At 73.0% G+C, this 56,279-nt stretch carries 50 protein-coding genes and 2 pseudogenes (1 of these 52 running past the window's edge); 31 read left to right on the top strand and 21 right to left on the bottom strand.

All coding sequences use genetic code 11. The features are described 5' to 3' along the window. The 4 genes from gcvPB to BG452_RS12040 all read left to right on the top strand — a co-directional run. Positions 1 to 545: the end of an aminomethyl-transferring glycine dehydrogenase subunit GcvPB gene (gene gcvPB, locus BG452_RS12055; protein ID WP_188304246.1), read on the top strand. Its footprint begins 1,048 nt before the window's first position; the window shows 545 of its 1,593 coding nt (coding positions 1,049–1,593); its start codon lies beyond the left edge, outside the window; it ends in the stop codon at positions 543 to 545. Continuing rightward, complete coding sequence (locus BG452_RS47010) at positions 542 to 1,678, top strand: ATP-NAD kinase family protein (RefSeq protein ID WP_317621005.1); 1,137 nt, start codon at positions 542 to 544, stop codon at positions 1,676 to 1,678. Before gcvPB ends, BG452_RS47010 begins: the two co-directional genes overlap by 4 nt. 56 nt (positions 1,679 to 1,734) lie before the next feature. Continuing rightward, a complete protein-coding gene (locus BG452_RS12045; protein WP_188304245.1) occupies positions 1,735 to 2,481 on the top strand; it encodes an SDR family NAD(P)-dependent oxidoreductase in 747 nt (248 codons plus the stop codon). Positions 2,482 to 2,582: 101 nt separating this feature from the next. Then, positions 2,583 to 3,236 carry a GntR family transcriptional regulator gene (locus BG452_RS12040; protein ID WP_188304244.1) on the top strand — a complete coding sequence of 218 codons (654 nt, stop codon included), beginning with the start codon at positions 2,583 to 2,585 and terminating at the stop codon, positions 3,234 to 3,236. Positions 3,237 to 3,327: 91 nt separating this feature from the next. Here the strand turns inward: BG452_RS12040 and BG452_RS47635 are convergent, their stop codons facing one another. Next, positions 3,328 to 4,674, bottom strand: coding sequence for a DUF418 domain-containing protein (locus BG452_RS47635; protein WP_188304243.1), 1,347 nt, complete (start codon positions 4,672 to 4,674; stop codon positions 3,328 to 3,330). Positions 4,675 to 5,037: 363 nt separating this feature from the next. Between BG452_RS47635 and BG452_RS12030 the strand changes: the two genes are divergently transcribed. Next, the gene (locus BG452_RS12030) at positions 5,038 to 5,898 is read left to right on the top strand and encodes an ABC transporter ATP-binding protein (RefSeq protein WP_188304242.1); all 861 of its coding nucleotides are present in this window, start codon (positions 5,038 to 5,040) and stop codon (positions 5,896 to 5,898) included. Between the two features lie 197 nt (positions 5,899 to 6,095). Here the strand turns inward: BG452_RS12030 and BG452_RS12025 are convergent, their stop codons facing one another. Next, positions 6,096 to 6,668 (bottom strand): RICIN domain-containing protein, encoded by a 573-nt coding sequence (locus BG452_RS12025; protein ID WP_188304241.1) that lies wholly within the window; start codon positions 6,666 to 6,668, stop codon positions 6,096 to 6,098. 206 nt (positions 6,669 to 6,874) lie between these two features. Between BG452_RS12025 and BG452_RS12020 the strand changes: the two genes are divergently transcribed. Together BG452_RS12020 and BG452_RS12015 are read left to right on the top strand one after the other, a co-directional pair. Continuing rightward, complete coding sequence (locus tag BG452_RS12020; protein WP_188304240.1) at positions 6,875 to 7,294, top strand: hypothetical protein; 420 nt, start codon at positions 6,875 to 6,877, stop codon at positions 7,292 to 7,294. Between the two features lie 286 nt (positions 7,295 to 7,580). Continuing rightward, entirely contained in the window at positions 7,581 to 8,750 is a 1,170-nt protein-coding gene (locus BG452_RS12015; RefSeq protein WP_188304239.1) for a macrolide family glycosyltransferase, read from the top strand. Between the two features lie 108 nt (positions 8,751 to 8,858). Here the strand turns inward: BG452_RS12015 and BG452_RS12010 are convergent, their stop codons facing one another. Beyond that, positions 8,859 to 9,578, bottom strand: coding sequence for a dienelactone hydrolase family protein (locus BG452_RS12010; protein ID WP_188304238.1), 720 nt, complete (start codon positions 9,576 to 9,578; stop codon positions 8,859 to 8,861). Positions 9,579 to 9,849: 271 nt separating this feature from the next. After that, positions 9,850 to 10,527, bottom strand: coding sequence for a TetR-like C-terminal domain-containing protein (locus tag BG452_RS12005; protein ID WP_188304237.1), 678 nt, complete (start codon positions 10,525 to 10,527; stop codon positions 9,850 to 9,852). A gap of 112 nt (positions 10,528 to 10,639) precedes the next feature. On the opposite strand from BG452_RS12005, the gene BG452_RS12000 reads away from it, so the two are divergent. From BG452_RS12000 to BG452_RS11985, 4 genes are all read left to right on the top strand, one after another. Then, entirely contained in the window at positions 10,640 to 11,857 is a 1,218-nt protein-coding gene (locus BG452_RS12000) for an alpha/beta fold hydrolase (RefSeq protein WP_188304236.1), read from the top strand. A gap of 253 nt (positions 11,858 to 12,110) precedes the next feature. Beyond that, a complete protein-coding gene (locus tag BG452_RS11995) occupies positions 12,111 to 12,830 on the top strand; it encodes a hypothetical protein (protein WP_188304235.1) in 720 nt (239 codons plus the stop codon). 16 nt (positions 12,831 to 12,846) lie between these two features. Further along, entirely contained in the window at positions 12,847 to 13,419 is a 573-nt protein-coding gene (locus BG452_RS11990) for a GNAT family N-acetyltransferase (RefSeq protein ID WP_223242095.1), read from the top strand. 355 nt (positions 13,420 to 13,774) lie between these two features. Further along, a complete protein-coding gene (locus BG452_RS11985; RefSeq protein ID WP_188304234.1) occupies positions 13,775 to 14,941 on the top strand; it encodes a damage-control phosphatase ARMT1 family protein in 1,167 nt (388 codons plus the stop codon). A gap of 172 nt (positions 14,942 to 15,113) precedes the next feature. Here BG452_RS11985 and BG452_RS11980 read toward each other — a convergent pair whose 3' ends face one another. Then, complete coding sequence (locus BG452_RS11980; RefSeq protein WP_188304233.1) at positions 15,114 to 15,293, bottom strand: hypothetical protein; 180 nt, start codon at positions 15,291 to 15,293, stop codon at positions 15,114 to 15,116. Positions 15,294 to 15,361: 68 nt separating this feature from the next. Here BG452_RS11980 and BG452_RS11975 point away from each other — a divergent pair, with 68 nt between their 5' ends. After that, complete coding sequence (locus BG452_RS11975) at positions 15,362 to 16,705, top strand: amidase family protein (RefSeq protein ID WP_188304232.1); 1,344 nt, start codon at positions 15,362 to 15,364, stop codon at positions 16,703 to 16,705. A gap of 72 nt (positions 16,706 to 16,777) precedes the next feature. Here BG452_RS11975 and BG452_RS11970 read toward each other — a convergent pair whose 3' ends face one another. After that, positions 16,778 to 20,056, bottom strand: coding sequence for a cytochrome P450 (locus BG452_RS11970; protein ID WP_188304231.1), 3,279 nt, complete (start codon positions 20,054 to 20,056; stop codon positions 16,778 to 16,780). A gap of 170 nt (positions 20,057 to 20,226) precedes the next feature. Between BG452_RS11970 and BG452_RS11965 the strand changes: the two genes are divergently transcribed. The 3 genes from BG452_RS11965 to BG452_RS11955 all read left to right on the top strand — a co-directional run bounded on the left by BG452_RS11965 (position 20,227) and on the right by BG452_RS11955 (position 21,909). Continuing rightward, positions 20,227 to 20,907, top strand: a complete 681-nt coding sequence (locus BG452_RS11965; protein ID WP_188304230.1) for a LuxR C-terminal-related transcriptional regulator — start codon at positions 20,227 to 20,229, stop codon at positions 20,905 to 20,907. A 68-nt stretch (positions 20,908 to 20,975) separates the two neighbouring features. Continuing rightward, positions 20,976 to 21,200, top strand: a complete 225-nt coding sequence (locus BG452_RS11960; RefSeq protein WP_188304229.1) for a hypothetical protein — start codon at positions 20,976 to 20,978, stop codon at positions 21,198 to 21,200. 205 nt (positions 21,201 to 21,405) lie between these two features. Further along, positions 21,406 to 21,909, top strand: coding sequence for an LURP-one-related/scramblase family protein (locus BG452_RS11955; protein WP_188304228.1), 504 nt, complete (start codon positions 21,406 to 21,408; stop codon positions 21,907 to 21,909). Positions 21,910 to 21,915: 6 nt separating this feature from the next. Here BG452_RS11955 and BG452_RS11950 read toward each other — a convergent pair whose 3' ends face one another. After that, on the bottom strand, positions 21,916 to 23,568 hold the full coding sequence (locus BG452_RS11950; RefSeq protein ID WP_188304227.1) for a histidine decarboxylase: 1,653 nt from the start codon (positions 23,566 to 23,568) through the stop codon (positions 21,916 to 21,918). A 178-nt stretch (positions 23,569 to 23,746) separates the two neighbouring features. Here BG452_RS11950 and BG452_RS11945 point away from each other — a divergent pair, with 178 nt between their 5' ends. Then, positions 23,747 to 24,244 carry an Lrp/AsnC family transcriptional regulator gene (locus tag BG452_RS11945; protein ID WP_188304226.1) on the top strand — a complete coding sequence of 166 codons (498 nt, stop codon included), beginning with the start codon at positions 23,747 to 23,749 and terminating at the stop codon, positions 24,242 to 24,244. A 94-nt stretch (positions 24,245 to 24,338) separates the two neighbouring features. Here BG452_RS11945 and BG452_RS11940 read toward each other — a convergent pair. The 8 genes and pseudogenes from BG452_RS11940 to BG452_RS11905 form a co-directional block, all read right to left on the bottom strand. Further along, a pseudogene (locus BG452_RS11940) lies at positions 24,339 to 25,278 on the bottom strand (MerR family transcriptional regulator). 204 nt (positions 25,279 to 25,482) lie between these two features. Beyond that, positions 25,483 to 25,923, bottom strand: coding sequence for a hypothetical protein (locus tag BG452_RS11935; protein ID WP_188304225.1), 441 nt, complete (start codon positions 25,921 to 25,923; stop codon positions 25,483 to 25,485). A gap of 513 nt (positions 25,924 to 26,436) precedes the next feature. Continuing rightward, positions 26,437 to 28,962, bottom strand: coding sequence for a glycosyl hydrolase family 95 catalytic domain-containing protein (locus tag BG452_RS11930; RefSeq protein WP_188304224.1), 2,526 nt, complete (start codon positions 28,960 to 28,962; stop codon positions 26,437 to 26,439). Between the two features lie 238 nt (positions 28,963 to 29,200). After that, entirely contained in the window at positions 29,201 to 29,932 is a 732-nt protein-coding gene (locus BG452_RS11925; protein WP_188304223.1) for a FadR/GntR family transcriptional regulator, read from the bottom strand. A 462-nt stretch (positions 29,933 to 30,394) separates the two neighbouring features. Further along, positions 30,395 to 30,871 (bottom strand): hypothetical protein, encoded by a 477-nt coding sequence (locus tag BG452_RS11920; protein WP_188304222.1) that lies wholly within the window; start codon positions 30,869 to 30,871, stop codon positions 30,395 to 30,397. Between the two features lie 124 nt (positions 30,872 to 30,995). Further along, positions 30,996 to 32,993, bottom strand: a complete 1,998-nt coding sequence (locus BG452_RS11915) for a fructose-specific PTS transporter subunit EIIC (RefSeq protein ID WP_188304221.1) — start codon at positions 32,991 to 32,993, stop codon at positions 30,996 to 30,998. Positions 32,994 to 33,100: 107 nt separating this feature from the next. After that, complete coding sequence (pfkB, locus tag BG452_RS11910) at positions 33,101 to 34,060, bottom strand: 1-phosphofructokinase (protein WP_188304220.1); 960 nt, start codon at positions 34,058 to 34,060, stop codon at positions 33,101 to 33,103. Continuing rightward, complete coding sequence (locus tag BG452_RS11905; RefSeq protein ID WP_188304219.1) at positions 34,057 to 34,818, bottom strand: DeoR/GlpR family DNA-binding transcription regulator; 762 nt, start codon at positions 34,816 to 34,818, stop codon at positions 34,057 to 34,059. The genes pfkB and BG452_RS11905 overlap by 4 nt, the downstream gene beginning before the upstream one ends. Before the next feature lie 336 nt (positions 34,819 to 35,154). Between BG452_RS11905 and BG452_RS11900 the strand changes: the two genes are divergently transcribed. The 4 genes and pseudogenes from BG452_RS11900 to BG452_RS11885 all read left to right on the top strand — a co-directional run bounded on the left by BG452_RS11900 (position 35,155) and on the right by BG452_RS11885 (position 38,737). Next, positions 35,155 to 35,427, top strand: coding sequence for an HPr family phosphocarrier protein (locus BG452_RS11900; RefSeq protein ID WP_188304218.1), 273 nt, complete (start codon positions 35,155 to 35,157; stop codon positions 35,425 to 35,427). A gap of 8 nt (positions 35,428 to 35,435) precedes the next feature. After that, on the top strand, positions 35,436 to 37,082 hold the full coding sequence (ptsP, locus tag BG452_RS11895) for a phosphoenolpyruvate--protein phosphotransferase (protein ID WP_223242094.1): 1,647 nt from the start codon (positions 35,436 to 35,438) through the stop codon (positions 37,080 to 37,082). A 373-nt stretch (positions 37,083 to 37,455) separates the two neighbouring features. Beyond that, a pseudogene (locus BG452_RS11890) lies at positions 37,456 to 38,265 on the top strand (IS5 family transposase). Positions 38,266 to 38,347: 82 nt separating this feature from the next. Next, a complete protein-coding gene (locus BG452_RS11885; protein WP_188304216.1) occupies positions 38,348 to 38,737 on the top strand; it encodes a hypothetical protein in 390 nt (129 codons plus the stop codon). Positions 38,738 to 38,846: 109 nt separating this feature from the next. Here the strand turns inward: BG452_RS11885 and BG452_RS11880 are convergent, their stop codons facing one another. Genes BG452_RS11880 through BG452_RS11870 form a run of 3 tightly spaced genes read right to left on the bottom strand, consistent with a single transcriptional unit; the run spans position 38,847 to position 41,581 of the window. After that, the gene (locus BG452_RS11880) at positions 38,847 to 40,157 is read right to left on the bottom strand and encodes a multidrug effflux MFS transporter (RefSeq protein WP_188304215.1); all 1,311 of its coding nucleotides are present in this window, start codon (positions 40,155 to 40,157) and stop codon (positions 38,847 to 38,849) included. Positions 40,158 to 40,160: 3 nt separating this feature from the next. Next, positions 40,161 to 40,805 carry an NAD(P)-dependent oxidoreductase gene (locus BG452_RS11875; protein ID WP_188304214.1) on the bottom strand — a complete coding sequence of 215 codons (645 nt, stop codon included), beginning with the start codon at positions 40,803 to 40,805 and terminating at the stop codon, positions 40,161 to 40,163. Between the two features lie 23 nt (positions 40,806 to 40,828). After that, entirely contained in the window at positions 40,829 to 41,581 is a 753-nt protein-coding gene (locus BG452_RS11870; protein WP_188304213.1) for an MBL fold metallo-hydrolase, read from the bottom strand. 81 nt (positions 41,582 to 41,662) lie between these two features. Between BG452_RS11870 and BG452_RS11865 the strand changes: the two genes are divergently transcribed. Then, positions 41,663 to 42,292, top strand: a complete 630-nt coding sequence (locus BG452_RS11865; protein ID WP_188304212.1) for a winged helix-turn-helix transcriptional regulator — start codon at positions 41,663 to 41,665, stop codon at positions 42,290 to 42,292. Positions 42,293 to 42,431: 139 nt separating this feature from the next. Here BG452_RS11865 and BG452_RS11860 read toward each other — a convergent pair whose 3' ends face one another. Together BG452_RS11860 and BG452_RS11855 are read right to left on the bottom strand one after the other, a co-directional pair. After that, positions 42,432 to 43,715, bottom strand: a complete 1,284-nt coding sequence (locus BG452_RS11860) for a CehA/McbA family metallohydrolase (RefSeq protein ID WP_223242098.1) — start codon at positions 43,713 to 43,715, stop codon at positions 42,432 to 42,434. Positions 43,716 to 43,977: 262 nt separating this feature from the next. Next, positions 43,978 to 44,397 (bottom strand): ribonuclease domain-containing protein, encoded by a 420-nt coding sequence (locus BG452_RS11855; RefSeq protein WP_317621004.1) that lies wholly within the window; start codon positions 44,395 to 44,397, stop codon positions 43,978 to 43,980. Between the two features lie 234 nt (positions 44,398 to 44,631). Here BG452_RS11855 and BG452_RS11850 point away from each other — a divergent pair, with 234 nt between their 5' ends. The 10 genes from BG452_RS11850 to BG452_RS11805 all read left to right on the top strand — a co-directional run bounded on the left by BG452_RS11850 (position 44,632) and on the right by BG452_RS11805 (position 55,981). After that, positions 44,632 to 45,045 carry an AbfB domain-containing protein gene (locus tag BG452_RS11850; RefSeq protein WP_188304254.1) on the top strand — a complete coding sequence of 138 codons (414 nt, stop codon included), beginning with the start codon at positions 44,632 to 44,634 and terminating at the stop codon, positions 45,043 to 45,045. Positions 45,046 to 45,175: 130 nt separating this feature from the next. Beyond that, positions 45,176 to 48,028: a glycoside hydrolase family 2 TIM barrel-domain containing protein gene (locus tag BG452_RS11845; RefSeq protein ID WP_188304211.1), complete on the top strand. Its 2,853-nt coding sequence runs from the start codon at positions 45,176 to 45,178 to the stop codon at positions 48,026 to 48,028. Between the two features lie 240 nt (positions 48,029 to 48,268). Continuing rightward, positions 48,269 to 48,883, top strand: a complete 615-nt coding sequence (locus BG452_RS11840; RefSeq protein WP_188304210.1) for an enolase C-terminal domain-like protein — start codon at positions 48,269 to 48,271, stop codon at positions 48,881 to 48,883. Then, on the top strand, positions 48,880 to 49,644 hold the full coding sequence (locus BG452_RS11835) for an SDR family NAD(P)-dependent oxidoreductase (RefSeq protein WP_188304209.1): 765 nt from the start codon (positions 48,880 to 48,882) through the stop codon (positions 49,642 to 49,644). Before BG452_RS11840 ends, BG452_RS11835 begins: the two co-directional genes overlap by 4 nt. Further along, the gene (locus BG452_RS11830; RefSeq protein ID WP_188304208.1) at positions 49,641 to 50,639 is read left to right on the top strand and encodes an aldo/keto reductase; all 999 of its coding nucleotides are present in this window, start codon (positions 49,641 to 49,643) and stop codon (positions 50,637 to 50,639) included. Before BG452_RS11835 ends, BG452_RS11830 begins: the two co-directional genes overlap by 4 nt. Beyond that, on the top strand, positions 50,639 to 51,379 hold the full coding sequence (locus BG452_RS11825; RefSeq protein ID WP_188304207.1) for a (Fe-S)-binding protein: 741 nt from the start codon (positions 50,639 to 50,641) through the stop codon (positions 51,377 to 51,379). Before BG452_RS11830 ends, BG452_RS11825 begins: the two co-directional genes overlap by 1 nt. Beyond that, the gene (locus BG452_RS11820) at positions 51,376 to 52,863 is read left to right on the top strand and encodes a LutB/LldF family L-lactate oxidation iron-sulfur protein (protein ID WP_188304206.1); all 1,488 of its coding nucleotides are present in this window, start codon (positions 51,376 to 51,378) and stop codon (positions 52,861 to 52,863) included. The genes BG452_RS11825 and BG452_RS11820 overlap by 4 nt, the downstream gene beginning before the upstream one ends. Continuing rightward, a complete protein-coding gene (locus BG452_RS11815; RefSeq protein ID WP_188304205.1) occupies positions 52,860 to 53,555 on the top strand; it encodes a lactate utilization protein C in 696 nt (231 codons plus the stop codon). The genes BG452_RS11820 and BG452_RS11815 overlap by 4 nt, the downstream gene beginning before the upstream one ends. After that, entirely contained in the window at positions 53,552 to 53,908 is a 357-nt protein-coding gene (locus BG452_RS11810) for an L-rhamnose mutarotase (RefSeq protein WP_188304204.1), read from the top strand. Before BG452_RS11815 ends, BG452_RS11810 begins: the two co-directional genes overlap by 4 nt. 69 nt (positions 53,909 to 53,977) lie before the next feature. Next, positions 53,978 to 55,981, top strand: a complete 2,004-nt coding sequence (locus BG452_RS11805; protein WP_188304203.1) for an alpha-amylase family protein — start codon at positions 53,978 to 53,980, stop codon at positions 55,979 to 55,981. A 21-nt stretch (positions 55,982 to 56,002) separates the two neighbouring features. On the opposite strand, the gene BG452_RS11800 is transcribed toward BG452_RS11805, so the two are convergent. Further along, positions 56,003 to 56,279, bottom strand: a 277-nt coding sequence (locus BG452_RS11800) for an ROK family protein (RefSeq protein WP_188304202.1), incomplete at its 5' end; no start/stop codon positions are given.

Genomic DNA, 56,279 nt, shown 5'->3' with positions numbered 1-56,279 from the left:
GCAAGATCCGCCCCTACCTCGGTGTCGTCCCCAACCTGGTGCGCGCCTACGCCTGGATCATGTCGCTCGGCGCCGAGGGCCTGCGCACCGCGGCCGAGACCGCCGTGCTCAACAACAACTACCTGATGCACCAGGTGCGGAAGATCCGCGGCGTCTCCGTCCCGTACGCCGAGGGGCGGCCGCGGGTCGAGCAGGTCCGCTACAGCTGGCAGCGGCTCAACGAGGACACCGGCCTGCACAGCGAGGACCTCGGCTACCGCGCCGCCGACTTCGGCACCCACTACTGGACCAGCCACCACCCGTACATCGTCCCCGAGCCGATGACCCTGGAGCCCACCGAGTCCTACTCCCGCGCCGACCTCGACGAGTACGCGGCGATCCTCGCCGAGGTCGCCCGCGAGGCGTACGAGGACCCGGAGACCGTCCGCACCGCGCCGCACAACTCCACCGTGCACCGGATCCGGCACGAGCCGCTGGACGACCCGGAGGTCTGGGCCGTCACCTGGCGTGCCTACCGCCGCAAGGTCCTCGGCGAGCAGCCGTGACCGGACCGCTGGTCGGGCTGGTGGTCAACCCGGTCGCCGGACTCGGCGGCCGGGTCGGCCTCAAGGGCAGCGACGGCGCCGACGTCCAGCGCCGGGCCCTCGCACTCGGGGCCCGCCCCGAGGCCCCGCACCGGGCCGAACTGACGCTGCGTCAACTCCGGGGCGTCGAACTGCTCACCGCCGCGGGCCCGATGGGCGCGGAGGCAGCCGCCGCGGCCGGCCGCTCCGCGCGGGTGGTGCACCGGCCCGCCACCGCTGTCACCACCGCTGTCACCACCGCGGCCGACACCCGGGCCGCGGTGTGCGCCCTGGTCGCGGCCGGCGCCGAACTGCTGCTGTTCTGCGGCGGCGACGGCACCGCCCGGGACGTCCTGGACGCCCTCGGCCCGGACCCCGGGGTGCCCGTGCTCGGCATCCCGGCCGGCGTCAAGATGCACTCCGCCGTCTTCGCCGTCCACCCCCGCGCCGCCGCCGAGGTGGCCACCGCCTGGGCGCGCGGCAGCGCTCGCCTGGAGACCGCCGAGGTGGTGGACCGGGACGAGGCGGCGCTACGGGCGGGCCTGGTCCACACCCGCCTGTACGGCCGGCTGACCGTCCCGGTGCTGCCCACCCGCGTCCAGCAGCGCAAGACCGGCAGCTCCGGTGCCGATCCGTCGGACGTGGGCGGGATCGCCGCCGAGGTCGCCGACCGGGTCGGGCCCGACGGGCTGCTGCTGCTCGGCCCCGGCAGCACCACCCACGCCGTCGCCACCGCACTCGGCGCCCCCGAGGTCAGCCTCACCGGCGTCGACCTGCTGCGGCTGCGGCCCGACGGACCACCCCTGGTCCTGCTCCGGGACGCCCGCGCCGACCAGCTGCGCGACCTGCCCGCCACCCCCTGGACAGCCCTCTCCCCCATCGGCGGCCAGGGCTTCCTGCTCGGACGCGGCAACCAGCAGCTCACCCCCGAACTGCTGCGCGCCACCGGCCGGGAGCGCCTGCTGGTCCTCGCCACCGAGGCCAAACTCGCCGCCCTCGCGGGCCGCCCGCTGCTGCTGGACACCGGCGACCCACACCTGGACGATGCCTTCTCCGGGCACGTCCGGGTGATCACCGGCCGGCACTCCAGCGCCGTCTACCGCCTCTCCGCCTGACCCCGGACCGCCTGACCACCTGCCCCCGGACCGCCTCACATTCTCAGGGAGCCCCCATGATCGACCTCCACGGCAAGCGCGCCCTCGTCACCGGCGCCGCCTCCGGCATCGGCCGGGCCACCGCCGCCCTGCTCGCCGAACTCGGCGCGGCCGTCGTCCTCGCCGACCTGGACGCCGAGCGCGGCGAGCAGGCGGCCAAGGAGACCGGCGGCACCTTCGTCCGCTGCGACGTCTCCCGACGCGCCGACTGCGAACAGGCCGTGCGCACCGCCGTCGCCCACCACGGCGGCGTGGACGTGCTGTTCAACAACGCGGGCATCATCCGCCGCTCCACCGTCACCGAGATCAGCGACGAGGACTGGGACGTGGTGATGGCCGTCAACGTCCGCTCGATCATGCTGCTCAGCCGCCTGGTCGTCCCGCTGATGGCCGCGAACGGCGGCGGCAGCATCATCAACACCGGCTCCGGCTGGGGCATCAAGGGCGGCGGCCGGGCGATCTCCTACTGCGCCTCCAAGGGCGCCGTGGTCAACATGACCCGGGCGATGGCCATCGACCACGGCCCGGACAACATCCGGGTCAACTGCGTCTGCCCCGGCGACACCGACACCGGCATGCTCGCCGAGGAGGCCCGTCAACTCGGTGAGAGCGCCGACGCGTTCTACGCCGACGCCGCCGACCGCCCACTCGGCCGGATCGGCCAGCCCGGGGACATCGCCCGCACCGTCGCCTTCCTGGCCAGCGACGCCGCCGCCTTCGTCAGCGGCGCCGTCATCCCCGTGGACGGCGCCGGAACCGCCTGACCGGCCGCACCGTCCAGCCCGACGAGAGGCCTGACAGAAGGCCTGACGAGGGGTCGGACGGCGGCCGGTACTCTACGGGACGAACGAGGAAGGGAAGCCCGATGGCGATCGAGCGGCGTCCGCTGCGCGAGCAGGTGAAGGACGAACTGCTGGAGCAGCTCGGCCGCGGCCGGTTCACCCCCGGCGAGTCCATCAACGAGGTCCAGCTCGCCGAGGAACTGGGCGTCAGCCGAACCCCCCTGCGTGAGGCCCTGATCAGCCTGGAACGCGAGGGCATCATCACCAGCGAGCGCGGCAAGGGCTTCCGCTTCGCCCCCACCGGCAAACAGGAGTTCCTCGACCTCACGGCCATCGTGATCGCCCTGGAGTCGCTCGCCCTGCGCACCTGCGACCCCGCCCAGCTGTCCGCGATCGCCCCCCGGCTGCTCGCCGAGGCCCGCGCCTTCTCCGCCCCGCAGGCCCCGCACGGCACCATCGAGCGCTACGACGACGCCTGGCACGCCCTGCTGCTCTCCGGCTGCACCAACACCCGGCTGCGCGAGATGATCGACTCGCTGAAACTCACCCTGCACCGCTACGAGCGGGTGGTGGTCGGCGACCACGAGATCCTGGAACGCGCCGCCGAGGAGCACGAACGCATCGCCCAGTGCCTGCTGGACGGCGACATCGACCAGGCCGTCATCGCCCTGGAGGCCAACTGGACCAGCGGGATGGAACGCATCCTGGAACGCCTGCCCCCGGTCGGCACGCGCTAGTACGGCTACGGTGGGCGGTGTCCGCTCGGACACCGCCCACCGTAGCGGTTCAGCCGTCGCGGTTCAGCCGTCGCGGTTCAGCCGCAGCGGTTCAGCCGTCGCGGCGAGGCACCACCGCGGTAGTCACCCGGTGGACCAGGGCCTCCAGCGGGCCGCGGCGGAAGAAACGCCGCCACAGCACCGAGCCGGCCAGTGCCGCCACCGCGAACAGCAGGTACGGGACCAGCGATTGCGGTGCGTGGCCGAAGCCGCCGGGGCCCGTACCGAGGAAGCGGCTGGTGATCACGTCCTGGACGAAGTACCAGGTCATCGCCATCGAGCCCATCGCGGCCAGTGGCCACAGCACCCGCTGCCAGACCCGCCGGTCCGTCAGCAGGAGCAGTCCGCCCAGCAACGCGAGGGACACCCCGATCATCCAGACGATCTGCAGCGCGCTGTACTCGGCGATGCCCGGGCCCGGCTTGGACATCGCCCACAGCTCCGCCCAGGGCACCTTCGGCATCGGCGGCGGCTCGGGCAGCGCCGGCGGCACGTCCGGGAGCGCACCGTCGGCGCCCACCGGGACGGGCGGCATCGGCGGGGGCGCCATCAGCTCGCCCTGGAACCGGTCGATCGCCGCACCCAGCCCCAGCGGACCGAGCGTCAGCCAGGAGGCCAGCCAGCCGCCGACGGCGATCCCGGCGCCGGTGACCGCCATGCGCACTCGCACCGCGCGCTCGCCCAGGTCCAGCCGGCCGATCGCCAGGCCCGCCAGCAGCAGGGGCAGCGCGTAGAACGTGTCCACGTTGAACAGGTACGACTGGAACACCGCCGGCCACTCGCCGGGGTGCACGAGCACCGCCAGGCCCTGCGGCAGCTCCGGCGCGCCGGGCCCGACCGGCGGCAGGAAGCCCCAGTCCCGGCCCTGGTTCGCCCGCAGGATCTGGAACACCGGCGCGGCCACCGCGCACACCCCCGCCGCGGCGAACAGCAGGCGCGCCCGCACGCGCGTCCACGGCAGCAGGAAGAGCAGCCACCCGGTGTAGGCGGTGATGATGTTGCCCTTCCCCGACACCTGCTCAAGTGCCAGGCCCAGCAGCAACAGCACCCCGGCCCGCACGGCGATCCGCCCCCGCGCCCGCCGCATCGCCGCCCCGGCGAACGACCGGGCACCGCCGGTCATCAGCGCGACCGACACACCCGCCAGCAGGAAGAACACGCTGCGGGCGCGGGTGTCCAGGAATCCGTTCAGCCACTCCAGCACCCCGGGCCAGGCCTGCCCGGGCGGTGTCGGCTCCAGCCAGCCGGTCGGCACGAAGTGCATCCACACCATCCCGAACACCGCCAGGGCCCGCAGCACGTCGACCGCCACCAGGCGACCACGCGAGGCCCGCTTCCCCTCCACAGCACGACGCCGGACGGCCCTCGTGGTCCGTTCCGCCAACGGCTCGGTGATCACGGCAACTCCTTCGAACGACATCAAGGCGTCGCCACGCTAGGAAGCCGGTATCAGCGCGCTTCCACCGCAACATGACCGTTTCGTCACAGGCCCACCAAGCGGCCCCTCCGGGCCCACGCGGCCGACGTCGAGACGCTGGTCGGACACGTCCTGCCGTTGGAGCCCACCTGGCGGGTGCTGCCCTGAAGTCGGCCGGACGGCCCCGAACGAGGGGACGACAATGCCGTACGTAGGTACACGTCGAAGTTTCATGACGGAATCCGGACGGGAGAGAGAACTACACTCCCCGGTAAAGCAGATGAGAATCCATTTCGAGGCTGCGAACGGCTTCCCCGGCCCCCGTTCACCTTTCCCATCGCCTCGGTGAACCGGGCCAAGGGCTCCGCCGAACGCATCCGGGAGGTCCACGCGCTGCCCGTCGAGGACAGCGCCCCCGCCGCGATCCGACGTGCCGCCCCGTCGCCGAGGCCGACCACGGCCCCCGCACCCGCACCCGCACCCGCACCCGCACTGGAGATCCGCGACCTCCGGTTCGGCTACCGCCCCGACGCACCCGTCCTCCAGGGGCTCTCCCTCACCGTGCCCCCGCACGCCCTCGTGGCGCTGGTCGGCCCGTCCGGGGCCGGCAAGTCGACCACCTTCGCCCTGATCAACCGGTTCTACGAGCCCTGGAGCGGCACCCTCCGGATCGACGGACGGCCCGCCGCCGACCTCGGCCTCGCCGAATGGCGCTCCCACATCGCCTGGGTCGAACAGCACTGCCCCCTCCTGCACGGCACCCTGCGGGACAACCTCTGCTACGCCGCCCCGGAGGCCACCGACGAACGGCTCTGGCAGGTCCTCGACCTCGTCAACCTCACCCGGAAGGTGGACCGCCTGCCGGAGGGCCTCGACACCGAGGTCGGCGAACGCGGCGTCCGGCTCTCCAGCGGCGAACGGCAGCGGATCGCCATCGCCCGCGCCGTCCTCGCCCGCCCCCGACTGCTGCTGCTGGACGAACCCACCGCCCACCTGGACCCGGCCAACGAGGCCGCCCTGACCGTCACCATGCACAGCCTCCGCAAGGAGTGCGCCCTCCTCGTCATCGCCCACCGGATGTCCACCATCGAGGCCGCCGACAGTGTCGTCATGCTCGCCGACGGCACCACCTCCGCCGCCGGCACCTACCCCGAACTCCTGCGCACCCACCCGGACTTCCGTCGGCTCTCCGGGCAGCGTCAGTAGGCCCACGGAGGGCGTGCCGAGGGGCTGTCCGGCCCCGGGTCGGTCGACCCCTCGGTCCCGCGACGGCCCGGGCGGGGTGTCAGGTGCTCCTCTTGACGGTGCCGCAGCAGCGGGTCGGCTGTTGCCTCGGTGGACGAACCTGGGTGCCGGCCCCACCACTCACGTCGGGGCCGGCACCCAGGATCCTCATGAGCCGGCTAGATCTTGGGGTTGATCGGGCGGTCGCTGTCGGAGTGGTGCCAGTCGAACTCCTGGGTCGCCCCCGCCCCGGCGTTGCGCCCCAGCGTCCAGAGCGCGTAGGAGGACCTCGGGCCCTGGTTACCGACGTAGGTCAGGCAGGCGCCGACGGCGTTGCACACGCTGCGGTCGGTGTTGAACGTCCACCGCTGGTTGGGGTCACCCGCGTTGCACCCCACAGCCTTGGCCCCCGGGCTGTCGGACGGGCCGCTCGGAACGTGGCCCCACAGACACCGGCCGTCGTTGGTGCTGTGGATGAGGCCGTCCTCCGCGACGAACCAGAACTGGTTCCAGGCGCCGTCGCACGGGCGGAGCACGACCGGCCGGCCGTCGCCGTTGGTCTGCCGGTACTCGTCCATGCAGTAGTAGGTGCCGTTGGGGCCGCCGCCGGCCGGGCGGGCGAGCGCCGCGAGGTAGCCGTAGGCGTAGGGCTGCGGGTTCGCCGGGTCCGCCTGGGCGGCGGCGGCCGGCAACGAGACGCTCAGGCCGATCGCGAGTGCCAGGGCCGAGATGATCTTTCGGGCGGACTTCATGAGGTCCGACACCTCCCTCTCTGACGTCAGTCACATCTGCTGGGAGCCGCCATCCTGGCAATACGGGTGCGAACTTGGGCAGCATTCCGAACGATCCCGAACAAGCGAGGGTGTATGGATCCCGCCAGATGATTCACATCAGTTGACATCAACCCCCCGGCACACAGAGGCTGTTCACGCAGGCCCGGCGTAGGGAGGACGGAGTTTTGACCAGGTCACCCATGCGCACGGCGGCGATCCCGTGCACCTGCCGGGCAGCCGAAGCCGGCCCCTCGACGGCACCGACCCGTTCACACTCCCTGGACGAACTGGCCGAGTTCCTCACCCTGCTCCGGGAGGAGGCCGGCAGTCCGTCCTTCTCGACCATCGTCCGACGGATCAGCTCCGCCCGGGCGGCTCGCGGCGTCCCGGCGGAGGAGCGCACACCAGGACGGATCACGGTGTACGACTGCTTCCGCAGCGGACGCCGACGCCTGGACGTCGAACTGCTCGCGGACATCGTCCAGGCCCTCGGCGCGGACCCCGGCCCCTGGCGCGACGCCTACCGCACCGCGGCCGGCTCGCCCCCCTTCCGTCCGGCCTTCCGGCAGCCGGACCCGACCCCCGGGCCCCACCCGGCCGGCTGAGCGGCAACTGCCCGCGGTGGCGAGAGGATTCACCCCCGGCTCAGGGCGGAAGCGGAGTTCCACGGTGCCGCGGACGACGATCAGGTGGCCGTCCGGCCCGTCCCAGCGGCCGCGGGGCGCGAAGCCGAGGCGGCCGTAGAACTCCTGCGTCTCATCCAGGTCCCGGCTCGGGAGGCACCGCGGACTCGTCCATTCCGCCACCCTACCCGTCACCCGGCAGACGACTTGACGTAACGTCAGAACCCGGCGCGCAGGATTCTGACGACGTACGAGAAGAGGATGCGACATGCCCCGCCCAGCACACATCGCCATGGTGAACATCCCGGCACACGGCCACGTCAATCCCAGCCTGGACCTGATCCGGGAGCTGGTCACCCGTGGCCACCGGGTCAGCTATGTCAACGACCCGTCGTTCGCCGAGCAGATCGAGGCCACCGGAGCCCGGTTCGTACCCCATGACACGGGCCTGACGGTCCTCCAGGGAGCGGTCGCCCCCGGGACCAATGTGCACGGCATGATCTTCGGGGAGGCGCAGGCGATGCTGCCCCGTCTCCGGGAGGCGTTCCAGGACGACCGGCCCGACCTCGTCCTGTACGACTTCATGGCGTACGCGGGGCGGGTCCTGGCCGATGGCTGGGGCGTGCCGTCCCTGCTGATCTCGCCGTCCAGGGTCGCCCCGCCGAACCCCGACGCGGAGCCGTACCGGACGGTCATGAAGACCCTGGAGGCGGAGGGCGTTCCGGAGCGCTTCGCGCAGTGGCTGGCCGACAACGGGGTACCGCCCCGCGACATCTTCACGTACATGCTGAAGCCGGACCGCGGGATCTCGCTGATCCCGCGGGCGCTCCAGTCCCGGATCGACCAGGTCGACCCGGAGGTCTTCTCCTTCGCCGGGCCCTGCCTCGACAACCGGGAGCACCAGGGGAGTTGGACCCGGCCGCAGGACGCGGGGAAGGTGCTGCTGGTCTCCCTCGGCTCCGCCTTCACCCACCAGCCCGCCTTCTACCGCGCGTGCCTGGAGGCCTTCGGCGATCTGCCCGGCTGGCACGTCGTGCTCCAGGTCGGCAGTGCGACCGACCAGGCCGAGCTGGGCCCGATCCCGGCCAACGTCGAAGTGCACGCGTGGGTGCCCCAGTTCGCGGTGCTCCAGCAGGCCGACGCGTTCATCACCCACGCCGGGATGGGCGGGTGCAGCGAGGGCCTGTACTGCGGGCTGCCCATGGTCGCGGTGCCGCAGGCCGCCGACCAGTTCGAGAACGCCGACCGGCTGGTCGAACTCGGCGTCGCACGCCGGCTGGACACCGCCCTCGCCACCCCCGCCGCTCTTCGCTCCGCCGTGCTGGAGCTGACCACCGACCCGGCGGTGGCGGCCCGGCTGGCCGAGCTGAGCGCGGAGGTCCGCGCGGGCGCCGGCGCGCCCAGGGCCGCCGACCTGGTCGAGGCCGCGCTGGTCTGACCAGGCTCACGGTCCGAGCAGGCGTCCGCCACCGCCCGTGCTTCCGGGCGGTGGCGGACGTCATCACGTACGCGCTCTACGATCCGGCGTCGGCCTGACGACCCGGCCTCACCTCAGATGCCGGTCGTAGAACCGGCCCCCGTCCTCCTGCTCGAACCACGGAGTGCCGACGTGCCCGCCCATGTTGGCGTGCATCGTCTTCTCCGTGCTGCCGAAGGCGTCGAAGAGGTCCAGGGCCCGCTGCCGGGGGTTCCCCTCGTCGTCCCACTGCAGCAGGAACAGCAGCGGAACGGTGACCTGCCGGGCCTCCTCGCGCAGGGCGCGGGGCACGTAGCCCCCGGCGAAGAGGCCGGCGGCCGCGATGCGCGGTTCGGTCGCCGCCAGCCGGATGCCGAGGGCGGTCCACCCCGAGTACCCGACCGGACCGCCGATCCCGGGCAGTTCGAGGACGGCGTCCAGGGTGCTGAGCCACTCCGGGGCGGCGTTGTCGACCAGCGGGCCGACGAGGGACTCGAAGATCTCGTCGACCGGTTCGCCGGCCTGCATCGCCCGGCGCAGCTCGGCGCGGGTCTGGTCGGTGGCGGCGGACCGGGGGCGTTCGCCGCAGTCGGGGGCGTCGATGGTCACCAGCGCGTAGCCCTGCGCCGCGGTGTACCGGGCCCGGGCGACCAGCCGGGGCTCGTGCCGGGGCAGGCCGTTGTTGTGGGCCATCAGGATCAGCGGAGCGGGGGCAGCCTCGGGCGTCCAGAGGGTGCCGGGGATCTCGCCGAGGGTGAAGTCGCGTTCGAGGACGCCGTTGCCGTGGCGCAGCTCGGAAGTGAAGTGCATGGTCGTGCCTTTCGGGAGTGCTCGTGAAGGCGCTCCCGGACGACCTATCGCCCGACCGTGACCCCGGAGGGAAGCACCCATGTCGATATCGCGTTCACGGGTACCACCTCCTTGTTCTCTCGCACGGCCTCCGGAAAGGTAGCACCGGCCGCCGGGGTCCGCCAAACGGTTTTTCGCGGCGCCCGGAGCCGGGCGTCGGGCCCTGGACGAGGTGCCAGGCCCTGGACAAGACGCCAGGCCCTGGACGAGACGTCAGGCTCTGGACCAGGCGTCAGGCGCTGAAGGCGGCGAGCAGCTTGTCGGTGAGGCGGTCGAGGTAGTCGGGGGCGGTCGGGGTGTGGGTGACCGCGAGCCGCCAGTAGAGCGGGCCGGCCAGGAGGTCGAGCGCGAGCTCCCGATCCACCTCGGCGGGGAGTTCACCGCGGCCGACCGCCCGCTCCAGCAGCTCGGCGGCCTTGCCGCGCCGGGTGTCGCGGACGGTGCTGAACAGCGCCTCGGCGAGTTCGGGGTTGCGGCCGCCCTCGGCGATCAGGTCGGGGATGATCCTGGCGGGGAGCCGCTGGTTCAGCGCGTCGGCGACCTCCGTGAGGAAGGCGAGGACGTCGCCGCGCAGGGTTCCGGTGTCGGCGTTCCCGGAGGCGTCGACGGCGACGGCGGAGACCAGGTCGACGGTCATCTCCAGCTTGGAGGTCCAGCGGCGGTAGATGGCCGCCTTGCCCGCGCCGGCCCGCTTGGCGACCGCCTCCAGGGACAGCCGGGCGTAGCCGGCCGCCGCGAGTTCCTCGAAGAACGCGGCGGCGATCGCCTCGGTCACCGAGTCCTGGAGGACCGGCCCGCCGGGCAGCCTGCGCCCGGCGGTACGGCCGCGGGCGGGGGCGTGGGCGGGGGCCGGGGCGGAGGCAGAGCCGGGGGCGGGAACCGGGGGCTGGGGCGTGGAGGAGCTGGGCATGCCCCGAACCTACACGAGGCGGAACGGTTGCGTCTCGTCTAGCAGAGGTCTATCGTCGACATCGAAGGCGAGACGGAACCGTTCCGTCTCGACTAGAGATCCGGGGTGCACCATGCGATTCCTGTACGAGGACGAGTCGTTCTCCTTCGAGGCGCTGCGCGCGGCCGGCTTCGCCAACGACGGCGGCGCCGACCTGGGCGAGGTCCTGACCACCCTCCGCACGGTCGGCGAGGGCGACGAGGAGGCCTGGCTTCGCGAGTGGAAGAACACCGCGCAGCGCGTCCACGCCATCGGCACCCGCGCCCTCACGGCCGGCCACCGGGTCAGCGCCCGCGAAGCCCTGCTGCGCGCGTCGAACTACTACCGCACCGCCGAGTTCTACCGCCGCGACGACCCCGCCCACGACCCCGAGGTCAAGACCCTCTCCGCGCTCTCCCGCGAGACCTTCGCGACCGCCGCGACACTGATGGACACCCCCGTCGAGGCCGTCCGCATCCCCTACCAGGACACCAGCCTGCCCGGCTACCTCTTCCTCGTCGACGACTCCGGCCGCCCCCGTCCGACCGTCGTCTTCACCAGCGGCTTCGACTCCACCCTGGAGGAGGCCTACTTCGTCATCGGCGCGGCCGCACTGCGCCGCGGCTACAACGTGCTGGCCTACGACGGCCCCGGCCAGGGCGCCGTCCTCCGCGAGCAGGGCCTGGCCTTCCGCCCGGACTGGGAGGCCGTGGTCACCCCGGTGATCGACTACGCGCTCACCCGCCCCGAGATCGCCCCCGACCGGCTCGCGCTGCTGGGCTACAGCCTCGGCGGCTACCTCACCGCCCGCGCCGCCGCCCACGAACACCGGCTGGCCGCCCTGATCCTGGACGACGGCCTGTACGACTACCACGACGCCCACACCCGGCTCATGCCGCCGTTCCTGCGGGAGTGGGTCGAGACCGGGCGCGACGACCTCGCCGAACCCGTCCTGGACCTGCTCATGCAGGCCAGCACCCAGCTCCGCTGGGCCCTGCGCAACGGCGTGTGGGCGTTCGGCGCCGACTCCGTCGCGGACTACCTCCGCCGCACCGTCGACTACACCCTCGACGGCGTCGCCCACCTCATCGACTGCCCCACCCTCGTCCTGGACGCCGAGGACGACCAGTTCTTCCGCGGCCAGCCCCAGCGCGTCCGGGCCGCACTGACCTGCCCCCACACCCTGATCACCCTCTCCGAGGCCGAGGGCGCGGGCGAGCACTGCCACATGGGTGCCATGGCACGGTTCCAGCAGGTCACCTTCGACTGGCTCGACACCACCCTCGACCCGGCATCCGCGCCCACCGTCTGACCCGGCGGAACCCTCCCCCACCGCCACCCCCGGTCAGCCGCCCTCGATCAACCGGCCTCGTCCTGGGCTCGCCCCCGGTCATGCCCGGTCCCTCGGACAGGCCGTCGCTCAGGGCCCTGCGTGCTGGTCCCGGTCCGCGCCGTGTGACCGGCTTCCACCGGTCCCCCCGGGGACCTCCACAAGCCGGCCGCTCCGGCAAAGGAATCTCCCCGGCTCCGCCCGCCCCCGGGCTGACCTGGCAGGATCTCCCGCCATGACGCACTACGGGACGCCCGGGCAGCAGACTCCCGGGCAGCCGCACCGCCGAAACGGCCGGGCCGGCCGGGCCGGCGATCGGCAGGGGAAGAACGACGCGCCGTGGCCGCGGCGGCCGCTGTTGACGGCGCTGTGGATCCCGGCGGCGGCCGTGCTGCTGCCGCTCGGCGGGGCGCTCGGTGCGTTCGGGGCGTGGTTCCTCCTCCCGTCGCTGGGGCTGGTCCTCGCCGGGGCGATCGGTCTGATCTACACCCTGGTGTGCCTCTGCCAGTCCGGGGTGCTGCGGGTTCTGGCGCTGGCGCTGCTGGTGGCTCCGCTGGTCGCGGTGCCGCTGCTGAGCATGAACACCACCCAGTCCACCGTGCTGTCGATGCGCGGCACGACCCACCCGGGCACCGTCGTCGCCGTCCGGGTGATCCACGGCAAGACCACCAGCTACTCGTGCGCCGTGCGCTACGACGGTGCCCCGGAACGCACGGAGTCCGTCAGCTGCGGCTCCGCCGACACGGCGGGCGAGCGGGTCAGCGTCACCGAGGACCCGGACGGTCTGGTGGACCCGGAGTTCACCGAGTCCGCCGAGAACCCCCGCTTCGACCTCGCCATGGTGGGCACCGCCGACGTCTCGCTGATCGTCATCTCCGCGGTCGCGGCCGGCGTCGGCGCCCTGCTGTACCAGCTGCGCGAGCGCCGTAATCGTGTTGCACGGGCATCGGCGTAGCGGACATCCTCCGTGGATGGAGCACAAGGTGGAGCTGATGGAGCCGATGGAGCGAGCAGAGCCGGAAATCGTCCTGGGCGAGGTGACGCTGCGCCGTTTCCGCGGCGAGGCGGACCTCCCCGAGTTCTTCCGGGTCATCGAGGAGTCGCTGGAGCACCTGCGGCCCTGGATGCCGTGGGTCGCCGAGCACAGTCTGGCGAAGACCACCGAGTTCCTGGCCAAGCGGCAGACGCTGTGGGAGAGCGGCAGGGACTTCACCTACGCGATCCTGCTGGACGGGGCGATCGTCGGCGCCTGCGGACTGTTCCGGCGCGAGGACACCCCCGAGGGCGGCCGGGAGATCGGCTACTGGCTGCACCCCGGCGCCACCGGCCGCGGCATCGCCACCCGCACCGCCCGGGCGCTCACCGAGCAGGCCTTCCGGCTCCCGGGTGTGGCCTTCGTCGAGATCATCCACGACCCGGCCAACCACGCCAGCCGCGCCATCCCGGTCCGGCTCGGCTTCACCGAGCACCTGCGCCGCCCGGCCGAGGCGATCGCCCCGGCGGAGACCGGCGAGGAGCAGGTATGGCGGCTCCAGCGCGCCTGACGAGCCCCGAGGGCCCGGCGGTCCGCTGCCGTGGGGGAACGCCTGCGGACCGCCGGGCGGCGTCGGACGGACGGGACGATCCGACCGGGCGCCGTGGGAACGAACGCGGGCCCGGAGACTCCCGTTCTCCGAGCGGAGCGCCCCATCTCGAACCCCGCGTGCCGGCCGCATACCCTCTGCCGCGGCCTTGCGCGTTCGTTCCCACGCCCAGGAGAGCGCCCGACGAGCAGCCGGATAACACTTTTCTCGCCCGACGTTCCCCCGCCCGCCCTCGGCTCGTGATCGTCTACGCTCGGCTGCAGCCGGCCACCACCACGGCCCCGCCCCAGCCCCGTACGACCAGGAAGACGAGCCCGTGTCGCACGCCCCCGTGATCCGCAGTGACGTCCCCGGGTCCTTCGCCCGGGGCGTCTTCCACGAGCGCCACCCCCGGCTCGTCCGAGAGGTCCTCGACGCCCTGCCGTACGGCCCGGCCGAGCGGGCGGCGGTCGAGCGGCTGCTGACGGAGAGCACCACCGGTGTCCTGGAGCCGCTGGGCGAGGACGCTCCGGACGCCGCCCGGTGGCGGCGGTGGGGCGAGGGCCTGTGGGGCAGGCCGTGGGGCGAGGCGCCGTTCCTGTGGGCGGAGAGCTACTTCTACCGGCGGCTGCTCGACGCCACCGGGTACTTCCGGCCCGGCGCCTGGCAGGGCGTCGACCCGTTCGCACCGTTCAAGGACGCCGAGCTGGCCGGGGCTGCCGTGGACGGCGAACTGGCCGCGCTGAGCGAACTCGACGACCTCCCGGCGGCCCGGCGGGCGGACGCGCTGCTGACCTCCGCACTGTGGGGCAACCGCGCCGACCTCAGCTTCCAGCTCACGGCGCAGCCCGGCGGCCCGGCCGCCTCCGAACTGCTCACCGACGACAGCGCACGGCTCTGGGCCGAGCTGCGACGGGCCGGGGGCGGGCGGGTCTGCGTCATCGCGGACAACGCCGGCCGGGAGCTGCTGCCGGACCTCGTGCTGATCGACCACCTCCTGACCAGCGGCCTGGCCGCCGAGGTGGCCCTCTACGTGAAGCCGCAGCCGTACTTCGTGTCGGACGCGACCACGGCCGACGTCCTCGCCTCGCTCACCCGCCTGCGCACCGCCCCCTCGCCGGTGGCAGCGGCCGTCGGCGACCGGCTCTGGCGGGCGATGGGCGGCGGCACCCTCGCCGTCCGCACCCATCCGTTCTTCTGCGCGCCGCTCCCGTACCACGACCTGCCCGCCGACCTCCGGGCCGAACTCGCGGGCGCGGCACTGACGATCCTCAAGGGCGACCTCAACTACCGCCGCCTGGTGGGCGACCGGCTCTGGCCCCCGACCACCCCGTTCCCCGACGCCGCGGGCCACTTCCCCACCGCCGTGGCGGCCCTGCGGACCCTGAAGTCCGATGTGATCGTCGGCCTGGACGCCGACACCGTGACCCGTCTCGACGCGACCGCCACCCCGTGGCGCACCAACGGCCGCCACGCCGTCATCCAGTTCCGCCCACAGCCGTAGCCGGAACACCGGGCCGTCCCTTCAGTCGCCGTCAACCACTGCCGGCGGTGCGACTCCCACACGGGACCAGCCCACCCAGCGTTCAGCAGTACGTCGGCAAGGTCCTTTGGTTCAGCCGGAGTTGTCGTCGGTACCGGCACTCCGGGCGGGTCCGCACCGGAGCGGGGCGGGGTCAGCTCCAGTCGAAGGTCAGGAGCGCCAGTCGTTCGACGGGCTCGAAGAAGAGCAGGATCCAGTCGGCGCCCCCGCGCCGGTAGTGGTAGCCCGGCACTGCCGCCACGAAGCGGAACCCGTGTTCGACGGCGGAGCCCGGCTCCCGCCGGGCCGTCCGGCCCCGGTACGGTGTGATCACCCGTCACCCGGTCACGCCCGCGCCCGCGGGGGTGCGGACCGGTGCAAGCGCGAAGGAGCCCACCCCCCATGGCCCAGCCGGAGACCGCGGGCCCGGGGCCCGCACAGGCGCTCGTGTCGGCCGCGCTCGACCGGGCCGGTACCGTCCGGCACCTCAACGCGTTCATCACGCTCGACGCCGAGCGGGCGCTCGCGGAGGCCGCCCGCCGGGACGAGCAGGGCGGGCCCGCACCGTGGTCGCTGGTCGTCAAGGACAACATCCATGTCGCCGGCCTGCCCAACACCGCGGGCACGCCCGCGCTCGCCGGCTTCGTCCCGGACGCCGACGCGCCCGTGGTCGCGGCGCTGCGGTCGGCCGGCGCGATCGTGCTGGGCAAGACCAACATGCACGAGTTGTCCTTGGGGGCCACCTCGTGCAACCACACCTTCGGGGCCGTCGGGAACGCCACCGACCCGGACCTGTTCGCGGGCGGCAGCAGCGGCGGGACGGCGGCCGCGGTGGCGGCGGGCGTGGCGGAGGCCGGGCTGGGCACGGACACCGGCGGTTCGGTCACCATCCCGGCCGCGCTCAACGGGGTCTACGGTCTGCGCCCCAGCGCCGGGCGCTACTCCTCGGCGGGGGTCACCCCGCTGTCGACCACCCGGGACACCCCGGGGCTGATGGCCCGCTCGCTGGAGCGCCTCACCGCGCTGGACGCCCTGGTCACCGGGGAGGCCACGGCGCTCCGGGCACCCGGGCGGCCGCTGCGGCTGGGGCTGCCCCGGCAGGTGTTCGCCGAGGACCTGGAGGGCCCGGTCCAGGCCTGCTGGGAGACGGTCGTCGAGCGGCTCGGCGCGGCGGGGGCGCAGTGGGTCCCGGTGGACACGGCGCAGCTGGCCGAGGCCGACGCCCGGATCGGATTCCCGCTCGTCTTCGGCGAGTTCGCCGCCGCCCTGGAGCACTACCTCGACGAGCACCGCGCCGGACTCAGCGCCGCCGAGGTGATCGCCGCGGTCGGTGACCCGGACATCGCGGCGCTGCTCTGGGCCACCGCGCTGCCCACCGCCCCCGGTCACCCGGGGCCCGAGGGCCTGCGCCGGGCGCTGGACGCGCGCCGCGCCCTGCAGGACGCCTACGCCGAGCTGTTCGGCGCGCACGGGCTGGACGCGGTCCTCAGTCCCACCGTCCCGGTGTGCGCCCGGCCGCTGCGCCGGCACGAGGACAGCCTACCGCTCAACGGCCGCGACGTGCCCACCTTCCACACCCTGATCCGCAACACCTCCCCGGCGGCCACCGCGGGCCTGCCCTCGCTGACGATTCCGCTGCCGGTCGACGGGTCCGCCCCGGTCGGGGTCCAGCTGATCGGGCCCCGGCTGGCCGACCGGGAGCTGCTGTCCGTGGCGGCGCGGATCGACGCCCTGCTGCGCCCCTGAGCGGTCGTCCGCCCGCTGCGCCGGAGCAGATACGGCGGGCGGACGACCGTCGGGGTGTCACGTTCGGGGCGCTCAGCCCGCGTAGACGTCCTCGACGTAGCGGCCGGCCTCGACCAGGCCCTGCAGCCAGTCCTGGGCCTGCTGCTCGTCCGCGCCCGGCGTGTGCTCCCGGTAGAGCGCCCGGAAGGCCGCCCGCACGCCCGGCGCCATCCGGGCGCCGTCGCCGCACACGTACACCTCGGCCCCGGCGGCGAGCAGCGCCCAGACCTCCGCCGCCTCGGCCGCGATGCGGTCCTGGACGAAGCGCCGCCCGTCCTGCGGCCGTTCGCTGAACGCGGGCCGCATCGAGACCGCGCCGGCCAGTTCGGCCTCCTCCAGCTCGGCGCGGTGCAGGTAGTCGGCGTCCGGGGCGTCGCAGCCGAAGTACAGCAGCGCCGGGGCGAGGTCCGCGCGCCGGGTTCCCGAGGCGAGCAGCGCGCGACGGTCGGCGACGGCGCCGCGGAAGGGCGCCAGGCCGGTGCCGGCGGCGATCATGACCACGGGGGTGCGGTGGCCGATCCGGAACGCCTCCCGGCAGGGCTGGACCCTGGCCAGGACGGTGTCACCGACGGCCAGCCGGTCCAGGTAGCCGGAGCCGGTGCCCCGGTAGGTGCCCCGGCCGGAGCGGGCCGGCGCGCTGAGCACCGAGACCATCAGGTCGACCTCGCGGGTGCCGGCGCCGTCCTGCGCGCCGGCGGACGGGGACGCGGGCGAGGAGGAGATCGAGTAGTGCCGGGGCCGGATCGGCGGCAGCAGGTCCAGCAGGACGGGCCAGCTGAGCGCCTCCCGCAGGGCCGGATGGTCCTCGATCAGGTCGAGCAGGGTGCGCGGGTCGTCCGCGGGCAGTGCGCGCAGGGCGGCCTGCTCGGGCGGGCAGGGATTGAGCGCGGCGAGCGCGGCGCGCTGTTCGGCGGTCGGGCGGTCCTGCAGTTCGACCTGGTGGGTGAGCAACTCCCGTACGGTGAGCGGGCGGTCGACGGCGAGGCCGGTGCGCCGGTGGGCGACGATGCCGAGCACCGTCTCCGGGTCGGCGCCGAGCAGCTTGGCGGCGCGCTCGACCAGGGCGGGGTCGTTGGCCGGCAGCACGGTGAGGTGGTCGGCGGTCCGGTACTCGGCGCCCTCGGGCAGCGCCAGCCGGACGAGGCGCTTGACCCGGTGGTAGCCGGGGTCGGTCAGGCTGTCGACTGCGGTGACGGTCAGCTCGCTCATGCCGTGCCGGGTGGCCAGTGCGTGCAGCGGGCCGCCGACCAGCTCGGTCACCGTGTACCCGGCCTCCTCCCGGGGCCGGGTCGCGGCGTCGGCGTCGCCGTGGCGCACCAGCAGCAGGTCGGTCAGCGCCTCGGTGAACTCCCGGACGGTGCCGGCCAGATCGCCGGAGGCGTCGGCCTCGGCGCGGTCGAGCAGCCGGGTGCCGCCGAGGGCGGTGAGCCGCTCGTCGATCAGGGTGGGGATGCGCTGGTAGGTGGCGGCGTAGGTGCGGTCGCCGATGCCGAGCACGGCGTACTCGACGCCGTCGGCCGCGCCGTCCGGGGCCTCGCGCAGCCGGCGGACGAACTCGGCCGCGTCGTCGGTGGGTTGGCCGTTGTACGAGGCGGCGGTGATCACCACCAGCCGGTCGGTGGGCAGGCCGTCGGCGTACGCGTCCAGCGGGGCGGTCTCGGTGTCGCAGCCCAGTTCGGCGGCGGCGTCGGCGAGTTGGCGGCTGAAGTCGCGGCAGGCGCCGTAGTTGGAGCCGTGCAGGAGCAGCAGGCCGGTGCCCTGGCGGACCCTCCCGGCGCGCTCGGCCGGCTCGGCGGTCCCGACCGGCTGGACCGGCTTCGAGTGCTGGGCCATCGGCGCGGGGGTGCGCGGGGCGAGGGCGAGGGTGAACCCGTCGGGCTTGATGGTGAGCGTCTGCTTGAGGGTCAGCCGGTAGCCGGCGTGGTCGATCAGCCGGTAGCGGTGGACCAGCATGCCCAGCAGCATGGTCGCCTCGTGCAGCGCGAACTGGCGGCCGATGCAGGCGCGTTCACCGGTGCCGAAGGGCTTGAAGGCGTGCGGCGAGCGGGCCGCCTCGCGCTCCGGGTCGAACCGGGAGGGGTCGAACAGCTCCGGGTTGTCGCCCCAGGCCGGGTCGCGGTGCAGCATCGGGGTCAGCACGAAGATCGGCGTCCCGGGGCGGACCGGGATCCGCCCGCCGAGGAGGGTCTCCGCGCGCGCCTCCCGGCTGAACTGGGGTGCCGTCGGCCACAGCCGCAGCGCCTCGTTGAGCACCTGCCGGGTGTACCGCAGCCGGCCGACGTCCTCGTACGAGGGCTCCGGGTCGGCCTCGTCGCCCCAGAGCGCGTCCACCTCCTGCTGGACCAGCCGGAGTTCGGACGGGTGCTGGGCCAGGTAGTGCAGCGCGAAGGACAGCGCGCCCGAGGTGGTCTCGTGGCCGGCGATCAGGAAGGTGATCACCTGGTTGCGGATGTTCTCCATGTCCAGCCGGCTGCCGTCGGCGGGGTGCACCGCGCCGAGCATCAGGCCGAGCAGGTCCTCGGCCGGGCCGGCCTCGGCGCCGCTCCCGGCCCGGGCGGCGATCACCTCGTCCACCACGCCGGCCAGGTAGTCGGCGTCCCGCCGGAACGCGGCGTCGCGCTCGCTGTGGTCCAGCTCGGGGTCGCGGGTGAGCTTGGTCATCGCCCACTCCAGGCAGCGCACCATCGCCTCCACGAACGGGTGGGGCTCGTCCCGTTCGAAGGAGCCGAAGTCGAAGCCGAACCCGGCCAGTCCGATGGTGTCCAGGGTCATCCTGGTCATGTCGCCGGGCACGTCCACGGTCAGTCCGGCGGCCGAGCGGCGGTCCCAGGACTCGATCACCCGGCGGGCCACCGTGAGCATCACCGGGTGGTAGGTGCGCATCGACCCGAGCGCGAAGGCGGGCATCAGGATGTCGTGCGCCCTGGCCCAGTTCGGCTCGTCGTTGTAGGCGGTGAACAGGCCGTCCCCGGTGAACTCTCGGACGTTCTCCAGCGCCGGGCCGACGGCCTTGGTGAAGCGCTCCTCGTCGGCCAGTTCCTCGACCAGCTCCAGGCTGCTGACCATCAGCACCTCGCGGCCGTGCAGGCGCTGGAGGAACACCGAGCCGTGCTCTCTGGCCAGTTCCATGGTCCGCAGCACGGGGACGCTGACGGGCGGCCGGTCGGAGAGGTCCACCAGCGGGACGCCCCACTCGGGCTCGCCGCTCAAGGTCTCGGTCTCGGTCTCGGCCACGCTCACGCTCACGCTCACGCTCACGCTCACGGCCCCGCTCGGTGTCGCCGGCACGGCCTCGGTCGTGGTTTCGGTCATCGGTAGGTCCCTCCCACGGCAGGAAAGTTCTCGGTACCTCCACTCTCTGCCCTCGTCGGGCGCGCCGGGCCGCGCTCACTACATGATTGTGTAGTCCCAGCGGCATCCGGAGACTTGCCCACGACCCGTCAGCTCTGACGGGGGCGGCTGCCGCGGGAGGAGAACGAGGCATGCGACCGACCGACGGCTGCGGTCCGGCACCGGGCACCCGCCTGGACGCCGCGGTGGTCTGGCGCAACCGGGCCCTGCGCCTGCTGGACCACAACCCGCTGCCCATCGCCGTGTGCGAGTGGGGCGGCCGGATCATGATCGTCAACCGCGCGATGGCCGCCGAGTTCGGCGGGCTCCCGGGGCAGTTGCGCAACCGCCGGATCCTGGAGTACTTCACGCTGCGGGACAATGCCTCCCTGCAGACGCTCGCCGAGGCGATCCGGCTGCACCGCCGCTCGCAGTACGCGGTCGGGGTCTCCTGGACGCCCGCCGGCGGCACCGAGCGGCAGGGCGAGATGACCGTCGACCTGGTCAGCGACACCCCGGAGCAGACCCCGAACATGCTGCTCTCCCTGCGCGCCCTGGACGAACCCGCCGCCCGCCCCGTGCCGACGGTCCCGGTCCCGCGCCCCGAGGCCAGCCCGATCGAGGTCCGCATCCTGGCCGCCGCCGCCCGGGGCGCCACCACCGCCCGGATCGCCAAGGAGGTCGGCCTCACCCCGGACGGCGTCAACTACCACCTCACCCGGCTCTCCCGCCGCTGGCACCTGCCCAACCGCACGGCCCTGGTCGCCCGCGCCTACGCCCTCGGCGTCCTCGCCCCAGACACCTGGCCCCCGGAACCCGCCCACCCACTCTGACGGCCCGGGGCCCGCGAACGGACGCGCCTGACTCGCCGTCACCCCCGGCGCGTGCTCTCGTAAGGCACATGATCACTTCATCCTCGGCCCGCCTGACCCGCCTGGCCGTCCCGCTCGCCGCCACCGCCGTCCTCCTCCTCGCCGGCTCCGCCCCCGCCTGGGCGCTCCCGGCCGACGTCACCGCCGAGCAGTGCCAGGAGGCCGGCGGCACCGTGCAGGGCGGCGGCTACTGCGTGGGCGCCGTCGGCGAGGACCAGTGGGGGGCGGACATCGACGGGCAGGGCATCGCCTAGCCCCGCGTCACCGCCGCGCACCGCTACCCAACGCCGCGCACCGCCGCGCATCGCCGCGCACCGCCCGATGTCACCGTCGTGTCGGCAGAATGTCGCGGACCGGTAAAAGCACCACCCCCTGCCCCACCCCCTCGCTGACCAGCCGCTACGCTCTGGGCCGCGCCGCGCCACGGGGGCCGGCGGATCCACCACGGGGGGACCCACAGTGCGCTACCTGGTCCGCGACCGCATGTTCGCCTTCCACGAGGAGGCCTGGATCGAGACCGAACACCGGGAGAAGCTCTACCGCGTGAACCGGAAGTTCTTCCGGCTGCGCCGCACCTTCGCCCTGGAGGACACCCGCGGCGAGCACGTCGCGAGCATCGTCCGCAAGGCCTTCACGATCCACCACACCCTGCTGGTCAAGCAGGACGGCCAGCCGACCGCGAAGGTCAGCAAGAAGATGTTCACGCTGTTCGGCGACCGCTTCAAGGTCCGCCTCGGCGACGGCCGCAAGCTGAAGATCAACGGGAACCTGTGGGACCGCGAGTTCGACATACGCCACGACGGCACCACCCTGGCGCACGTCTCCCGCCGCTGGTTCACCATCCGCGACGCCTACGCCGTCGACGTCCTCGAACAGCGGGACGCCCTGCTCCTGGTCATCCTCGCGGTCTGCGTCGACCACGTGCTCCAGGACGCCAAGGGCGACCAGCTGACCAACCTCTGACGCCCCTCACACTCCGCCGAGGATCGCCCGGTCCTCGGCGAGTTCGGCCAGCAGGGCGTCCAGCTTGGCCCGGTCGACCGAGGGCATCACGAAGACGTGCACATAGCTGCGCCGGGTGGCCTCGTCGCCCGGCACCATCACCACGTCCTGGGAGGACAGCGACCACTTGGCCACCAGCTCCGGGCTCGGCTTGCGGAACCGCACGGTGACGGCGCCCGGGGTGCGGGCCGGCCAGAGCTCGACGCCCAGCTCCCGCTCCATCGCGACCAGGCGCCGCTCCAGGTAGGCGGCGAGCTCCTGGGCCTCGCGGATCCGCTGCACCTGGTCGCGGTAGGAGTACCGGGACAGGTGGTCCCAGAGGATCAGCGGGGAGAAGCCGTTGCGGGAGCCGGCGAAGGTGGTGTCCGGCGCGCCGATGTAGTCCGGCTGGGACGGCGGGGAGATCTGGTACTTGACCTTGGTCATGTAGATGCCGCACGGCCAGGGCGCGCCGGCCCACTTGTGGCCGCTCATCGCGATCGAGGAGACCATGTCGACCTCGCCGTGCGCCGCGGTGGGCAGCCGCAGCCCGAAGTCGAACTCGGGCAGTCGCGCCTCGGGCGTCCAGCCGTACGCCGGGTCCTCGGCGGCCAGCCGCAGGAACGGCGCGTACCCGGCGCCGAGCGCGCCGTCCACGTGGATCCAGAAGCCGCGGCGCACGTCCACCAGCGGCCGGCCGGTCTGCGGGCAGCTGCCGTAGACCACCTCGCGCCGCACCAGCCCGTACCGCTCGAAGATCGGCAGCAGCCGCTCGCAGACCGCGCGGACGTCGTCGTGGGCGCCCTTGAAGGTGCTGCCGAGGTTGAGGTTGACGAAGACCGGGTGGCCCTTGGCGGCGAAGAACTCGACCAGCACGGCGAGGGCGTCCACGTCTATCTCGCCGGTGCCGTCCCAGGACAGCCCGGACGGGCCGGGACGGGACGGCACCTCGGTGGGCCAGCTGCGCAGGCCGGTCGCCGGGTCGACCAGCGGGCACTCGTCGGCGTACTTCTCCAGGCCGACGGCGTGGAAGGTCTCCACGCCCAGGACGGCGACGGCCTTGGCGAAGGAGTAGTGGGTGTCCTCGGAGTAGAACGCCACCGGCTGGTGGGCGTTCGGGTTCTTCCGGTCGGGGTCGGCCTTGACGTAGCGCACGGCGTCGAAGGGGGCGGCCGGCGGCTGGATCAGCGCCTTGCCGCTCAGGTAGTCCCGGGCGTTCCACAGGGCGTACATGTTGCCCTCGGTCGAGCCCATGGACAGCATGTAGCCCCAGTAGGACTCCGGGTCGGCCGGGTCGTGCGGGCGCTCGGCGTGCCAGAGCTTCGCGTAGTAGTCGAGCACGGCCCGCTCGACGACCTTGGTGTTGGGCTTGTAGCCGCCGCTCTGGAACGGGTCGCCGAGGTTGTTGATGTTGTTCGGCAGGAACCGGGCGAGGTCCAGCGCGGTGCCCTGCATGTCCTGGGTGGCCTGGTAGCCGACCAGGTGCTTGCGCTTGCGGGTCAGGTACTCGTCCACCGCGTCCAGCGCGCGCAGCCGCCGGTCGTCGTCCAGCCCGCCCTCGGGGAGGGCGAAGTCGCCGCCGTCCAGCTCCGGACCGGGGTCGACGGCGGTCGCGGCGAAGGGGAAGGCGGTCGGGCTCATGGGCGGTGCGCTCCGGGGTTGCGGGGACTGCGACGGACGGTCGTCACCGTCGGTACCGGTGACGACCGTCCGTAAGGATGGAACTTTCGAACGCCCGGGGGAAGCCCTTCCGAAGAACATTCGACCCCCTGTCGATCAGGCTTGCGAATCTTCGGTACGGACTGGAATCCTGGCAGGCATGCCGAACAATCCGCAGGCCCGCCGGGCGCCCGTCGACGACGTCGACCGGGCGATCGTCCGTGCCCTGGCCGACAACGCCCGGCTCCCGAACAACGCCCTCGCGGCCGCCGTCGGCATCGCCCCCTCCACCTGCCTGGCCCGGGTCCGCGCCCTCCAGGACCGCGGCATCATCCGCGGCTTCCGCGCCGAACTCGACCCGGCCGCGATCGGCCTGCCGCTCCAGGCGATGATCTCGGTACGGCTGCGCGCCCACACCCGCGAGCAGAACGAGAGCTTCCGCAGCACCGCCCCCGACCTGCCCGGCGTCCTCGCCGTCTTCCACATGGCCGGCTCGGACGACTACCTGCTGCACGTCGGCGTCGCCGGCCCCGAGGCCCTGCGCGACTTCGTGGTCGACCACCTCACCACCCACCCGGCGGTGGCCCAGACCCGCACCAACCTGATCTTCGAGCAGATACCGGGCCGCCGCTACCTCTCCCCCGGCCCGGAGCACTGACGGACACGGACCGATCGACCACGAGGTCGTCGAGCGTTCATCCGGACACCGTCACACATCGCGAGGGCCGCTGCGGGGCGGACACGGCAGCGGGCTACTGCTCCGGACCGGCGCGCAGGGCCTCGATGAACCAGCCGAACACCGGCGCCAGGCTCGGCGGGACGGACCATCCGTTGATGACGGCCAGGAGGTGCCAATAGCGTTCCGTGCGCGGGTCGTTGGCGACCTCCAGGCGGGTCAGCAGCCAGCGGCGCAGGTCGGTGTCGTCAGCACGGCCGAAGACCTGGGCGTAGCGGGCGGTGAGGGCGTCGATGATGGGTGCCGCCTCGGCGGACGTGGGGGCGATGCCGACCGTGAGCGCGTGTCCGACCTGTGCGCGGACCGTCTCGGTGAGGTCGTGGTGCAGACCGGTGGTGTCGCCCCGGGTGCGTTCGGCCGCCTGGTGTTCTGCCATCCGGCGCACTGCGGTGCGGAAGTCCGGGTCCTGGGTGAGTTCGGCGAGTTCCACCCACGCCTCGACCTGGTCCGGTTCGGGGTCGTCCGGCAGGTCGGGCGTGGCCGCGCGCATCATGGCCACGAAGTCGGGGTTGGCGTCCAGGCCCGCCGAAGGTGTCGTCGATGAAGTCGGTGACGAGGCGTCGGCGCTCGTCGTCGGAGAGTTTCGCGAGCTTGTGCATGAGATCCGTCTCCTCAGAGGTGGAGCCCCGCTTGGCCACCGCTCGCAGTACCGCGCGACGCAGTCGTAGCGTGCGGATCTGCACGTCCAGGGCGTCGGCATGCGCTGCCGCGACCTCGGGGACGGAGATCTCCCGGTCCAGCACCTGCCGGATGACGGCGAGGTCGATTCCCAGGTCACGCAGTGTTCGCACGAGGTCCAGACGCGCGAGCGCGCGGAGGTCATAGAGCCGGTAGCCGGCCGGGCTGCGGTCGGTCGACGGCACGATTCCGGTGTCGGAGTAGAACCGGATGGTCTTCACCGTCAGCCCGGTCCGCCGGGCCAGCGCTCCGATCGTGTAAAGCGTGTCGTCGTCCATGCCCCCACCCTCGCGTCTCCCCCTACCGGAGACTCAAGCCCATCCTCCAGGAGACCCCGGCGGGCGTGGGGACGGACCGTCCACCGCCCTGTCCACGGGTCTCGACGATGACGCCGCCCGGCACGCCCGGGGCCGGGACGGGCATCGACACCGCTCCAGCCCACAGGCCGACTCTCTGGCCAGTCCGGCAAGCCCTGACTTCTGTCACAGGCCATTCGCGAGGTGTCGTGCGAAGTGGTTGCGGCCCGCACGCCTGGCGGCCAAGGCGTCCTCGACCAGTCGGACCTGCTCGCGTACGGCCTCGACCCAGGCCTGCTCACGCACGTACGCATCGATGGTCTCGGTGTCGTCGGCGCGCCGCGGCGCCCCGAGCAGGGTCGCACGGAAGGCCCGCAGGCCCGTCTGAACGGCGATGACCTGGGCATCCAGGTGGAGCCGGACCATACGGGCCAGTTCCGACGGATTGCGGTGGAGCACCTGCTCGTGACGCCAGCGTGCCGGAGCCAGGTCGAACAGCCAGTCCTTCGCCGAGTGCTCGAACTCCGCCGATCCGGGCCGGCGGACCGAACCGGGCCATCGAATCGACGCCGGCCGCGCCCGTCTCTGAGGCGGGACCGCATCATCGATACCGGAAACACTGCTCATGGTTGATCACCCTGATTCCTCGGGACAAGGAGCCGCTGACCCGCTCGGCGCCATCGGCCTCGGGAGCGGGCCCGAACAGGAAATCTGCCCATCGATCGCTCTTCAGTGAGCTACCGCACGGCCGGAACACTTCGGGTGCGACGAGTCTCAGCCGCGCGACCGGCCCTGTCAAGGGCCGGCCTGCCTGCGGTGCCGGCGTACCGCGCCGACCCGCCACCCGCAATCCCGTCGACCTGCCGCCCGACCGCAGCGTCGAGAGCGTTCGAAGGCCGGCCGCCGGCCGGTCCTCCACCGCCCCGGTCTGCTCGCGCCCGGCGCGACGCCCCACCCCGGGAGCGAGGCCTTCCGGACGGTCTTCGCCCCGGCGAACGTGTGGCAGGTCCGGGCCGCCTGCGGCCAACCGGCCCGGCCCTGGCGGACATTGGGCCCACAGCAGTGCGAACTGTGTGCATACGCACTTCCATGGAGTCGCGCCCCCGCCGCGCCACCAGCGGTTTCGCGACCCGCCGGTGCTCAGTGGCCGATGTCCGGCCCCGGGTAGGAGAGCCGGCGGCAGCTGCCCCCCGGGAGGCGGACCCGAAGGCGCCGCGCGTCGCCGGGCACCGCGGCGGCGGCGACCAGGTTGCCTGCCTCGTCGGTCACGACGGGTGTGCCCCCGCGCGCGGGCAGGTACAGGTCGACCGTGGTGTCCCTCGCCGCGCGCAGTTCGGCTCCGGTCAGCACGCCCTGGCGCCAGCTCAGGCCGACGGTGAGCCCGCCCCGCGCGCGCAGGCCCCTGACGTCCCCGTCCGGCCAGGACGGCGGCAGGGCGGGCAGCAGCCGCAGGCTGCCGTTGTGGCTCTGCAGCAGCGCCTCGGCGATGGCGGCGGTGATGCCGAGGTTGCCGTCGATCTGGAAGAGCCGGGGCGGGTGCAGGTCGAGGAGGTTGGGGGCGATCGAGGTGGCGAGCAGGCGCTCGACGGCGTGCCCGGTGAGCGCGCCGTCGCCCAGGCGGGCGGCGAGTGCGGCGACCCAGGCGAGGCTCCAGCCGGTGCCGCCTCCGCCGTGCTCCAGCCGGCGGTCCAGGGCGCGGCGGGCCGGGTCCAGCAGGGTGGTGTCGCCGAGCGGGTCGACGGCGCTGCCCGGGTAGAGGCCGTAGAGGTGGGAGAGGTGGCGGTGGCCGGGGTCCTCCTCGGGGAGGTCGTGCCGCCATTCCAGCAGGCGGCCGTCGGCTCCGAGGGCCGGTGGGCGCAGCCGGGCGCGGACGCCGGTCAGTTCGTCCGCCAGTTCGTGGTCGACGCCGAGCTCGCGGGCGGCCGCGACGGTGTTGTCGAGGAGTTCGGCGGCGAGCCAGTAGTCCATGGTGCAGCCGGCGTCGACGGCCTCCAGGGTGCCGTCGGCGAGCCGGAAGTGGTGCTCGGGCGAGGTGGAAGGGCAGGTCACCAGCGCGCCGTCGGCGTCCTCGACCAGGAGGTGGGTGAGGAACCGGGCGGCCTCGCGCAGGACCGGGTAGGCACGGTCGGCGAGGAAGGCGTGGTCCCCGTGGAAGAGGTGGTGGTCCCACAGGTGGGCGGCCAGCCACGGTCCGGCCATCGGCCAGTGGGCCCACACCGGGTCGCCCGACACGGGGTTGGTGGCGCGCCAGAGGTCGACGTTGTGGTGGCAGCACCAGCCCGGGGCGTCGTAGTAGGTCCGGGCGGTGGAGCGCCCGGCTTCGGCGAGGTCGGCGACGAGGTCGAACAGCGGCTCGTGGCACTCGGCCAGGCCCGTCGTCTCGGCAGGCCAGTAGTTCATCTGGAGGTTGATGTTCGACGTCCAGTCGGAGTTCCACGGCGGGGTGAGGTCGTCGTTCCAGATGCCCTGGAGGTTGGCGGGCTGGGTGCCGGGCCGCGACGAGGCGATCAGCAGGTAGCGGCCGTAGCCGAAGAGCAGGGCGGCGAGTCCGGCGTCCTCGGCGCCCGCGTTCGCGGCGGCGAGGCGTTCGTCGGTCGGGTGCTCCGCTGCCGCCCTGAACGCCCGGTCGTGGAGGCGGAGTTCGGTCGCGTCGAACAGCCGCCGGTGGTCGGCCGTATGAGCGGCACGCAGCTGGTCGAAGTCCTGTCCGCCCGCCTCGTCGAGCCACCGGTACGCCTCGGCGAGCGCCGCCTCGGGGCCGTCGGGCCGTCGGCGCCAGTCGCGGTATCCGGTGCCGACGGCGACCAGGAGCACCGCCTCGTCGGCTCCGACGACGTCCATCCCGCCGTCGACGGCGACGACGCTCCCGTTCACCGTCCGCAGGCTGACGGCGGCCGCGAACCCCATGCCCTCGTCCTCCCGGTGGACGGTGCCCCCGCCGTGCCCGGACGCGACGTGCACCGGAGCGCGCCCGTGGACCAACAGGCTGGTGGGGCGGTGCAAGGCCGCCGTGGCCGGGTGGGGTGTCGAGAGGCTCGTACGGAAGGAGAGGGCGCCGGGTGCGTCCGCGCTGAGGCGGACGGCCAGCACGCCCGCCGGGGCGGAGACGAAGCTCTCCCGCCGGTACCGGACTCCTCCCGCCGTGAACGACACGGTGTGCACGGCTTCGTCGAGGCGCAGCTCGCGCCGGTACTCGGCGAGGGCGCCTTCACCCCAGGACGGAAAGGTCAGCAGGAGGGTCGCCAGCGGCTGGTACGCCTCGATGTCGGGGCCCCGGAAGTGGGCGGCGGCGATCGCGCCGGCGCCGGCGTGGTCGCCCTCGCGCAGCACCGCCTCCCGCAGGGCGGGCAGATGGTCGGCGGCGCCCGTCCGGTCGCGGGGACCGGGGCCGCCGGACCACAGGGTGTCCGCGTTGAGCTCGATCCGCTCGGTGTGCACGCCTCCGTACGTCATGGCGCCGAGCCGGCCGTTGCCGAGGGGCAGCGCTTCCAGGAAGCCGTCGGCGGGGTGTCGGTACCAGAGGGTTTCCGTACCGGAATGCCGGGTGTCCGGCCGATCGTGGGCGGGGCGGGGCCCGTCGTGGGGCGGTACGGGTCGGGAGAAGGAACTCAGCGGGCGGTACCGGCCGCGCTGGGGCGGTCGTTGTCCAGTCGGGGGCTTCCGCATGTCAGGACTCCTCGGTCGCGGGGCGCCGCTCGTGGTTGAGCCGGCCGGAGACGAAGCCTCGGCGCCGGGGTGGTGCGGCGGCTCCTCGACGGTGGTGACGGACGGATCGATGTCGATGTCGAGCCTGCCGACTCCGGTTCGTCGAGCCAGGTCTGCGGGCGCCGGCCCAACTCCCGCACGTGGTGGTGCGCGTCGACTCTCACGCGCGTTCGCTCCTCGGTCGGCAGTTGACGGTCGGTCAGGGACGCGGGCGGTTCGGCTGCCGCCGGGGCGCCGCGGGGATCCGCTCACCCTCGGTCAGGTGGTCGCGCAGCCAGCGTTCGGTGGTGTTGATGTGCATCAGCGCGGCGGCCTGGGCGAGGTTCGGGTCACGGGCGACGAGGGCCTGGTAGATCGCCTCGTGCTCGGTGATGGTCCTCCCGGCCGCGTCGGCGTCGGCCTGGCCGCGCCAGACCCGGGCCCGCAGGGTGCGTCCGGAGATGTGCTCCAGCAGCGTGGCCAGGGTCTCGTTGCGGGTGGCGTGGATGACCGCCCGATGGAAGGCGGCGTCGTGCCAGGTCAGCAACTCGACGTCGGCCCGCGCTTCGCGCATCGCCGACAGGTGGCGCTCGACCTCGGCGAGGTCCTCGTCGGTGATCCGGGTGGCGGCCAGCGCGGTGGCGGCCGGCTCGAAGAGCCTTCGCACCTCGGTGAGTTCCAGGACGGTGTCCCCCTGCAGCAGTTCGACCGCGCCGCCGAGCCCTTCCAGCAGCAGGCCGGGCGCCAGGCTGGTCACGTAGGTGCCGTCGCCGCGCCGGATCTCCAGGACCCGGGCGACGACGAGGGACTTGACCGCCTCGCGCATCAGGTTCCGGGACAGTCCGAGCTCGGCCGCGAGCTGCTGTTCGGGCGGCAGCTTCGATCCGGGGGGCAGCTCGCCGTCCCGGATCATCCGGCGGATGCGGGCGATGGCTCTGTCGGTCAGGGACACGGCGCCAACGTAGCAGGGGATCCCATGTCTCGAAAGAGAAGGCGATCCCCCTCCTCGCCAACCGACAGACCACGCCCGGCACTTCACTGATCGGCTTCCCCGCATCCGGGCCACCGGGAGCAGATCCATCCCATCAATCGAGGTGCCAGCCCGTCTCCTCCGAGTGTCCTTGGTCGATCACCAGCATGAGACCGACGCCGGAGACGGTCGAGAACCGGTGCGAGACGCTGACCGTGATCGCACCCGGTACGTGCCGCGCGCTCGCGGGCCCGGGCCGTCTGCCGCCTGCCGCCTGCCGCCTGCCGATCTTCTGCTCGCCCGGACGGCCGGGTCCTCCCCACCCGAACCACACGTGATCTCCGCAAAAGCCTCGCCCCGGGCCGGTGTCACGAGCGGCAAGATCTGCGTAGCCCCGCAGATCACCCGTCGCGGCGCACGGGCACCCACGGAAGACCGAATGAGCTACTGCACACTCTGCCAACGGCACCTCAACGGCGCACTCTCCTGCCCGGGCTGCGGGCGGCCGAAGGAGGCGCTCGCCCAGCAGGAGCCCGAGCGCCCGGTCGCGGACCCGCCCACCGCGGCTCCCGCACCCCAGAGGGTCCGCCGGCGAGCGACCCGGGGGCGCGGCGCCTGGCTCGCGCTGGCCACGCTCGGTGTGGCGGCGGGCGGACTGACCACCGCGGTGGTGGCCGTCGGCCAGGACGACGGCGCGGCGGTCCCGCTCCCGTCGGGGAGTACAACGGCGTCCACCTCGACGGCCACGCCGGGGCCCGCGAGCGTCTCCACGACGGCGAGGGCCGCACCGAGCACAGCGAGTCCTCCGGTGCGGCCGTCGGCCACCAGCGCCCGGCCCAGCGCGTCCAGGACGAGCGCCAACCCGTCCCGCCCGGCCGCCCCGGCCGAGTCGGCCGCCCCCCAGCCCACGACGCCCGTCACGGCTCCGCCCGCGCGCCACTCCCCCAGCCCGGCGGCCCCCACCCCGACCGCGACACCTTCCTGTACGTCGTTCCTCTTCTGGTGCGTCTGACCTTCCGGTCACCGGTCCGCACCCGTCCACGGCTCAGACGCCGACCAGCTCCCTCCCGGCGGCGACGGCATCCGGAGCCGCCACGGCGGAAGGCCTGCGCATCCCCTTGAGCAGGACGACCACCGCGGTGGTGACCGCCGTGCCCGCCACCACCGCGGTCAGGTACAGGAACGGGCTGCCGATCAGCGGGAGCACCCAGATTCCGCCGTGCGGGGCCCGCAGGGTGGAACCGAAGGCCATCACCAGGCCGCCGGCAGTCATGCTGCCGGCGATGCCCGCCGGGATGACCCGCAGCGGGTCCGCGGCCGCGAACGGGATCGCGCCTTCGGTGATGAACGACGCGCCGAGCACCCAGGCGGCCTTGCCGTTCTCCCGCTCCTCGGGGGTGAACAGCCGGCGCCGGACGACGGTCGCCAGGGCCATGCCGAGCGGCGGGGTCATGCCGGCGGCCATCACCGCGGCCATCACCTTGAGGCTGCCGGCGTCCGGGGCGGTTCCCGCGGCCGTGAGCGCACCGGCCGCGAAGGTGTAGGCGACCTTGTTGAGCGGACCGCCCATGTCGAAGGCCATCATCGCGCCGAGCAGCACGCCGAGCAGGATCGCGTTGGAGCCGGAGAGGCCGTTCAGCCAGTCGGTCAGGCCGTTCATCGCCGAGGCGATCGGTGAGCCGACCACCACGAACATCAGGAAGCCGACCACCGCCACCGACAGCAGCGGGATCACCACCACCGGCATGATGCCCCTGATCGCCCGCGGCACGTTCCACCGGATCATCCACAGCACCAGGAACCCCGCGGCCAGGCCCGACACGATGCCGCCGAGGAAGCCCGCTCCGACCGCCACCGACACGGCACCGCCGGCGATGCCGGCGGCCAGCGCCGCCCGGTCCGCGACCGCGAAGGCGATGTAACCGGAGAGGACCGGGACCAGGAAGCCGAAGGAGGTCTTGCCGGTCTGGAACAGCATCGCCGCCCAGCTGTGCGAGGAGGTCCAGTCGAAGTGCCCCAGCACGGACGGGGCGGAGGCGATCCGGTAGCCGCCGATCGCGAAGGCGAGGGCGATCAGCAGGCCGCCGGCCGCGACGAACGGGATCATGTAACTGACGCCCGTCATCAGGTACTTGCGCAGCCGCTGGGCCCAGTGCTCGCCCGCCTCGGCGGCCGGATCGGCACCAGCGCGCGCGCCGCTTCCGGCCCCGGTGACGAGCCCGGCGGCCTGGGCGATCAGCTCGTCGGCGCGATTGACCGCGGCCTTCACGCCCACGTCCACGGTCGGCTTGCCGGCGAAGCGGGCGCGGTCACGGACCTCGACGTCGTGGGCGAGGATCACCGCATCGGCGGCGGCGATCGCCTCGGGGGCCAGCGGCGTCGTCCCGGCGGATCCCTGGGTCTCGACCTGGATCTGCGCACCCGCCCGGGCGGCGGCCAGTTCCAGGGCCTTGGCGGCCATGTAGGTGTGGGCGATGCCGGTCGGGCAGGAGGTCACGGCGACCAGCCGCAGTCCACCACCGGCGGCGGCCGTCTCCGGACCGGCGGGCGACACCGGAACGACGGCCGGCGCCGGAGCGACGGCCGGCACCTCCTCGCCGTTGATCCGGGCCGCGACGGCGCCGGGGCTCTCGGCCTCGCGCAGGGCGCCGGTGAACTCCGGGTCCATCAGCCGACGGGCCAGCGCGGCGAGGATCTGCAGGTGGGAGTCGTCCGCACCCTCCGGTGCCGCGATCATGAAGACCAGGTCCGCGGGCCGCCCGTCCGGGGCGTCGAAGTCCACGCCCCTGGCGCTGCGGCCGAAGGCCAGGCTCGGCCGCGTGACGTGGGGTGATCTGCAGTGCGGGATGCCGATCCCGTCCCCCATCCCGGTCGGGGCCTGGGCTTCGCGGGCGGCGATGTCGCCGAGGAAGCCGTCGAGGTCGGTGACCCTGCCCTCGGCGACCAGCCGCTGGGCCAGGGCGCGGAGCGCTTCGCTCTTGTCCTCGGGGGCGAGGTGGAGATCAACGAGTGCGGGTGTGATCAGTCCGCTGGTGTCGCTCATCATGTCGGTCCTTCGACTGGTGCCTGACGGTGTTCCCTTGCCCCCGGGAATGATCGCCCTTCCCGTCCCACACGGTCGGGCGTGGTGCCTCCGGCAGGAGGCCGTTCTCAACCGCGAAGCGGTCGTTCGAGCGGGATGTCCGCCGTCACGGCCACGGCGGCCGGGTCCAGATCGGCCGGGGTCGGCATGACGCTCCCCGGCAGTTGTACGGCGGCGGCGCCGTGCGCCAGGGCCACCGCGAGTGCGCCGGGGCCGCTGCCGCCGGCTCCGAGGAAGCCCGCGAGGGAGGCGTCGCCGGCTCCCACGTCGCTGCGGACGGCGGCGACGGGTGCGCTGCCGAACCAGCTGCCCTCCTCGGCGATCAGCAGCATCCCGTCCGCGCCGAGGCTGGCGAGGACCTGCTGGGCGCCGCGCTCGCGCAGTTCCCCGGCCGCGTCGACGGCGTCGCCGATGGTGACGACCGGGCGGCCCACGGCCTCCGCGAGTTCCTCCCGGTTGGGCTTGACCACGTCGGGGTGGGCCGAGAGCGCGGCGAGCAGCGCGGGGCCGGAGGTGTCCAGGGCGATCCGGGCGCCCCCCGAGTGCACCTGCGCGACCAGCTCGGCGTACCACTCCGGGGCCAGTCCGCGCGGCAGGCTGCCGCAGCAGGCCAGCCAGTCGACGCCGTTCCCGGTGCCCTGTCCGATCTTCTGGGCGTCGCGGACGAGCGCGAGCAGAGCGGTCGACTCGGCGGCGCTGAGCTCGGGGCCCACCGCGTTGACCTTCGTCAGGCTGCCGCCGTCCTCGGCGATCGAGACGTTGATCCGGGTGTCGCCCGAGATGGCGACCGCCGCGACGTCGATCCCCTGGCGGCGCAGCAGATCGGAGAGCAGCTGCCCGGAGAGCCCGCCCAGCGGGAGGACGGCGGTGGTGCGGTGGCCCGCGGCCGTGAGCGCGCGGGAGACGTTGACGCCCTTGCCGCCGGGGTCGAGCCGGTCGTGCGCGGCTCGGTTGACCTCGCCCAGGGCGAGCGTTCCCAGCTCGTAGGTGCGGTCGAGGCTGGGGTTCGGGGTGATGGTGACGATCATGCGCGGATGACTTCCGGTCCGTGGTTCTCGATCTCTGCGGTCTGCTCGTCGGTCAGTCCAGTGTCCGTGACCAGCACATCGACCTGGTCCAGCGAGCCGAACCGGGCGAAGTGGCGGACTCCGTACTTGGAGGAGTCGGCGACCAGCACCACCCGGCGGGCGCCGGTGAGCATGGCGCGTTTGACGGCCGCCTCGGCGAGGTCCGGTGTGGACAGCCCGCCCTCCACCGCGAAGCCGTTGGTCGCGACGACCGCGACGTCCGCGTGGACGTCGGCCAGGTCGCGCAGCGCCCAGGCGTCGACGGCGGCCTGGGTGCGGTGGCGCAGCCGGCCGCCGACCAGGTGGAGGGCGAGCCCCGGGTGGTCGGCCAGCCGGGCCGCCACCGGGAGGGCGTTGGTGACGACGGTCAGGGCGCAGTCGGCGGGCAGCAGGCCGGCCAGCCGGGAGACGGTCGTTCCGGCGTCCAGGATGACGCTGCCCTCACTGGGCAGCAGGGCCAGGGCCGCCTTGGCGATGCGCTCCTTCTCGGCCGCGGCGGTGGAGTCCCGTTCGGCCAGGCCGGGCTCCAGGTGCAGGGCGCCGGCGGGCAGCGCGCCGCCGTGCACCCGGTGCAGCATCCCGGCCCGGTCCAGGGCGCTCAGGTCACGCCGGATGGTCTCCTGCGTGACGCCGAAGTCCTCGGCCAGCGTCGGCACGTCCACCCGGCCCCGTTCCTGGGCGAGGCGGAGGATCTGTTGCTGCCGCTCCGGTGCATACATGTGGGATCGGGTCCTTTTCATGTCCGTTTACGCCTGATGGGGCCCGACCCTACGCGCTCCGACCGAAAAAGCAAGAGCGTGTTCAGCCTCCGCCTCAGCACCCGCGGGTTTGCCCGAATCTGTTGACACCTCTCGGCATTCGGGCGTAGAACCAATCGAAACAACACGCTAACGGGCGTGAAACCACGGACCGCCCGGTCTCCGCTACCGCCCCCGTACGCGAAGACCGGGCGTGACCACGGTGGCCCGCACTTCCCCCGCGCGGGCCACCGTGCCCCACCCTCCCGCCGGCCCGGTTCCCACCCGGGCCGGCGATCACCTCCTCCAAGGACTCCCATGCACTCGATCCAGGTCATCGTCGGCTCCCGAAGCGGTCTGCACGCCCGCCCGGCGTCCCTGTTCGTCCAGGCCGCCGCCCGACAGACGGCCAAGATCACCGTCGGCCGCCCCGGTCAGACGCCGGTCGACGCCCGCAGCCTGCTGTCCGTCCTCGCCCTGGCCGCCCGCCGCGGCGACACCCTGGAGCTCACCGCCACCGGCGACGGGGCCCAGGACTCGCTCAAGGCGCTCGCCGACCTGCTCGCCTCCGACCTCGACGCAGCGGCGTGAGGGATCCGATGCGCGGAATCGGTGTCGGTACGGGCAGTGCCGCAGGCCCGGTCGCCCGGATGGCTCCCCCGCCCCCGCTGCCCGCACCGAGGGCGGTCGGCGACCCGGCGGCCGAGGCGGCCGCGATCCGAGCCGCCCTCGGCGCGGTCGTCACCGACCTGGGCGAGCGCGCCGCCCGCGCCGGCGGGCCCGGTTCCGAGGTGCTCACGGCCCAGGCCCTGATGGCGGCCGACCCGGTCCTCGCCGACCGGGCGGCAGCCCTCGCCGAGCAGGGCACCGACGGCCCCCACGCACTCGCCGCCGCCTTCGACGGCTTCCGTGCCGAACTGGTCGCCGCCGGCGGGTACTTCGCGGAACGCGCCGCCGACCTGGACGACCTGCGCGACCGCGCGGTGGCCCAGCTGCTGGGCCTGCCCGTGCCCGGCCTGCCCGACCCAGGGCACCCGTACGTCCTCGTCGCCGACGACCTGGCCCCCGCCGACACCGCGCTGCTCGACCCCCAGCGGGTGCTGGCCCTCGTCACCGTCCGCGGCGGGCCGACCAGCCACACCGCCATCCTCGCCAAGGCGCTCGGCGTGCCCGCCGTGGTCGGCTGCGCCGACGCCGCGGACCTGGCGGACGGGCGACGGGTCCTGGTGCACGGCACGGACGGAATGATCGAGCTCGACCCGGCTCCGGAGGCGGTCGAGCGGGCCGCCGACCGCGAGCGCCGTCGTCGCGAGCGGCTGACCGGGTACCAGGGGCCGGGCCGGACGGCGGACGGGCACCCGGTCGCTCTCCTGGTCAACCTCGGCGCGCCGCACGAGCTGGCCGGCGCCGCCGCCGCGGACGCCGAGGGCGTGGGCCTGTTCCGCACCGAGTTCCTCTTCCTGGACCGCGCCGAGGCTCCGAGCCTCGCCGAACAGGCCACCGCCTACCGGCAGGTGTTCGCCGCCTTCGCCGGCCGCCGCGTCATCGTGCGCACGCTGGACGCGGGGGCGGACAAACCGCTGCCCTTTGCCACCTCCGCCGACGAGGAGAACCCGGCCCTGGGCATCCGCGGCCTGCGCACCGCCGCCCGCGATCCGCAGCTCCTGGAGACCCAGCTCGCCGCGATCGCCGAGGCCGCCCGGGACAGCACCGCGCAGGTCTGGGTCATGGCTCCGATGGTGTCGATCCCGCGCGAGGCCGCCGAGTTCGCCGCCCGGGTCCGCGCGCACGGCCTGCCGCTGGCCGGGGCGATGATCGAAGTCCCGGCAGCCGCCCTGCGGGCCGACCGGCTGGCCGAGGTCTGCGACTTCTTCAGCGTCGGCACCAACGACCTGGCCCAGTACACCTTCGCGGCCGACCGGACGCTCGGCAGCCTCGCCCAACTGCTCGACCCCTGGCAGCCCGCGCTGCTGACGCTGGTCGCCACCGCCGCTGGATCGGCCGCCGAACACGGCCGTCCGATCGGCGTCTGCGGCGAGGCCGCCGCCGACCCGGCACTCGCCCTCGTCCTGGTCGGCCTCGGGGTCACCAGCCTGTCCGCCGCACCCGCCTCGCTCCCCGAGGTACGGGCGGCCCTGGCCACCCACACGCTTGCGGAGTGCCGCGAACTCGCCGCGCTGGCCCTGCTCGCCGACGACGCCACCACCGCACGCAGCAGGGTCCGGTCGAGCATGACGGCACCCTGATCCACGGCGGGTGCCGGGCCTGCCCTGGTCCGGCTCGGGCTCGGCGAGGCCTGTGCGGAGGAGCCTGCGGCGCCCGCCGGCACGGGTGTCCCCTGCGGCGCCTGGACCGTCGCCAACACGGACCAGGTCCAAGCGCACCAGCCGGAGTACGACCGGCGGGCGCCCAGCTGCCGAAGTCAGGGGGCTTCCGTGTCGGGGCAGTTGGAGGAGTCCGAAGGCGTCTTGGGACCTGCCCCCCGGTCAGGTGACCATCACGCCCGCTCCGGGGCGCGCTGCAGCCGGAACGCGTCCGCGAGTACGGCTTACTGATCGTTTCAGAATGAGTTGAGCCGCAGGTCTTGCACCTAGCGATCTTGGTCGGCAAGGTGTCCGGGTGCGCGCTGATCTTGTTCCGGATGACCTGTGGGAGCGCGTGGCACCGCTTCTGCCACCCGCTCCTGAAACGGCGCCGCCGCCACCCTGGGCGACTACGCGTTCCCGACCGGGCGGCACTCGCCGGGGTGATGTACGTACTGCGGACCGGTGTCGCCTGGCGCGACGTCCCGGCTGAAACGGTCGGCTGCTCCGGCGTGACGGCCTGGCGCCGCCTTCGGGACTGGACCGAGGCCGGCGTCTGGCCGCGCCTGCACGCAGCCCTGCTGAGCGAGCTGCGCCGCGCCGACCTGCTGGATCTTGAGCACTGCGCTGTTGACAGCTCGCATGTGCGGGCCCTCAAAGGGGGGATCACGTCGGCCCCTCGCCGGTCGACCGTGCCCGTCCCGGTTCCAAGCACCACCTGATAGTCGACCGGCACGGAACCCCGCTCGCCGTCACGCTCACCGGTGGCAACCGCCACGACGTCACACAGCTGCTGCCGCTGCTCGACGCGGTCCCGCCGATCCGGGGGCTGAGGGGACGGCCTCGCCGCAAGCCACGGCACCTGTATGCCGACCGGGGCTACGACTTTGACAAGTACCGCCGCCTGCTGTGGAAGCGCGGCATCAAGCCGATGATCGCCCGACGCGGCGTGGCCCACGGCTCGGGGCTCGGCAAGGTCCGTTGGGTGGTGGAGCGGGCCTTCGCCTGGCTGCACCAGTTCAAACGGCTCCGGATCCGCTACGAACGACGCGCCGACCTCCACCAGGGCCTGCTCGAACTGGCCTGCAGCCTCATCTGCCTCCGTCGCCTGCGCACTCGGTCCTGAGTAGCAGCGGTACAGCGGTTAGCGCTAAGGGATGATCTTGGATCCGGGGGCGGCCCGGCGGGAACGGGCGCGCGCTGGAGGTGTGGCTGAGGACCGGAACGCCGAGCTTGCCGCCCTTGCCCGCCAGGCCGTGGCCGCCGCGGGCGGCCTGCGGCTGCTGGTCGAGCGGATGGGCGATCTAGGCTGGCGGATGCAGGACTACAGCGACGAGGACCTGCTGAACGTCGCCTCCGCCCTGCGCGGCACCGCGATCCTGATCGCCCTCGACACCGGGGACATGAACCTGCACGAGGAGCTCACCGGGCGCCGGGTGCATGAGGTCCGCGATGCCGCTGAGTGGTTCCGGGAGCACGGCGAAGGCGACGACCGGTCATTACCCGGCCGACCCGGGCCGGTTGTCCCGGCCGCCGGGGATGACCCGCAGGACGGGTTGGCTGGCGACCGAACTGTGAACCACCCTGTCCGAGCGTGATGGTGCATCCGCCGCCGCCCCCTTGCGAGACGGCGTGCCAGCAGGTCTTGAGGGTCCGCCAAGAGGACGTTGACCCTGCCGAGCGTCTGGCATACCGGACACCGGCCGATCAACTACCGGATGCTGTCGATGCGCTGCTCGGCTCATCGGGCCGGGGCCGATGAGCCCGTCCCCCAGCGGGAGCCTCACGTGGTACGGGGCGCTCCACATGCTCGCGCAGGCGCCTGGCCCTGCGAGTGCGCTCACCGGGCATCGACCGGGTGAGGACGCCGAGTGTGAGCAGAGCGAGCGCCGGCAGCACGGCGACGATGATTCCCATCGGCAGGGCGTCGGTGGCGCCACCCGCGCCGGCCAGCGGAGCGAGTGCCCCGCCGATCATGAACTGGCTGAAGCCGAGCAGAGCGGCGGCCGACCCGGCGTGTCCGCCGTGGTCGGCCAGGGCCTGGGCCGCGGCGTTCGGCATGACGAGGCCCACGCTGGAGACCAGGACGAACAGGCCGATCAGGAGCGCGGGCAGGGGTGCCCGTGTCAGCACCGCGCCCAGGGCCGTGGTGCCACCGGCTGTCGCGCCCAGCAGACCGGCGAGCAGCAACACGCGGGCGCCGGCCCGGGCCACCAGCCGGCCGCTGATCTGGGCGGCCGCGACGAGTCCGGCGGCGTTGACGGCGAACACGCCGCTGTACTGCTGCGGTGACAGGCCGTGGATTTCCTGCAGGACGAACGGCGAGCCGGAGATGTAGGCGAACATCGCCGCGAAGACCAGGCCGTTGGCCAGGACGTACCCGGTGAAGACCCGGTCGCCGAGCAGTTGCCCGACGACAGCCGGCAGCGGCTGGCGTGCCGCGGAGGACCGGGTCTCCGGCAGTCCTGCGGCGGAGGCCGCCAGCATCACGGCGCCGAGTACGGCCAGGGCCACGAAGATTCCAGGCCAGGCCGTGACGCGCAGTAGCTGGCCGCCGAGGACCGGCGCGAACACCGGCGCCAGGCCGGTGATCAAGGTCAGTGCGGAGAAGAGACGTGCGGTGCGGGTTCCGGAGGTGCGGTCGCGGACCATGGCGTTGGCGATGACGATGCCGAACCCCCCGCCGATGCCCTGGATCAGGCGCAGGCCGACGAAGGTCCGGACGTCGGGCGCCACCGCGCAGAGCGCGCTGGCGATCGTGTAGAGGGCGAGGCCCGCCAGCAACGGACGCCGCCGGCCATAGGTGTCGCTCAGCGGCCCGGCGATCAGCTGCCCGACGGCCAGCCCGGCCAGGCATGCGGTGATGGTGAGCTGGGTGGCCGCAGCGCTGGCGCGCAGGTCGCCGGCGAGGTCCGGCAGTCCGGGCAGGTAGCCGTCGATGGACAGTGGTCCCAGGGCCACGAGCGCTGCGAGCAGGACGATGAATCGGGTTTGCCGGCCGGCGGCGTCGTTGCTCATGGCTCAGTACGCCACGGTGATGCGGCGGCGGATCGCGGCGCCGCTCTCGATCGTGTCGGCCAAGGCGATCGCGTAGTCGGCGTACGAGATGCGGCTGTTGCCGTCGTCGTCGGTGAGCAGGGTGTCCCCGGCGCTGCGGTAGGCCCCGGTCCGCTCGCCCGCTCCGATGACTGCGGCGGGCGACACGTACGTCCAGTCGAGGTCGTGCACGCCGCGGTAGAGGTCGAGCGCCTCGGACTGGGCCTCGGCGTTGGCCTTCCACAGCGCGGGGAAGTCCGGGTCGTCCATGACCCGGGCGCCGGTCGGCGTGCGTAGGCTACCGGCACCGCCGATGGTGACCAGGCGGGTGACGCCGGCTCGGCGGAGTCCGTCGATCAGCGCACGGGCGGCACCGAGGATCGTGGCGCGGTCGTTCTCCTGGCCGATCCGGGGGCCGACGGCCGACAGTACGGCGTCGTGGGAGGCGGCGACGCCGGCGACCGCGGCGGCGTCGGTGACGTCACCGGTGGTCACGGTCAGGGCCTTGTGCTCGAGTCCGTCGATGTGGCCGGCTCGGGTGACCGCGGTGACGGTGTGGCCGCGACGCAGTAGTTCCTCGGTGGCGGGCCGGCCGATGTTGCCGCTGGCACCGAACAGGACGATCTTCATGCGTTGCTCCTTGTTTCTGATGGTCAGAGGACGGGCTGGCCGTCGGCGACGATGGCCGCGGTGATGCCGCGCTCGTCGGCGGCGTGCTGGAAGCGCTGCTCGATGTCGGGTTGTTCGGTGTAGAACGGCGGGTTGTGGAACAGGCCGTAGTGCATGGCGCAGACGGTGCCGGCGCCGAGTGCGACGGCGGCCTCGACGCCCTGCTCGGGGGTCATGGTCGCCGGGACGTTGGCCGCGTAGCCCTCGAAGTGGGCGATGACGCCGTTGACCGGGACGAACGCGACGTCGAACGGGCCGTGGTCGCGAGCGATCTGCCACCAGCTGCCGTGCCACTGGGTGTCGCCGCAGTGGATGACCCGCCGGCCGGCGCCTTCGACGACCCAGGCGACCTGGTCACAGTCGTTGCCGCGCCAGTCCAGCGAGGTCACCGGGGTGACGGTCAGCTCTCCGATGCGGCGTGATCGGCCCAGGTCCTGGGCGACGGGGGCGATGCCCGCCTCGCGCAGCCCGGCCGCGCTGGGGGTGTGGCAGCCGATCGTGCCGGTGGCCGCGATCCGGGCGATCAGGTCGTGGTCGTAGTGGTCGGGGTGCAGGTGGGTGATGAGGGCGTGGGTGCCGGGCGGGGTGTCGACCGGGTCGACCGGCCGGTGCGGCGGCCCCATCACCGGCGCCAGCGGAGCGACGTTCTCGAGCGGGTCGATCAGCAGGCGGGTGTCGCCGAGACGGATCTCGACGCCGGCCCAGGCCAGCCGACGCACGGAAAGGGTGGGAGTCATGGGCAGCGACGCTAGACCGACGTTGTTGAGAAAGTCAACAAGAGAGTTTTGAATCTCAACACCACGAGGTAGGGTGGTGGCATGCGGACCTACGGGCAGTACTGCGGCATCGCGAAAGCACTGGACACCATCGGCGACCGATGGACCCTGCTGATCGTCCGTGAACTGCTCGCCCTGGGTCCTTGCCGGCACACCGACCTGCGCAACGGGCTGCCCGGGATCGCCAGCAACCTGCTGGTCGACCGGCTCCGCGAACTCGAGGAAGCCGGCCTGATCCACCGCGAGGCCGCCCCGCCGCCGGTGGCCACCACCCTGTTCTCCCTCACCGAGCGTGGCCGCACGCTGGAGCCGGTGCTGCAGGAGCTGAGCCGGTGGGGCGTACCGCTGTTGCGTGAGCCGGGCGACAACGACACCTTCCGCACCCACTGGCTGGACATGCCCGCCCGGGCACTGACCGACCACCGCCCTGACCAGCCGGCGATCGCCCTGCAACTGCACGCCGACGGCAACGAGGACCTGGTCATCGAAGTCAAGGACGGCTCGGTGCACACACACGCCGGCCGGGTCGACCACCCCACCGCGTCACTGACCGGACCCCCGCACCTGCTGGCTGCGACTCTGCTCGGCGACCTCGATCTGAGCGCCGCAGTACAGCAAGGCCTGCGGCTCAGCGGCGAACGCGAGGCAGTAATGCGCATCCTGCCCCGCTGATCGACCGGCCGCTCGCGGGCCTGCGATCTCAAGCTCTACCGAGTCTGCGCCGGTCTCAAAAACGGTCCATTCCGAGAAGAAGTCCGGCTCGCGGCCCGAAGCCGCCGGTCCGGAGCAGCTTCGTTCTCAAAACCCGTTCTCACGCACTCATAGGCTCCGACCCATGAAACAGCTCTCGGAGATGGACGAGCGCGAGTACTTCGCCTGCATCGGCCAACGCCCCCTGCTCGTCGGCTGCAACTCCTTCCACCAGCTGACCGCATTCCTGACCGGCTACGACCAGCACGCGACCCGTCATGGCGGTCCCGGCCTCCTCGCCGGCTGGCACGACTGGCTCGTCGCCCGCCGAGGCCGCGACTGCAACCACGCCTGGCCCGGCCAGGTCCTGCACATCGCCATCCCGGACGGCTGGGACAACATCTCGGACCTGCCGCCCGAAGACGAGGAGCACGCGATCAAGGTCCTGTTTCAACTCCTCGACGACTTCACTGCCGAGCGCGAGGCGACGCAGGGCGCTCCGGCACCTGACGGTCCCCACCGGCACACCTCGCACTGCTGCCTGCACTTCGACCTGCCCACCATGAGTCGCGAGCCGCTCTCCCACCCCGACAACGCGACCATCGACGTTGGCAGTGAACGACACGTCCACTTTCGCCGACTCAGCGATCCAACTGTGGCCGGCACGCATCCCGGCCAGGACTGCCTCGGCGCTCAGCTCCTCGGCGAAGACCACGGTGTGAGGGATGCCGATCTGCCCCTCCAAGTGGGTGTCGCTGTTGCCCATCGCCGGCCGCCACGAGCCTGTGTGGATGTCGGCTGCGAGGCTCCGCCCCCACTCCGCGAAGGCGGCCTCGTTGTCAGCGTTCCAGGGCCGGTCCGAAGTCCACAGTCCGTTCCACACCTCCACCGTGTCGAAGCCCCGGAAGGGGAACATGAAGTCGCCCGACGGATAGGGCGCGTGCGGGTGCGCGGCCACGCACAGGCCCCCTGCTCGATGGACCTGGTCCAGGCCCTGATCGATCAGCCCGTCCCTGACTTGGTGGTTCCAGTCGACGACCTCGCCGGGGTTGATGCCGAGCGCGAGCCAGTGCCCGGTCTTCGTGGTCACTTCCTCGCCGAGAACGATCAAGAAGTCATCGGCGGCCAGATGCCCCCATACATCGGGGGCCGCGGCTGAGTTGTGCTCGGTCGTCGCGATGAAGTCGAGCCCGGCGGCGCGTGCCCGAACAGCCAACTCTTCGGGGGTGAGTTCCCCGTCCGAGTGGACGGAGTGGACATGGCAGTCCCCGCGGTACCAGGCCGCCCCGCGTCCGACCGCCCGCGCTGGCGGGAAGCTCAAACTCGACAAGGTTCTCCCCCAAAGTCCTGTCGGGCCAACGCGCGGGCAGGGCAACCCGTTCCAGCCCCAACTACTGAGCGCCATCTCAGCCGAGACGTCAGACCAAGATCTCATTCTGAAACGATCAGTTAGGCCAGCACCCGGGCCGGGCCGCGGGCCGCAGTCAGCGGCAGCACACCGCCACCCGTATCCGCCGGCGCCCTACAGCACCACCGGCTCACCATGGGGTTCTGCCGAGGGGACACCCGGGTCGCCCGCTGAACCCTGGCGGGGCCCGGTGCGCCGGGCCTCGGCAGCCGCCCCCTCGGCGGAGGGGCGGCGCGGGCGGTGCTATCGGGTGCGGCCCTTACAGCTGGTAGAAGTCGCCGTAGTGGTTGGGCGAGTACCAGACCACGCGGGTGTCGGAGTCGAGGACGATCCGGTAGGCGTCGCGGTGGCTGCCGCAACCGCGGGGGTAGACGTCGAACTCGTAGAAGGTGTCGCCGGAGGGCAGCTGCCCGTCGTTGTTGCGGAACTCACCGCCGGCAAAGCTGCACTGGCCGCTCGACCAGTTGTACCGGCCGCGCCTGGTCGGGTAACCAAGTGAGGACCAGCCCGAGTTGGCCGAGGCAGCGGCAGAACATCCGGAGACGTTGCAGGAGTTGAAGACCGCCGCGTTCGCGGCAGGGCCGGTGAGCACGGACACGCTGAACACGGACATGACGGCGGCGAGGAGCACCGCGGACCGCTTCGCCCAGGACAGCTGGGGACGTCGCTGAGTCAGCACAGGACCCTCCAAGGAATATTCAAAGTGTGGATGGACATGACACTTTGCTGGGTTTGCGTGACACCCGGATGTACTGCCGGTTGCGAGGTCGGGCCTACCGCCGGAACAGATTGTGAGCGATAACATGGATGTGAGGAAAGCTCGCCCCCTCCTCAAGCCCGCGGCCCGGTCAGAGGAAGCACCAGAGGTGGTCGGCCGTACCGTTGTCGTCCCACAGCACGACGCTCCGACTACCTGCGCCGCAACGCCGCCGACGACAAGGTGGTCATCTCCGCCGTCGGCTCCACCAGCCCGGCCGCCGACCAGGCCGACGCCACCTGGATCGTCCGCACGGGCCTGGCCGACTCCTCCTGCCTGACCTTCGAGTCCGCCGGTGCCCCCGTCCGCTTCCTGCGCCACTACGCCTTCGAGCTCTCCGTCAGCGCCGACGACGGCGGGAGCCTGTTCACGCAGGACGCCACCTTCTGCCCCACCGCGGGCAACAGCGGGGCCGGCGTCTCCCTCCGGTCCGTCAACTACCCGACGAAGTACGTCCGCCACTACGACTACAAGGGCTACGTGGCCGCCGACGGCGGCTCCAACTCCTGGGACGCCACGGCATCATGGGCCCAGGACACCAGTTGGCTCACGGCATCCCCGTGGCGCTGACACCGATGGGGGACTGAACCCGCACCCCCACGGCCGGCCCGCCGGTCGATCCGTCCTCCCGCTGCTGCCGGCGTTCCCGGTGCCGGGTCGGCGGACCGTCGGCATGATCACGCAAGGAGCCGAACACAGCATGACGAACGACTACGTCGAGGACCGCTCCCCCGGCCGCGGGGCGCTGGCGCCGCGCGCGCGGTACACGGACTCGGACGCCAAGACCCTGTCGCTGAACGGGAACTGGCGCCTGCGGGTGTCACCGACGGCGGACGCCGAGGACGACTCCTTCGCCGAACCCGGCTTCGACGACGCGGGTTGGGCCGAGGTCACCGTCCCGGGCCACTGGGTGCTCCAGGGCGACGGTGCCTTCGGCCGGCCCGGCTACACCAATGTCAGCTACCCGTTCCCGGTCGACCCGCCGCGGGTGCCGACGGAGAACCCGACCGGCGACCACCTGCGCGCCTTCGACCTGCCGGCGGACTGGCCGGCCGACGGCGGTGCGGTGCTGCGCTTCGACGGCGTCGAGTCCTGCGCCCGCGTCTGGCTCAACGGCACGGACATCGGCGAGTTCAAGGGCTCCCGCCTGCCGCACGAGTTCGCGGTCGGGCACCTGCTCCGGCCGAGCGGCAACGTGCTCGCCGTCCGGGTCCACCAGTGGTCGGCGGGATCGTACCTGGAGGACCAGGACCAGTGGTGGCTGCCCGGCATCTTCCGCGACGTGATGCTGCTGCACCGCCCGCCGGGCAGTGTGCTCGACTTCTTCGTGCACGCCTCCTACGACCACACCACCGGCGAGGGCACCCTCTGCGTCGACTCCGAGGTGGCCGGGCGGGTGGTCGTGCCCGCTCTCGGCATCGACGCCACGACCGGGGAGTCCGTCACGGTGCCGGTGCGCCCCTGGTCGGCCGAGGTGCCGACGCTGTACGACGGCGAGTTGACCACCGAGGGCGAGCGCGTCCCGCTGCGGATCGGCTTCCGCACGGTGGAGCTCGCGGACGGCCTGATCAAGGTCAACGGCACCGCGCTGCTCCTCAAGGGCGTCAACCGCCACGAGTGGCACCCCGAGACGGGCCGAGCCCTGGACCTCGCGACCATGCGCGAGGACGTGCTGCTGATGAAGCGCCACAACATCAACGCCGTCCGCACCTCCCACTACCCGCCGCACCCGGCCTTCCTCGACCTGTGCGACGAGTACGGCCTCTGGGTCGTCGACGAGTGCGACCTGGAGACCCACGGCTTCATCGAGCAGGGCTGGCGCGACAACCCCACCGACGACGACCGCTGGACCCCGGCCCTGCTCGACCGCGCCGCCCGGATGGTGGAGCGCGACAAGAACCACCCGTCCGTGGTCATCTGGTCGCTGGGCAACGAGGCCGGCACCGGACGCGGCCTGACCGCGATGGCCGAGTGGATCCACCACCGGGACGGCTCCCGGCTCGTGCACTACGAGGGCGACGCGAACTGCCGTGACACCGACCTCTACTCGCGGATGTACGCCGGCCCGGCCGAGGTCGAGCAGATCGGCCGACAGCTCGACGGCGGCGCCCGACAGCGCCGCCGGCTCCCGTTCGTGCTGTGCGAGTACGCCCACGCCATGGGCAACGGCCCCGGCGGACTCGCCGACTACCAGCGGCTGTTCGAGACCTACGACCGGCTGCAGGGCGGCTTCGTCTGGGAGTGGATCGACCACGGTATCGGGCACCCCGAGCTGGGCTACGCCTACGGCGGCGACTTCGGCGAGGAGCTGCACGACGGCAACTTCGTCTGCGACGGCCTGGTCTTCCCCGACCGGCGGCCTTCCCCCGGGCTGATCGAGTACAAGAAGGTCGTCGAACCGGTCCGGATCGAGGGCGACGCCGCCGTCGGCACCGTCCGGATCAGCAACAGGTACGACTTCGCCGACCTGTCCGCGCTGGCCTTCGAGTGGTCGTACCAGGTGGACGGCGAGACCGTCGACACGGGCAAGCTGTCCGTGCCGTCGCTCGCCGCCGGCGAGTGGGCCGACGTGAAGCTGCCGCAGCCGCCCACCGTCCACCGGCCCGGCGAGGCCCAGTGGACGGTCCGGGCGGTCCTGGCGGCCGACTCGGCGTGGGCACCGGCCGGACACGAAGTCGCCTGGGCCCAGCTCCCGATGGCCGCGGCGCAGGTGCCGACCGTTGCCCCGACCTGCGCGCCCGTCGCACGCGACGGTGTCATCACGCTCGGCCCCGCCGCCTTCGACGCCCGCACCGGCGCGCTGCGGAGCATCGGCGCCGTCGACGTCGGCGACCTGCGTCTGGACGTGTGGCGCGCGACCACCGACAACGACCAGGGCCAGGACTGGACCACCGGCATCTGCGACGCCGCGTCCTGGCGCGAGCACGGCCTGCACCGCATGCGCCACCGGCTGGACGGCGTGGAACTCCACCAGGACGCGCTGACCGTACGGACCCGAGTGGCCCCCGCCGCCCGGGAGTTCGGCCTCAGCACGGAGTACCGCTGGACCAGCGACGGCGAACGGCTGCGGCTGACGGTGTCCGTGCGGCCCGAGGGCGACTGGCCGGTGCCGCTGCCCCGCCTGGGCGTGCGGTTCGGCCTCGCCCCGGCCGACCTGGTGCGCTGGTTCGGCGGCGGCCCTGGCGAGGCGTACCCGGACACCAAGTCGGCGGCCAGGAACGGTCGTTGGGAGTCCACCGTCGACGCCCTGCAGACGCCGTACCTGCGCCCCCAGGAGAACGGCGCGCGGGCCGACGTCCGCTGGGCCGAGATCGGCGGCCTGCGCATCGAGGGCGACCCGTGGTTCTCCCTCACCGCCCGCCGCTGGACCACCGAACAACTGGACGCGGCCACCCACCTCACCGACCTCACCCCCGGTGACACGGTGTGGGTCAACCTCGACCACGCCCAGCACGGCATCGGCACCGCCTCCTGCGGCCCCGGCACGCTGCCGCAGTACCGACTGCGGGCCGAACCCGCCGAGTTCTCCTTCGTCCTGTCCACGCTCCACTGACGGACGGACGCCTGTGGTCCACCGGGGCCGGCCGACCCGCGGGTCGGCCGGCCCAGCAGCCCTGTTCAGCTGCGCAGGTTCCACCTTCCGGTGGCCGTCGGGCATACCCCGAACACGATCGGCAGTCCGAGGGTTCCTTCTCGCGGCGAAATGTCAACGCTGACAATCCACCCTGGAGCCGCAGGAGAGCCCCTCGCGAATCAGTACCCTCCGCCGCCCCGACGCGGCCTCGCCCGTAGAATGGGGGTCACCGCAGGCCTGGCCCTCGCCGGACAATCGCCCTGGGTGACCGGCTCGGTGGCGGTCGACACCTACGACATCCGCTTCCCCACCTCGCGTGAACTGGACGGGTCCGACGCCATGAACCCCGACCCCGACTACTCCGCCGCCTACATCGTCCTGCGGACCTCCGAGGACGGCCCCGAGGGGCACGGCTTCACCTTCACCATCGGGCGCGGCAACGACGTCCAGGTCGCCGCCATCGACGTGCTCCAGCTGGACTCGGCCCGGGTCGGCGGTGTCAACGAGAACCTCGCGATCCTGCTGCTCGCCGCGAAGTTCGGCGTCCCGGTCTGCCCGCACGCCGGCGGCATGGGCCTGTGCGAACTCGTCCAGCACCTGTCCATGTTCGACTTCGTCGCCCTCACCGGCACCACCGAGGACCGCGTCATAGAGTTCGTCGACCACCTCCACGAGCACTTCCTGGAGCCCGTGGTGATCGACGACGGCCACTACCGCGCCCCCACCGAGCCCGGCTTCTCGGCCGAGATGCACCAGGCCTCGCTGGACACCTACCACTACCCCCACGGCTCCTTCTGGGCCGAGGAGCTGGCACAGCAGGAGGCGACCGCATGAGCACGGCCGAACTCGACGGACTGACGGCGCTCGTCACCGGCGGCGCCCCCGGGATCGGGCTCGCCACCGCGACCCTGCTCGCCGAGCGCGGCGCGCGGGTCGCCGTGCTCGACCTCGACCCGAAGTCGGTACCGGAACCGCTGCTCGGCTTCACCGCCGACGTCACCGACGACGCCCCGGTGCGCACCGCCGTCCAGGCCGCGGCCGACGCGCTCGGCGGGATCGACATCCTGGTCAACAACGCCGGCATCGGCGCGGTCGGCACGGTGGCGGACAACCCGGACGAGCAGTGGCACCGCGTCCTCGACGTCAACCTGCTCGGCGTCGTGCGCACCACCCGGGCCGCCCTGCCGCACCTGCGCCGCTCCACCCGGGCCTCGGTGGTCAACACCTGCTCCATCGCCGCCACCGCCGGCCTCCCGCAGCGCGCGCTCCACTCGGCCAGCAAGGGCGCCGTCCTCTCGCTCACCCTGGCCATGGCCGCCGACCACGTCCGCGAGGGAATCCGGGTCAACTGCGTCAACCCCGGCACCGTGGACACCCCCTGGGTCGGCCGCCTCCTGGACGCCACCGACGACCCGGCCGCCGAGCGCACCGCCCTCGACGCCCGGCAGCCGCACGGACGCCTGGTCACCGCCGAAGAGGTGGCCGCCGCCGTCGCCTACCTGGCCTCCCCCTCGGCCGGCAGCACCACCGGAACGGCCCTGCAGGTCGACGGCGGGATGGCGGGGCTGCGGCTGCGGCCGGAGCCCCGGCCGTGACCGCGCGTCAACGGCCGCTCGGACGGAGCGGAGTCGCGGCCACCGAACTCGCCTTCGGCGCCGCGGGCATCGGCAACCTGTTCACCCCGGTGACCGACGCCGACGCCGAGCAGGCCGTCGCCGCCGCCTGGGACGCCGGCGTACGGTACTTCGACACCGCCCCGCACTACGGCCTGGGCCTGTCCGAGCTTCGGCTCGGGCGGGCCCTGCGCGGCCGCCCCCGGGACGAGTACGTGCTGTCCACCAAGGTCGGGCGGCTGCTGCGCCCGGCACCGGAGCCGTCGGGCGACGACCTCGCCCACGGCTTCGCCGTCCCCGCCACCCAGCACCGGGTCTGGGATTTCAGCGCCGTGGGCGTCCGCCGCTCGATCGAGGACAGCCTGGAGCGGCTGGGCCTGGACCGGATCGACGTCGCCTACCTCCACGACCCGGACGACCACGCCGAACAGGCACTCGCCGAGGCGTACCCGGAGCTCGCCCGGATGCGCGACGACGGCTTGGTGGGCGCGATCGGCGTCGGGATGAACCAGGCCGAACTCCTCGCCCGCTTCATCCGCGAGACCGACCTCGACACCGTCCTGCTGGCGGGCCGCTACAGCCTGCTCGACCAGCGCGGGCTCACCGAGCTGCTGCCGCTGGCCGCCGAGCGCGGCGTGGGCGTGGTCATCGGCGGCGTCTTCAACTCCGGCCTGCTCGCCGACCCGAAGCCCGGTGCCACCTTCGACTACGCCGCCGCACCCGAGGAGCTGCTCACCCGCGCCCTGGAACTCCAGACCGTCTGCGAGAAGCACGGGGTGCCGCTGCGCGCCGCGGCGCTGCGCTTCCCGTTCGGGCACCCCGCGGTGGCGAGCGTGCTGGTCGGCACCCGCAGCGCCGCCGAGGTCCGGGACGCGGCCGCCATGCTCCGGCACCGCGTCCCCGACGAACTGTGGGCGGAGCTCAAGGACCGCGCCCTGCTCCCGCCGGACGTCCCGACCCCGCAGGAGGCGAACTGATGCGCATCGCGCTGTTCATCACCTGCGTCAGCGACACCATGTTCCCCGACACCGGGCGCGCCGTGCTGAGCGTCCTCGAACGGCTGGGCCACACCGTCGAGTTCCCGCAGGACCAGACCTGCTGCGGGCAGATGCACGTCAACACCGGCTACCGTACGGACGCCGTCCCCTTGATGGCGCGCTTCACCCGCGCCTTCGCCGGGTACGACGCGATCGTCACGCCGTCCGCGTCCTGCGCCGGGCTGGTCCGGGAGCACCACCCCGTCCTCGCCGACGAGTACGGCTCCCCGCAGCTGCGCCGGCAGGTCGCCGAACTGGCGCCCCGGGTGTACGAGTTCACCGAGTTCCTGACCGACGTCCTGGGCGTCACGGACGTCGGCGCCCGCTTCCCGCACCGCGTCACCTACCACCCCACCTGCCACTCGCTGCGCGGGCTGCGCCTCGGCGACCGGCCGCAGCGGCTGCTGCGCGCGGTCGAGGGCCTCGACCTGGTCGACCTCCCGGCCGCCGACTCCTGCTGCGGCTTCGGCGGCACCTTCGCCGTCAAGAACGCCGCGACCTCGGGCGCCATGCTCGCCGACAAGGCCGAGGCCGTCCTGGCGACGGGGGCCGAAGTCCTGTGCACGGTCGACAACTCCTGCCTGATGCACATCGGCGGCGGACTCTCCCGCCAAGGCAGTACGGTGCGCACCATGCACCTGGCCGAGATCCTGGCCTCGACCGAAGGCGGACGCCCATGACCGGAAAGGTGCCGACGACCGCGAAGGCGCCCACGACCGCCCCGGGTGGGCGCGGCGTGGTCTGGCTGGGCTCACCGTCCTTCCCCGACGCCGCCCGGGAGGCGCTGGCCAACCCCCAGCTGCGCGCCAACCTCAAGCGCGCCACCACCACCATCCGCGACAAGCGGCTCACCGTCGCCGCCGAGCTCGACGACTGGGAGGCACTGCGCGAGTCCGCCGAAGCGATCAAACGCCGCACCGCCCGCCATCTCGACCACCACCTGGCGCGGTTGGAGGAGTCGGTCACCGCGGCCGGCGGGACGGTGCACTGGGCCGCCGACGCCGCCGAGGCCAACCGGATCGTCACCGAGCTGATCCGGGCCACCGGCGAGCGGGAGGTGGTCAAGGTCAAGTCCATGGCCACCCAGGAGATCGGCCTCAACGAGCACCTGGCCGAAGCCGGCATCACCGCCTACGAGACCGATCTCGCCGAGCTGATCGTGCAACTCGGCGACGACCGGCCCTCACACATCCTGGTCCCCGCGATCCACCGTAACCGGACCGAGATCCGCGACCTGTTCGTCGCCGAGATGGGCACGTGGGGCCGCCCCGCACCCGAGGGCCTCGGCGACGATCCCAAGGCACTGGCCGACGCGGCCCGACTGCACCTGCGGGAGAAGTTCCTGACCGCCAAGGTCGCCGTGTCCGGTGCCAACTTCGCCGTCGCCGACACCGGCACGGTCATGGTCGTGGAGTCCGAGGGCAACGGCCGGATGTGCCTGACCCTGCCCGAGACCCTGATCACCGTCATGGGCATCGAGAAGGTCCTGCCCACCTGGACGGACCTGGAGGTGTTCCTCCAACTGCTCCCCCGCTCCTCCACCGGCGAGCGGATGAACCCCTACACCTCCACCTGGAGCGGGGTGACCGAGGGCGATGGGCCGCAGGCGTTCCACCTCGTCCTGCTCGACAACGGCCGCACCGACACCCTCGCCGACACCCTCGGCCGCCAGGCGCTGGCCTGCATCCGCTGCTCCGCCTGCCTCAACGTCTGCCCGGTGTACGAGCGCACCGGCGGGCACGCCTACGGCTCGGTCTACCCCGGGCCGATCGGCGCCGTCCTCACCCCCCAGCTCGTCGGCGTGGAGAACGCCGCCTCGCTGCCGTTCGCCTCCACCCTGTGCGGGGCCTGCTACGACGCCTGCCCGGTGAAGATCAACATCCCGGAGGTGCTCACCCATCTGCGGGCCAAGGTGGTCGAGGCCCGTCCGAAACGCGCCGAGGCGCTGGCGATGAAGGCCGCCGCCACGGTGCTCGACTCCCCCCGTCTGCTCGCGGCCGCCCAGAAGGCGGCCTCGCTCGGCGGCCGGGCCCTCGCCCGGGACGGGCGGATCGGGCGGCTGCCCGGCCCGCTGAACAGCTGGTCCGCCGACCGGGACACCCCCGCACCACCCGCGGAGTCCTTCCGCACCTGGTGGCGCAAGAACAGGGAAGGTGACCGATGAGCAGCCGCGACGCCGTCCTGGGGCGCATCCGCGCCGCCCTCACCGACGTCCCCGCGGAGGAGGGCCCGGACGACCTGCCCGTACCCCGCGGCTACCGGCGCGGCCATACCGCCCCCGGCCAGGACCTGGTGGCCCTGTTCGCCGAACGGGTCGCCGACTACCGCGCCACCGTCACCCGGACCGACCCCGCCGGACTGCCCGGGGCGATCGCCGCCGCCCTCACCGCGCAGGGCGCCACCCGGCTGGCGGTGCCGGACGGCTTTCCGGACGGCGCCCTGCCGCCCGGGGCGTGGGAGTGGCACCGGGAGCCCCTGGACGTCCCCGCCCTGGACGCCCTCGACGGCGCCGTCACGCTCGCCGCCGTGGGCATCGCCGTCACCGGCACCGTCGTCCTGGACACCGGCCCGGGCCAGGGCAGGCGGGCCCTCACCCTCGTCCCCGACTACCATCTGTGCGTCGTCCGCGCCGAGCAGATCGTCGACGACGTCCCCGAGGCGCTCGCGCGCCTCGACCCGCGCCTGCCGCTGACCTTCGTCTCCGGGCCGTCCGCGACCAGCGACATCGAACTCTCCCGGGTCGAGGGCGTGCACGGGCCCCGGACCCTGCACGTGGTCCTCGTCGAGCCCGCCGACGCCGCCGACTCCACCGACCAGACCGACCAGACCGACCCCGGACCTTCGGAGCATCCATGAGGATCGCCCTGCACACCCGCGTCCGTGCGGACCGGATCGAGGAGTACGAGGCCGCGCACCGCGAGGCGCCGACCGAGCTCACGGACGCCATCAAGGCCGGCGGCGTGACCTCCTGGACCATCTGGCGCAGCGGGTCCGAGCTGTTCCACCTCCTGGAGTGCGAGGACTACGCCCGGCTGCCGGCCGAGCGGGGTCCCGTCGGCGGCCTTCCCTGCGGGTGCGCCGAGGCGCGGGCCCGGAGCGGTCGGTGTGGTGACGGCGCCGACGCAGCAGGAGATCCCATGTCCGAGAAGGAAGAGGATCATCCGGTCCACGGCCCGGTCGTCTCTCCGGCCTCCAATGCACCATTCTGACCTGCGGTTTCGGAACTTCTCCTGCCTTCCCCCTGGACTCCTCGGTGCACACCTCCTATAAACCATCCCATGACCCGAGGCAATGTGAACGCTCACACCGAAGCCCGCTTCCCCCGGCGAACCGTGCACCTGGACTTCCACACCAGCCCCGACATCCCCGACGTGGGACGGGACTTCGACCCGGTGGCCTTCGCCCAGGCCTTCCGGGACGCCCGCGTCGACAGCGTCACCGTCTTCGCCAAGTGCCACCACGGCCGCCTCTACTACGGCACCGAACGCCCGGAACGCCACCCCGGCCTCGCCCCCGACCTGGACCTCCTCGCCGAACAGATCGACGCCCTGCACGCCGTGGGCATCCGGGCGCCGATCTACCTGTCCCTCCAGGTCGACGAGTACGCCGCCCAGGAGCACCCCGAATGGGTCGCGCACGACGAGAACCTGAAGATCAGCCGCTGGACCACCTCGGCGTTCCAGGCGGGCTGGAACGTCCTCGACATGTCCAGCCCCTACGCCGACCACTTCGCCGACCAGTTGGACGAGGTGCTGCGCCGCTTCGCCCCGGTCGACGGGATCTTCATCGACATGTGCTGGAACCAGCCGAGCCTGAGCCGCTGGGCGGTCGACGGGATGCGCCGCGACGGCCTGGACCCGGCCGACGCCGACCACCGAGCCCGCTACGCGGACCTGGTGGCCCGGCGCTACATGGCCCGCTACTCCGCGATGGTGGAGAAGGCCCTGCCCCCGGACGCCGCCCAGGGCGTCTGGTTCAACGGCCGCCCGAAGACCGGGCTGCCCGACGAGCGGCAGTTCGTCCGGCACGTCGAGATCGAGGGGCTGCCCACCGGCGGCTGGGGCTACGCCTTCCTCCCGTACGTGGCCCGCTTCGTCCGCCCGCTGGGGCTGCCGACCCTCAGCCACACCGGGCGGTTCCACGAGAGTTGGGGCGACAGCGCCGCCCTCAAGCCCCGGGCGGCGCTGCTCTACGAATGCAGCCAGATGCTGAGCCACGGTCTGACCAGCGGCGTGGGCGACGTGCTCCACCCGCGCGGCGCGCCCGCCCCGGCGGTGTACGAGCTGATCGGCTCGGTCTACCGGCACATCGAGGAGTGCGAGCCGTTCCTCGACGGCGGCCGGATCGTCAGCGAGCTCGCCGTGATCGCCGACCCCGGCCTCGGCGACAATCCCGGCGCGAGCAACATCGGTGCCGTCCGGGCGCTCCAGCAACTCCGCGCGCAGTTCGACGTGGTACCGCCGACGGCCGACCTGAGCGGGTACCGGGCCGTCGTGGTGCCGGAGACCACGACGGTCGACGACGCCCTCGCGGAGCGCCTGCGGACGTACCGGCGGGCCGGTGGCGCGGTGCTGCTGGTCGGGCCCGCGCTGCTCCGGAACGGCACCGAACCGGCCCTCCCCGACCTCCCGGTCGAGGACCTGGCACCGGCTCCGGCGGGTGAGGTCTTCCTGGCCTGCGAAGGTGTCCCCGGCGTCCCGGAGGACTTCCCGGTGATCAGCCACGGCGCCCGGCTGACCGCCCGGGCCGTTCCCGGCGCCGACGTCCTGGCCCGGGTGGTGGCGCCCTACTTCCCGCGCTCCTGGGACCGGTTCTGCGGCCACTCCTACACTCCCCCGGCCGACCCGACCGAGGAGGTGGCCGTCGCCGTCGGCGCCGGAGTGGCCGCCGTGACCGTACCGCTGCTGGAGTCCTTCCACGAGCACGGCCTGGAGACGTACCGTCAGCTGCTCGGCGCCGCCCTGGACCGGCTCCTGCCGGACCCGCTCGTCCGGGCGGGCGGGCCGGTCCACCTGGAGACCACCGTGGTACGGACCGCCACCGGCACCGTGGTGCACCTGATCAGCTTCGTACCGTCCCGGGAGACCCCGGAGCTGGACCTGGTGCACGACCCGTTCCCGCTGGTCGACGTGCCCGTCGCCGTCCGGCTCGCCGCCGCGCCGCGCTCGGTGCGGCTGCAGCCCGCCGGGCAGGAACTCGCCTGGCGGCACGACGGCGAGTACGTCCACGTGCGGGTCACCACCGCGGACGGGCACGCGATGGTCGTGGTCGAGCACGACTGACCGCGGGGCGCGGGCCCCGGGTCAGCCGGCGGGCAGCAGGGTCGGGTCCGCCATGATCCGGCGGACCGTCGTCTGGGCCGCGCCCAGCAGCGGTCCGCGCCGGCCGAGGGCGGACGGCCGCAGCGCCTCCGGGGCCCACGGACGGACGGTGACCCGGGCGGCCAGTTCGGCGCGCACGGAGGGCAGCAGCCACTCGGCCAGTTCCGCGTAGGCACCGCCGAGGACGAGGCCGTCCGGGTCGATGAGGTCGACGGCGGACGTGAGGGCCAGGCCGAGGGCGCGGCCCGCTCGGTCCAGT

The organism is Streptomyces sp. CBMA123, assembly GCF_014596465.1.
Classification (GTDB): domain Bacteria; phylum Actinomycetota; class Actinomycetes; order Streptomycetales; family Streptomycetaceae; genus Kitasatospora.
This window is presented reverse-complemented; position numbering and strand designations above follow the sequence as displayed.

What these genes read in the sequence shown, in the direction of transcription:
- BG452_RS12045 (WP_188304245.1), top strand. Translation starts at nt 1,735, where the DNA reads ATGATCGACCTCCACGGCAAGCGCGCCCTCGTCACCGGCGCCGCCTCC.
- BG452_RS12040 (WP_188304244.1), top strand. Translation starts at nt 2,583, where the DNA reads ATGGCGATCGAGCGGCGTCCGCTGCGCGAGCAGGTGAAGGACGAACTG.
- BG452_RS12025 (WP_188304241.1), bottom strand. Translation starts at nt 6,668, where the DNA reads ATGAAGTCCGCCCGAAAGATCATCTCGGCCCTGGCACTCGCGATCGGC.
- BG452_RS12015 (WP_188304239.1), top strand. Translation starts at nt 7,581, where the DNA reads ATGCCCCGCCCAGCACACATCGCCATGGTGAACATCCCGGCACACGGC.
- BG452_RS12010 (WP_188304238.1), bottom strand. Translation starts at nt 9,578, where the DNA reads ATGCACTTCACTTCCGAGCTGCGCCACGGCAACGGCGTCCTCGAACGC.
- BG452_RS12005 (WP_188304237.1), bottom strand. Translation starts at nt 10,527, where the DNA reads ATGCCCAGCTCCTCCACGCCCCAGCCCCCGGTTCCCGCCCCCGGCTCT.
- BG452_RS12000 (WP_188304236.1), top strand. Translation starts at nt 10,640, where the DNA reads ATGCGATTCCTGTACGAGGACGAGTCGTTCTCCTTCGAGGCGCTGCGC.
- BG452_RS11995 (WP_188304235.1), top strand. Translation starts at nt 12,111, where the DNA reads ATGACGCACTACGGGACGCCCGGGCAGCAGACTCCCGGGCAGCCGCAC.
- BG452_RS11990 (WP_223242095.1), top strand. Translation starts at nt 12,847, where the DNA reads ATGGAGCACAAGGTGGAGCTGATGGAGCCGATGGAGCGAGCAGAGCCG.
- BG452_RS11975 (WP_188304232.1), top strand. Translation starts at nt 15,362, where the DNA reads ATGGCCCAGCCGGAGACCGCGGGCCCGGGGCCCGCACAGGCGCTCGTG.
- BG452_RS11970 (WP_188304231.1), bottom strand. Translation starts at nt 20,056, where the DNA reads ATGACCGAAACCACGACCGAGGCCGTGCCGGCGACACCGAGCGGGGCC.
- BG452_RS11965 (WP_188304230.1), top strand. Translation starts at nt 20,227, where the DNA reads ATGCGACCGACCGACGGCTGCGGTCCGGCACCGGGCACCCGCCTGGAC.
- BG452_RS11960 (WP_188304229.1), top strand. Translation starts at nt 20,976, where the DNA reads ATGATCACTTCATCCTCGGCCCGCCTGACCCGCCTGGCCGTCCCGCTC.
- BG452_RS11950 (WP_188304227.1), bottom strand. Translation starts at nt 23,568, where the DNA reads ATGAGCCCGACCGCCTTCCCCTTCGCCGCGACCGCCGTCGACCCCGGT.
- BG452_RS11945 (WP_188304226.1), top strand. Translation starts at nt 23,747, where the DNA reads ATGCCGAACAATCCGCAGGCCCGCCGGGCGCCCGTCGACGACGTCGAC.
- BG452_RS11935 (WP_188304225.1), bottom strand. Translation starts at nt 25,923, where the DNA reads ATGAGCAGTGTTTCCGGTATCGATGATGCGGTCCCGCCTCAGAGACGG.
- BG452_RS11930 (WP_188304224.1), bottom strand. Translation starts at nt 28,962, where the DNA reads ATGCGGAAGCCCCCGACTGGACAACGACCGCCCCAGCGCGGCCGGTAC.
- BG452_RS11915 (WP_188304221.1), bottom strand. Translation starts at nt 32,993, where the DNA reads ATGAGCGACACCAGCGGACTGATCACACCCGCACTCGTTGATCTCCAC.
- pfkB (WP_188304220.1), bottom strand. Translation starts at nt 34,060, where the DNA reads ATGATCGTCACCATCACCCCGAACCCCAGCCTCGACCGCACCTACGAG.
- BG452_RS11905 (WP_188304219.1), bottom strand. Translation starts at nt 34,818, where the DNA reads ATGTATGCACCGGAGCGGCAGCAACAGATCCTCCGCCTCGCCCAGGAA.
- BG452_RS11900 (WP_188304218.1), top strand. Translation starts at nt 35,155, where the DNA reads ATGCACTCGATCCAGGTCATCGTCGGCTCCCGAAGCGGTCTGCACGCC.
- ptsP (WP_223242094.1), top strand. Translation starts at nt 35,436, where the DNA reads ATGCGCGGAATCGGTGTCGGTACGGGCAGTGCCGCAGGCCCGGTCGCC.
- BG452_RS11880 (WP_188304215.1), bottom strand. Translation starts at nt 40,157, where the DNA reads ATGAGCAACGACGCCGCCGGCCGGCAAACCCGATTCATCGTCCTGCTC.
- BG452_RS11875 (WP_188304214.1), bottom strand. Translation starts at nt 40,805, where the DNA reads ATGAAGATCGTCCTGTTCGGTGCCAGCGGCAACATCGGCCGGCCCGCC.
- BG452_RS11870 (WP_188304213.1), bottom strand. Translation starts at nt 41,581, where the DNA reads ATGACTCCCACCCTTTCCGTGCGTCGGCTGGCCTGGGCCGGCGTCGAG.
- BG452_RS11865 (WP_188304212.1), top strand. Translation starts at nt 41,663, where the DNA reads ATGCGGACCTACGGGCAGTACTGCGGCATCGCGAAAGCACTGGACACC.
- BG452_RS11860 (WP_223242098.1), bottom strand. Translation starts at nt 43,715, where the DNA reads ATGGCGCTCAGTAGTTGGGGCTGGAACGGGTTGCCCTGCCCGCGCGTT.
- BG452_RS11845 (WP_188304211.1), top strand. Translation starts at nt 45,176, where the DNA reads ATGACGAACGACTACGTCGAGGACCGCTCCCCCGGCCGCGGGGCGCTG.
- BG452_RS11840 (WP_188304210.1), top strand. Translation starts at nt 48,269, where the DNA reads ATGGGGGTCACCGCAGGCCTGGCCCTCGCCGGACAATCGCCCTGGGTG.
- BG452_RS11835 (WP_188304209.1), top strand. Translation starts at nt 48,880, where the DNA reads ATGAGCACGGCCGAACTCGACGGACTGACGGCGCTCGTCACCGGCGGC.
- BG452_RS11825 (WP_188304207.1), top strand. Translation starts at nt 50,639, where the DNA reads ATGCGCATCGCGCTGTTCATCACCTGCGTCAGCGACACCATGTTCCCC.
- BG452_RS11820 (WP_188304206.1), top strand. Translation starts at nt 51,376, where the DNA reads ATGACCGGAAAGGTGCCGACGACCGCGAAGGCGCCCACGACCGCCCCG.
- BG452_RS11815 (WP_188304205.1), top strand. Translation starts at nt 52,860, where the DNA reads ATGAGCAGCCGCGACGCCGTCCTGGGGCGCATCCGCGCCGCCCTCACC.
- BG452_RS11810 (WP_188304204.1), top strand. Translation starts at nt 53,552, where the DNA reads ATGAGGATCGCCCTGCACACCCGCGTCCGTGCGGACCGGATCGAGGAG.
- BG452_RS11805 (WP_188304203.1), top strand. Translation starts at nt 53,978, where the DNA reads ATGACCCGAGGCAATGTGAACGCTCACACCGAAGCCCGCTTCCCCCGG.